This window comes from Aeromonas sp. INTO2, assembly GCF_049860605.1.
In the GTDB taxonomy this organism is placed as follows: Bacteria; Pseudomonadota; Gammaproteobacteria; order Enterobacterales; family Aeromonadaceae; genus Aeromonas; species Aeromonas caviae.
The window spans coordinates 2,943,873-3,000,456 of the sequence record NZ_CP187588.1 but is presented as its reverse complement, the minus strand read 5'-3'; the positions used below and the strand labels follow the sequence as shown (position 1 = coordinate 3,000,456).

The 56,584-nt window shown below is 61.0% G+C and carries 52 protein-coding genes, 8 tRNA genes and 2 pseudogenes (1 of these 62 running past the window's edge); 37 read left to right on the top strand and 25 right to left on the bottom strand.

Features of this window, described 5'->3' with window-relative positions; all coding sequences use genetic code 11:
- Positions 1-391: 391 nt before the first annotated feature.
- The 3 genes from ACPW74_RS14115 to mscM all read right to left on the bottom strand — a co-directional run bounded on the left by ACPW74_RS14115 (position 392) and on the right by mscM (position 6,408).
- Positions 392-2,269: a methyl-accepting chemotaxis protein gene (locus tag ACPW74_RS14115; protein WP_143237204.1), complete on the bottom strand. Its 1,878-nt coding sequence runs from the start codon at positions 2,267-2,269 to the stop codon at positions 392-394.
- Between the two features lie 156 nt (positions 2,270-2,425).
- Entirely contained in the window at positions 2,426-3,103 is a 678-nt protein-coding gene (locus ACPW74_RS14110; protein ID WP_323899601.1) for a glycerophosphodiester phosphodiesterase, read from the bottom strand.
- Between the two features lie 29 nt (positions 3,104-3,132).
- Positions 3,133-6,408: a miniconductance mechanosensitive channel MscM gene (gene mscM, locus ACPW74_RS14105; protein ID WP_128271829.1), complete on the bottom strand. Its 3,276-nt coding sequence runs from the start codon at positions 6,406-6,408 to the stop codon at positions 3,133-3,135.
- A gap of 153 nt (positions 6,409-6,561) precedes the next feature.
- Between mscM and ACPW74_RS14100 the strand changes: the two genes are divergently transcribed.
- On the top strand, positions 6,562-7,896 hold the full coding sequence (locus tag ACPW74_RS14100) for an MATE family efflux transporter (RefSeq protein ID WP_425858228.1): 1,335 nt from the start codon (positions 6,562-6,564) through the stop codon (positions 7,894-7,896).
- Between the two features lie 87 nt (positions 7,897-7,983).
- Here the strand turns inward: ACPW74_RS14100 and ACPW74_RS14095 are convergent, their stop codons facing one another.
- Positions 7,984-8,811 (bottom strand): M23 family metallopeptidase, encoded by an 828-nt coding sequence (locus ACPW74_RS14095; RefSeq protein WP_010673811.1) that lies wholly within the window; start codon positions 8,809-8,811, stop codon positions 7,984-7,986.
- A gap of 127 nt (positions 8,812-8,938) precedes the next feature.
- Here ACPW74_RS14095 and ACPW74_RS14090 point away from each other — a divergent pair, with 127 nt between their 5' ends.
- The 3 genes from ACPW74_RS14090 to ACPW74_RS14080 all read left to right on the top strand — a co-directional run bounded on the left by ACPW74_RS14090 (position 8,939) and on the right by ACPW74_RS14080 (position 10,078).
- Positions 8,939-9,109 carry a hypothetical protein gene (locus ACPW74_RS14090; RefSeq protein WP_173418147.1) on the top strand — a complete coding sequence of 57 codons (171 nt, stop codon included), beginning with the start codon at positions 8,939-8,941 and terminating at the stop codon, positions 9,107-9,109.
- Between the two features lie 68 nt (positions 9,110-9,177).
- A complete protein-coding gene (locus ACPW74_RS14085) occupies positions 9,178-9,306 on the top strand; it encodes a hypothetical protein (protein WP_257709665.1) in 129 nt (42 codons plus the stop codon).
- 49 nt (positions 9,307-9,355) lie between these two features.
- Positions 9,356-10,078, top strand: coding sequence for a BPSS1780 family membrane protein (locus ACPW74_RS14080; protein ID WP_425859210.1), 723 nt, complete (start codon positions 9,356-9,358; stop codon positions 10,076-10,078).
- A gap of 60 nt (positions 10,079-10,138) precedes the next feature.
- Here ACPW74_RS14080 and ACPW74_RS14075 read toward each other — a convergent pair.
- Positions 10,139-10,818 (bottom strand): annotated as a pseudogene (locus ACPW74_RS14075) (substrate binding domain-containing protein).
- A 105-nt stretch (positions 10,819-10,923) separates the two neighbouring features.
- Positions 10,924-11,052, bottom strand: a pseudogene (locus ACPW74_RS14070) (helix-turn-helix domain-containing protein); the annotation flags it as partial.
- 120 nt (positions 11,053-11,172) lie between these two features.
- Between ACPW74_RS14070 and ACPW74_RS14065 the strand changes: the two are divergent.
- The 3 genes from ACPW74_RS14065 (at position 11,173) to oxyR (ending at position 13,775) form a co-directional block, all read left to right on the top strand.
- Entirely contained in the window at positions 11,173-12,030 is an 858-nt protein-coding gene (locus ACPW74_RS14065; protein ID WP_052814884.1) for a Vmh family MBL fold metallo-hydrolase, read from the top strand.
- A gap of 74 nt (positions 12,031-12,104) precedes the next feature.
- Positions 12,105-12,749 (top strand): DsbA family protein, encoded by a 645-nt coding sequence (locus tag ACPW74_RS14060; protein ID WP_425858226.1) that lies wholly within the window; start codon positions 12,105-12,107, stop codon positions 12,747-12,749.
- Positions 12,750-12,878: 129 nt separating this feature from the next.
- Positions 12,879-13,775 (top strand): DNA-binding transcriptional regulator OxyR, encoded by an 897-nt coding sequence (oxyR, locus tag ACPW74_RS14055; RefSeq protein WP_010673817.1) that lies wholly within the window; start codon positions 12,879-12,881, stop codon positions 13,773-13,775.
- 70 nt (positions 13,776-13,845) lie between these two features.
- Here oxyR and ACPW74_RS14050 read toward each other — a convergent pair whose 3' ends face one another.
- Positions 13,846-16,335: a penicillin-binding protein 1A gene (locus tag ACPW74_RS14050; RefSeq protein ID WP_425858224.1), complete on the bottom strand. Its 2,490-nt coding sequence runs from the start codon at positions 16,333-16,335 to the stop codon at positions 13,846-13,848.
- Positions 16,336-16,765: 430 nt separating this feature from the next.
- Between ACPW74_RS14050 and ACPW74_RS14045 the strand changes: the two genes are divergently transcribed.
- From ACPW74_RS14045 to ACPW74_RS13950, 20 genes are all read left to right on the top strand, one after another.
- Positions 16,766-17,713: an IS30-like element ISAeca1 family transposase gene (locus ACPW74_RS14045; protein WP_012564931.1), complete on the top strand. Its 948-nt coding sequence runs from the start codon at positions 16,766-16,768 to the stop codon at positions 17,711-17,713.
- Positions 17,714-17,763: 50 nt separating this feature from the next.
- Complete coding sequence (tapM, locus tag ACPW74_RS14040) at positions 17,764-18,789, top strand: PilM family type IVa pilus assembly protein TapM (protein WP_161646486.1); 1,026 nt, start codon at positions 17,764-17,766, stop codon at positions 18,787-18,789.
- Positions 18,777-19,346: a PilN family type IV pilus biogenesis protein TapN gene (gene tapN, locus ACPW74_RS14035; protein ID WP_039039579.1), complete on the top strand. Its 570-nt coding sequence runs from the start codon at positions 18,777-18,779 to the stop codon at positions 19,344-19,346. The genes tapM and tapN overlap by 13 nt, the downstream gene beginning before the upstream one ends.
- Positions 19,343-19,939 (top strand): PilO family type IV pilus biogenesis protein TapO, encoded by a 597-nt coding sequence (gene tapO / locus ACPW74_RS14030; RefSeq protein WP_041212566.1) that lies wholly within the window; start codon positions 19,343-19,345, stop codon positions 19,937-19,939. Before tapN ends, tapO begins: the two co-directional genes overlap by 4 nt.
- A gap of 2 nt (positions 19,940-19,941) precedes the next feature.
- Positions 19,942-20,469: a pilus assembly protein PilP gene (locus ACPW74_RS14025; protein WP_029314119.1), complete on the top strand. Its 528-nt coding sequence runs from the start codon at positions 19,942-19,944 to the stop codon at positions 20,467-20,469.
- 16 nt (positions 20,470-20,485) lie between these two features.
- Positions 20,486-22,711, top strand: coding sequence for a type IV pilus secretin PilQ (locus ACPW74_RS14020; protein WP_052814886.1), 2,226 nt, complete (start codon positions 20,486-20,488; stop codon positions 22,709-22,711).
- A 191-nt stretch (positions 22,712-22,902) separates the two neighbouring features.
- Entirely contained in the window at positions 22,903-23,421 is a 519-nt protein-coding gene (gene aroK, locus ACPW74_RS14015) for a shikimate kinase AroK (RefSeq protein ID WP_010673824.1), read from the top strand.
- Positions 23,422-23,438: 17 nt separating this feature from the next.
- Positions 23,439-24,521 (top strand): 3-dehydroquinate synthase, encoded by a 1,083-nt coding sequence (gene aroB, locus ACPW74_RS14010; protein WP_039039582.1) that lies wholly within the window; start codon positions 23,439-23,441, stop codon positions 24,519-24,521.
- Positions 24,511-26,067, top strand: coding sequence for an SPOR domain-containing protein (locus ACPW74_RS14005; RefSeq protein WP_425858220.1), 1,557 nt, complete (start codon positions 24,511-24,513; stop codon positions 26,065-26,067). Before aroB ends, ACPW74_RS14005 begins: the two co-directional genes overlap by 11 nt.
- 70 nt (positions 26,068-26,137) lie before the next feature.
- Positions 26,138-27,010, top strand: coding sequence for a Dam family site-specific DNA-(adenine-N6)-methyltransferase (locus ACPW74_RS14000; RefSeq protein ID WP_029314124.1), 873 nt, complete (start codon positions 26,138-26,140; stop codon positions 27,008-27,010).
- A gap of 190 nt (positions 27,011-27,200) precedes the next feature.
- Entirely contained in the window at positions 27,201-27,875 is a 675-nt protein-coding gene (gene rpe / locus ACPW74_RS13995; protein ID WP_010673828.1) for a ribulose-phosphate 3-epimerase, read from the top strand.
- Positions 27,862-28,527 carry a phosphoglycolate phosphatase gene (locus tag ACPW74_RS13990; RefSeq protein ID WP_052814888.1) on the top strand — a complete coding sequence of 222 codons (666 nt, stop codon included), beginning with the start codon at positions 27,862-27,864 and terminating at the stop codon, positions 28,525-28,527. The genes rpe and ACPW74_RS13990 overlap by 14 nt, the downstream gene beginning before the upstream one ends.
- A gap of 39 nt (positions 28,528-28,566) precedes the next feature.
- The gene (gene trpS, locus ACPW74_RS13985; protein ID WP_010673830.1) at positions 28,567-29,571 is read left to right on the top strand and encodes a tryptophan--tRNA ligase; all 1,005 of its coding nucleotides are present in this window, start codon (positions 28,567-28,569) and stop codon (positions 29,569-29,571) included.
- A 119-nt stretch (positions 29,572-29,690) separates the two neighbouring features.
- The gene (locus tag ACPW74_RS13980) at positions 29,691-29,906 is read left to right on the top strand and encodes a hypothetical protein (protein ID WP_010673831.1); all 216 of its coding nucleotides are present in this window, start codon (positions 29,691-29,693) and stop codon (positions 29,904-29,906) included.
- 333 nt (positions 29,907-30,239) lie between these two features.
- Positions 30,240-30,821 (top strand): aminodeoxychorismate synthase component II, encoded by a 582-nt coding sequence (locus tag ACPW74_RS13975; RefSeq protein WP_041215622.1) that lies wholly within the window; start codon positions 30,240-30,242, stop codon positions 30,819-30,821.
- A 278-nt stretch (positions 30,822-31,099) separates the two neighbouring features.
- Positions 31,100-32,317 (top strand): aspartate aminotransferase family protein, encoded by a 1,218-nt coding sequence (locus ACPW74_RS13970; RefSeq protein ID WP_039039586.1) that lies wholly within the window; start codon positions 31,100-31,102, stop codon positions 32,315-32,317.
- 75 nt (positions 32,318-32,392) lie between these two features.
- Positions 32,393-33,412: an arginine N-succinyltransferase gene (gene astA, locus ACPW74_RS13965; protein WP_039039587.1), complete on the top strand. Its 1,020-nt coding sequence runs from the start codon at positions 32,393-32,395 to the stop codon at positions 33,410-33,412.
- Between the two features lie 67 nt (positions 33,413-33,479).
- Positions 33,480-34,949: a succinylglutamate-semialdehyde dehydrogenase gene (gene astD / locus ACPW74_RS13960; RefSeq protein ID WP_425858218.1), complete on the top strand. Its 1,470-nt coding sequence runs from the start codon at positions 33,480-33,482 to the stop codon at positions 34,947-34,949.
- 69 nt (positions 34,950-35,018) lie between these two features.
- Entirely contained in the window at positions 35,019-35,816 is a 798-nt protein-coding gene (locus tag ACPW74_RS13955; protein ID WP_039039589.1) for a DUF1338 domain-containing protein, read from the top strand.
- Positions 35,817-35,997: 181 nt separating this feature from the next.
- Positions 35,998-36,249: a hypothetical protein gene (locus tag ACPW74_RS13950; protein ID WP_039039590.1), complete on the top strand. Its 252-nt coding sequence runs from the start codon at positions 35,998-36,000 to the stop codon at positions 36,247-36,249.
- Between the two features lie 39 nt (positions 36,250-36,288).
- On the opposite strand, the gene ACPW74_RS13945 is transcribed toward ACPW74_RS13950, so the two are convergent.
- Complete coding sequence (locus tag ACPW74_RS13945; RefSeq protein WP_052814891.1) at positions 36,289-36,915, bottom strand: HAD family hydrolase; 627 nt, start codon at positions 36,913-36,915, stop codon at positions 36,289-36,291.
- A gap of 164 nt (positions 36,916-37,079) precedes the next feature.
- On the opposite strand from ACPW74_RS13945, the gene ACPW74_RS13940 reads away from it, so the two are divergent.
- Positions 37,080-38,444, top strand: a complete 1,365-nt coding sequence (locus ACPW74_RS13940) for an MDR family MFS transporter (protein WP_319892731.1) — start codon at positions 37,080-37,082, stop codon at positions 38,442-38,444.
- 140 nt (positions 38,445-38,584) lie between these two features.
- On the opposite strand, the gene ACPW74_RS13935 is transcribed toward ACPW74_RS13940, so the two are convergent.
- From ACPW74_RS13935 to yqfB, 3 genes are all read right to left on the bottom strand, one after another.
- Positions 38,585-38,971 (bottom strand): DUF1622 domain-containing protein, encoded by a 387-nt coding sequence (locus ACPW74_RS13935; RefSeq protein ID WP_010673839.1) that lies wholly within the window; start codon positions 38,969-38,971, stop codon positions 38,585-38,587.
- A 61-nt stretch (positions 38,972-39,032) separates the two neighbouring features.
- Entirely contained in the window at positions 39,033-39,953 is a 921-nt protein-coding gene (locus tag ACPW74_RS13930) for an alpha/beta hydrolase (protein WP_202042887.1), read from the bottom strand.
- Positions 39,954-40,040: 87 nt separating this feature from the next.
- Positions 40,041-40,373: a N(4)-acetylcytidine aminohydrolase gene (yqfB, locus tag ACPW74_RS13925; RefSeq protein WP_041215617.1), complete on the bottom strand. Its 333-nt coding sequence runs from the start codon at positions 40,371-40,373 to the stop codon at positions 40,041-40,043.
- 270 nt (positions 40,374-40,643) lie between these two features.
- Between yqfB and ACPW74_RS13920 the strand changes: the two genes are divergently transcribed.
- Positions 40,644-42,476, top strand: coding sequence for an SLC13 family permease (locus ACPW74_RS13920; RefSeq protein WP_042878180.1), 1,833 nt, complete (start codon positions 40,644-40,646; stop codon positions 42,474-42,476).
- Positions 42,477-42,720: 244 nt separating this feature from the next.
- Here ACPW74_RS13920 and ACPW74_RS13915 read toward each other — a convergent pair.
- The 13 genes from ACPW74_RS13915 to lolB form a co-directional block, all read right to left on the bottom strand.
- Positions 42,721-42,804 (bottom strand) — tRNA-Leu (locus ACPW74_RS13915).
- Positions 42,805-42,812: 8 nt separating this feature from the next.
- A tRNA-Met gene (locus tag ACPW74_RS13910) sits at positions 42,813-42,889 on the bottom strand.
- Between the two features lie 36 nt (positions 42,890-42,925).
- Positions 42,926-43,000: transfer RNA gene (locus tag ACPW74_RS13905), tRNA-Gln, on the bottom strand.
- A 46-nt stretch (positions 43,001-43,046) separates the two neighbouring features.
- Positions 43,047-43,123 (bottom strand) — tRNA-Met (locus ACPW74_RS13900).
- A gap of 39 nt (positions 43,124-43,162) precedes the next feature.
- Positions 43,163-43,237: transfer RNA gene (locus ACPW74_RS13895), tRNA-Gln, on the bottom strand.
- Positions 43,238-43,279: 42 nt separating this feature from the next.
- Positions 43,280-43,354: transfer RNA gene (locus ACPW74_RS13890), tRNA-Gln, on the bottom strand.
- A gap of 8 nt (positions 43,355-43,362) precedes the next feature.
- Positions 43,363-43,439 (bottom strand) — tRNA-Met (locus ACPW74_RS13885).
- Positions 43,440-43,674: 235 nt separating this feature from the next.
- Entirely contained in the window at positions 43,675-44,766 is a 1,092-nt protein-coding gene (ychF, locus tag ACPW74_RS13880; RefSeq protein ID WP_010673843.1) for a redox-regulated ATPase YchF, read from the bottom strand.
- Between the two features lie 132 nt (positions 44,767-44,898).
- Complete coding sequence (pth, locus tag ACPW74_RS13875; protein WP_041215615.1) at positions 44,899-45,495, bottom strand: aminoacyl-tRNA hydrolase; 597 nt, start codon at positions 45,493-45,495, stop codon at positions 44,899-44,901.
- Positions 45,496-45,744: 249 nt separating this feature from the next.
- Positions 45,745-46,692 (bottom strand): ribose-phosphate pyrophosphokinase, encoded by a 948-nt coding sequence (locus ACPW74_RS13870; RefSeq protein WP_010673845.1) that lies wholly within the window; start codon positions 46,690-46,692, stop codon positions 45,745-45,747.
- Between the two features lie 239 nt (positions 46,693-46,931).
- Positions 46,932-47,006, bottom strand: a tRNA-Gln gene (locus ACPW74_RS13865).
- A complete protein-coding gene (ispE, locus tag ACPW74_RS13860) occupies positions 46,986-47,864 on the bottom strand; it encodes a 4-(cytidine 5'-diphospho)-2-C-methyl-D-erythritol kinase (RefSeq protein ID WP_052814546.1) in 879 nt (292 codons plus the stop codon). The genes ACPW74_RS13865 and ispE overlap by 21 nt, the downstream gene beginning before the upstream one ends.
- Positions 47,864-48,442 carry a lipoprotein insertase outer membrane protein LolB gene (lolB, locus tag ACPW74_RS13855; protein ID WP_039039599.1) on the bottom strand — a complete coding sequence of 193 codons (579 nt, stop codon included), beginning with the start codon at positions 48,440-48,442 and terminating at the stop codon, positions 47,864-47,866. The genes ispE and lolB overlap by 1 nt, the downstream gene beginning before the upstream one ends.
- A 125-nt stretch (positions 48,443-48,567) precedes the next feature.
- On the opposite strand from lolB, the gene hemA reads away from it, so the two are divergent.
- From hemA to ACPW74_RS13820, 7 genes are all read left to right on the top strand, one after another.
- Positions 48,568-49,827 (top strand): glutamyl-tRNA reductase, encoded by a 1,260-nt coding sequence (hemA, locus tag ACPW74_RS13850; RefSeq protein ID WP_041212583.1) that lies wholly within the window; start codon positions 48,568-48,570, stop codon positions 49,825-49,827.
- A 50-nt stretch (positions 49,828-49,877) separates the two neighbouring features.
- Positions 49,878-50,966 (top strand): peptide chain release factor 1, encoded by a 1,089-nt coding sequence (gene prfA / locus ACPW74_RS13845; RefSeq protein ID WP_048207166.1) that lies wholly within the window; start codon positions 49,878-49,880, stop codon positions 50,964-50,966.
- Complete coding sequence (gene prmC / locus ACPW74_RS13840; RefSeq protein WP_039039602.1) at positions 50,966-51,799, top strand: peptide chain release factor N(5)-glutamine methyltransferase; 834 nt, start codon at positions 50,966-50,968, stop codon at positions 51,797-51,799. Before prfA ends, prmC begins: the two co-directional genes overlap by 1 nt.
- Positions 51,800-51,841: 42 nt before the next feature.
- A complete protein-coding gene (locus ACPW74_RS13835) occupies positions 51,842-52,225 on the top strand; it encodes a SirB2 family protein (protein WP_266139506.1) in 384 nt (127 codons plus the stop codon).
- An 11-nt stretch (positions 52,226-52,236) separates the two neighbouring features.
- A complete protein-coding gene (locus ACPW74_RS13830) occupies positions 52,237-53,037 on the top strand; it encodes a SirB1 family protein (protein ID WP_319892725.1) in 801 nt (266 codons plus the stop codon).
- An 11-nt stretch (positions 53,038-53,048) separates the two neighbouring features.
- Positions 53,049-53,903, top strand: coding sequence for a 3-deoxy-8-phosphooctulonate synthase (kdsA, locus tag ACPW74_RS13825; RefSeq protein ID WP_039039605.1), 855 nt, complete (start codon positions 53,049-53,051; stop codon positions 53,901-53,903).
- A gap of 289 nt (positions 53,904-54,192) precedes the next feature.
- The gene (locus ACPW74_RS13820) at positions 54,193-55,476 is read left to right on the top strand and encodes a dicarboxylate/amino acid:cation symporter (protein ID WP_143237217.1); all 1,284 of its coding nucleotides are present in this window, start codon (positions 54,193-54,195) and stop codon (positions 55,474-55,476) included.
- A gap of 79 nt (positions 55,477-55,555) precedes the next feature.
- On the opposite strand, the gene grcA is transcribed toward ACPW74_RS13820, so the two are convergent.
- Entirely contained in the window at positions 55,556-55,936 is a 381-nt protein-coding gene (gene grcA, locus ACPW74_RS13815) for an autonomous glycyl radical cofactor GrcA (RefSeq protein WP_010673855.1), read from the bottom strand.
- A 608-nt stretch (positions 55,937-56,544) separates the two neighbouring features.
- Here grcA and ung point away from each other — a divergent pair.
- Positions 56,545-56,584 carry the 5' end (the start) of a uracil-DNA glycosylase gene (gene ung / locus ACPW74_RS13810; RefSeq protein WP_010673856.1) on the top strand. It continues 641 nt past the right edge of the window, so 40 of the gene's 681 nt are visible here — the first part of the coding sequence; it begins with the start codon at positions 56,545-56,547; its stop codon lies off the right edge, out of view.

Genomic DNA, 56,584 nt, shown 5'->3' with positions numbered 1-56,584 from the left:
ATTCCTTGGATGAAAATGCCGTCATTATCGCCATCCATCAGTGATCTGGATCAGCCGTACTCGCTACTCTGGTGATTTTAACTCCAAGATTATACGTAGTTTTCTTTCAAAAAAATGAGAAATGCCTCTCTTTTTGGGTATTGCCCATAAAATTTTTAAGTTTTTTATCAAAACAGTTTAATGATAACTATTATCACGATGACATATCGAGATTAGGCATCAAAAAAGTAATGCGAATATAGCCATGACAGACTGGGCCCGTCTCCCACACATGGGCAAAAGGAGATGTCGATCACAGGGTTTAGGGTCTCGAAAGGGGATTATAACCGTTGAAACAAAAAGGGTTTATAAAAAAAGGGGGCCTGAACGGCCCCTTTCTTCCCATGGTCGATCAGATGCGGAACATGCCGACCTGATTATTCAATTCACCTGAAATATTTTTAAGCTGGGCCGACAGATTGCGGGAGCTGTCCGCATCCACTGCCAGCTCGTCCGAGACATCCTTGACCGCCTGGATGTTGCGGCTCACCTCGTCGGTGACGGCACGCTGTTCCTCGGCGGCGCTGGAGATCTGGGTCGCCATGTCGGAGATCTGGTTGATGGAGGTGGTGATCTGCTCCAGCGCCTGGGTCGCATCGTTGGCATCTTCCACGCTGTTCTGGGCCAGCAACTGACCCTCGTGCATGGTACTGACGGCGCCCTGGGTGTTGCGCTGCAGGGTCTCGATCATGCTGCGGATCTCGACGGTGGAGCTGTGGGTGCGCTGGGAAAGCACCCGCACCTCGTCGGCCACCACGGCAAAGCCGCGTCCCTGCTCGCCAGCCCGGGCGGCCTCGATGGCGGCGTTGAGCGCCAGCAGGTTGGTCTGCTCGGCGATGCCCTGGATGGTGGAGAGGATGGTGTTGATCTCCTGGGCGTTCTTCTCCAGTTCCTGAATGATGCCGGAGGCCTGCTTGACCTGGGTGGCGAGATCCGTGATGGAGCGCTGGTTGCGGGCAATCACCTGCTTGCCGTGCTCGCAACTGCTGGAGGAGCTGCGGGCCGCTTCCGCGGTCTGCTCGGCATTGCTGGCCACTTCGACGGCGGTGGCGGACATCTCGTGCACTGCGGTCGCAATCTGGGAGATCTCGTTTTGCTGGCGGGCCAGCCCCTGGTTGGATTTCTCCGCCATGTCGTGGGAAGACCTGGCCTGCTGGTTGAGCTGGGTGGAGGAGTTGGAGATGTCCTGCACCATGACGTGGATGCGCTCGATGAAGGTGTTGACGTGCTTGGCGACGGTACCGACCTCGTCTTCACGCTCGATTTTGATGCGACGGGTGAGATCGCCGTTGCCGCGGGAGAGATCGACAATCGCCTCGCCCAGGGTTTTCAGCGGCGCCAGGGAGCCGTTGATGGCGACATAGGAGAAGCCCGCCACGATGAGGATGGTCAGCAATCCCTGAATAAGGTCGGAGGTGACCATGCGGGAGACGGACTGGTAGGCGACCGCTTCATCCACCACGATGCCGAAATACCAGTTGGTGTTGGGGATCTCGGTGAGGTCGAATACGCTCGCCTTGCCGCTGATATCCATCTCGGAGATGGTGTTGTCATGGGCCAGCTCGTTGACCTTGGCTGCCGTCAGTTCCGGGGAGATGGCGGTGGCGGGTTTGAGGGTCAGATCCTTGTCCGGGTGGGCGATGATGGTGCCGTTGCTGTCCACCAGAATGGCATAGGTGCCTTCCGAGTTCATGGCGAGCACGTCTTTCACCAGACCGTCGATGGAGACGTCACCGGCGATGACGCCGTCGGTGTTGCCGCGACTGAAGGGCTCGGCGATGGTGATGATGAGCTGGCCGGTGGTGATGTCGGCATAGGGGGCCGTGATGGCGAGCTTGCCGGCGGCCATGGCGTCCTTGTACCAGGGGCGCTGGCGCGGATCATAGCCGGCCGGCAGATCGGTCGGCTTGCTCTGGATCATCCGGCCATCCTTGGTGCCCACGTAGACGAGATCGAAGTTGCCCGCATTCATGGACTGGGCCAGGTGGCTGAGGGGCTCGTCTTCCTTGGCGAAGGCTTCCTTGGTGGCGGTGACGAGATTGATGCGGGCGTCGAGCCAGCGGGAGATCCCCTTGACGTTGGCGACCGAGCTGTCGTCGATGAAGCTCCAGATCAGCCGCTGGGTTTCACTGCGCAACTGGGAGGTGTTGTACCAGACCTGCAGGCCGGTGATGACCAGAATGATGGCCCCGATGGAGAGGACCAGCTTGTTCTTGATGGATAGGTTCATGTTTACATCCTTGTGAGCGTCAGTCAGAGATCCATGGTGTTTGTTATTGTTATGAGCCAACTCTGTATCGGCTGGCTATGGACTTTATGTATCCCGGTGCACCGCATTTTTTCAATTCTTTTCACCTCCTTGTGGCCTGCCAGGGCGCGCCGATACTCAGCTGAATCGATCTGGCCGGTTGGTGAAGATGCCATCGACACCCATGCTGGCGAGGGCGATCCCATCACTCACTTCGTCGACTGTATAGACCAGGATCTTGAGCCCCCGGCGATGGGCATCCGCCACCAGGGTCTCGTCGACGAAATCCACGTCGCAGTTCAGTGACCAGGCCCCCAGCGTCTCGGCGAAGGCGGCGCCGTCGAGGGGCAGGCTGGCGGTCAGGGCGCCGATCCTGATTTCCGGTCGCAGTCCCTTGAAGCGTAACAGCTCGGGATGATGAAAGGAGGAAACGATCCAGTGCACCTGGGTAAAGCCAAGCTCGGCCTCGGCCCGCCTGGTCAGGGCGGCCACCGGCTCGGCGGTGTGGGCGCCCTTTAGCTCGATGTGCAGTTCGCAGCGCCCCGCCACCAGTGCCATCACCTGCCACAGGGTCGGGATCCGCTCCTCGTCCCCCGCATCCAGGCTCGCCAGGTACTCCCGGGATTGCCCGGTCAGCACACCCTGGCCGTTGGTGCAGCGCTCCAGTCGCCGGTCGTGGAAGACCCAGAGCTCTCCGTCGGCCCACTGCACGTCCAGCTCGATGGCTTTGGCACCCAGATCCAGCGCCAGGCTCATCGCCTTGAGGGTATTCTCCGGGGCCAGGCCGCTGGCACCGCGATGGGCAATGATCTGCATGATGGCTCCTGTTGTCGTCTTTGGGGGCTTCATCCCCGGCTCATCCGGATGTCGATCTGCTGATGTGGCAGATGCATGCCGACCTGGCCGAGTTTCTCCAGGATCAGGGAATGCACCTCGTGTGTAATGGGCATCCGGTGATCCATGTTGTTGACGTAGAGCCGGATCTCGTAGATGAGGGCCGAGTCGGTGAACTCGATCAGGAACACCTCCGGGGCGGGCGTATCCAGCACCAGGGTGGACTCGCGCACGCTCTGCTCCAGCAGTTGCTGTACCTGCTTGGGATTCTGGGTCAGGCCGATGCGAATGCGCAAGCGGACCCGGGTGATGGCATCGGACAGGGACCAGTTGATGAACTGCTCGGTGATGAAGGCCTTGTTGGGGACGATGATCTCCTTCCTGTCCCAGTCCACTATGGTGGTGGCGCGGGTCTTGATCTTGGTGACGGTGCCGGTGAGATCACGGATGGTGACGGTGTCACCCAGGCGGATCGGTTTTTCGAACAGGATGATGAGGCCGGAGACGAAGTTGGCGAAGATCTCCTGCAAGCCGAAGCCCAGCCCCACGGAGAGTGCTGCCACCAGCCACTGGGTCTTGGACCAGTCGATGCCGAGCATGGAGAAGCCGGTGAGGGCGCCAATCAGCAGCACCAGGTACTTGCTCACCGTGGTGAGGGCGAAGCCGGTGCCGGGGGAGAGGCTCAGGTGCTGGAGCAGGGTGAGCTCCATCAACCCTGGCAGGTTGCGGGCGGTGACCACCGTCAGGATGAAGGCGAAGACGGTCAGCATCAGATCCTGCAGGGTGATGGCGGAGAGCTGCTCGATGCCGGCCACCTTGCTGCTCACCTGCCACACCTCGATGCTGCTGAGGAAGCTGAATGCCGAGTTGAGATCCGACCATTGCACCACCACCAGCATGGTGAAGCCCAGCATCAGCAGGGTGCGTACCAGGCCGAGGGACTGGGCGCTGATGGTATCCAGGTCTAGCTCGGGCTCCTCCACCACATCGGGGATCTCGGAGCTGAGATCGTCCTCTTCCCGCTCCCGCTGCGCCAGGATCTCGGCCCGCTTCTGCTTGGCGCGATCGAAGGCGAGTCGGCGGCGCTGGATCAGCATCCAGCGGTGGGCCAGATAGTAGACGAGCAGGCAGCCGAGCCCCGCCAGCAGGCTCAGCTCCAGCTGGCGCAGCAGGGTGCGGGAGGTGTAGAAGTAGCCGAACAGGGCGCCCAGCACCGCCAGCAGCGGGGCCAGCATCAGGCTGTTCCAGATGAAGTGGTGCAGCAGATGGGGCTTGGTCATGTCTGCCTGACCCCAGGTGAGAGGCAGTTTTTCCCGGTTGAGGCGGGCAAAGAAGAGCAGCAGCCAGAGGGCCCCGATGATGAAGGCGAGGCGTCCCAGGGAGTCGTAGAAGGCGTGCTCCTGATAGCTGCTCGCCATGCCCTGCACGAAGAAGCTCGGGATCAGCACCAGCAGCAGGGTACGAAATTGTCCCCATACTCGCTGCACCCGCTCCTTCTGCCAGCGGAAGTGGAGGATGAGGATCCCCTTCTCCAGGGTGAGGTGGCGCGCCACCAGCAGGGCCAGCAGCAGGAACCAGATTTCACCCAGGCCCCGGGCCACCGCCACCGCGAAGGGATATTGCCAGGCGCCGTCCAGCAGGCCGTGCACCATGAGCACCATGGCGGGCAGCGGCAGGGCGGCGAGCACGGAGCGCACCAGCAATCGGCTGGTGAGGCTGAACTTGTCCTGGGTTACCTTGCCGATGCGCGGGGCAATGTACTGGCTGTATTGAAGGAGGTGGCGAGCCAGTTTCAGCCAGCACCAGGCCAGCCCCAGCAGCCCGAGGCCAGCCAGGGTCAGGCTCAGGGGGTTGTTCTCGGCGATGGCCCTGGGCAGTTGCAGCCAGTTGGCCGGGTTGAAGGCAAGGCCGAGGGCGGCCGGGACGCCGAGCAGCACCGCCGGGCTCAGGGGGCGCACGTCCGGCATCCAGAACAGATGGCTGGCACTGAGTTCGCGGATCTCGTCGATCTTGCTGTTCTGGCGGCTGTAGAGCAGCTTGAGGCGGGTCTGCTCCTGAATGAGGGTGTCGGAGGCATCGTTGAGCCGGGTCAGCAGTTGCCGTCTCGCCTTGAGCAGGTTGTCCAGCACGGCGCGCTGGGCCCTGTCCAGGGTGATGCCGTCTCCACTGAGCAGGCTGTTGCGCAGTTGCACCGGATCCTTCAGGGCATCCTGCTCGGTCTCGTACTGGTATTTGGCCATGCGCGCCTTGACGATGGCGGACTCCAGCCGCTCCAGCGGGAAGTAGGCGGGCAGATCGGCCAGCTTGCTGCGCAGGTTCTCGCCGTAGGCGTTGCTTATCTGCAACCACTCCAGCTGTTCGCGCACCGAATTGACCAGCTCGTTGAGCCCGGAGAGGGAGGTGTCCACCCCCCGTTGCTCGTCCTGCACCCGTTCAATCTGGTCCTCGAGGGCCCCCAGTTGCAGGGAGAGGGCCTGGTTTTGCTGCTGTTGCTCCTGCAAGAGGGGGAGGTCAGAGGTGAGCTGGCGGCGCAGGCGTTCGCTCTCGGCCAGGGCCTGCTCGGTCTTGTCCCGACGCAGCTGGTTCTGCTGGGAAAGCAGACTGGTCTGCCACTCATCCTCGTCGGTGATGGCGAGGTTGAGCTCCTGCAGCTTGAGCTTGCCCAGATCGTTGCGCTGCTGGGCGGAGAGCTGCTCCAGCTCCAGCATCTGGATCCGGTCGGAGAGGCTCTGCTCTTTGAGTCGGGTGGCCAGTTGCTGGGCCTCCTGCAACCTGTCCGACTCGTTGCTGAAGCTCAGGCGATCGAGCAGGGAGCGGGTCTGGAGCAACTGCTTGCGCAACTCGTCGACCCGCAGGTGATATTCCTGGCCCGTGCTCTCAAGCTGGTTGAGGCTGTCGGTCACCGCCTGACGCTCCTTGCGCAGGTTGAGCTGGCGGTTGCTGCTCAGGCTGATGGCCTGGCGCAGGGCATCCTCCTTGAGGGAGGAGAGGGACGGGCGGGACTGGGGCTGATAGTTGTGCAGCCCCTCCTTGAGACGGGCGGACTCCTTGGGGTAGTCGATGAGGATCTGCTGGTAGGCCTTGCCCTGTTCCCGGTAGCGCTGGGCATCCCGGGCATATTGCAGCGCCTGCTGGTAGCTCTCCCGCAGTTGCTGGTTTTCCGGGGTATCCGTCTTGGGGATGCTTTGCAGCAGCTCCTCTACCTGAGTGATGGCATCATCAGCCTGGACAGCGGAGAAGGGGAACAGGCTGAGACAGAGCATCAGACAGAGCAGGCGTTGCAACATGGCGCACGTTTCCGTTCAGGAGAAGTCGCCCTAGCCTAAAGCAGGGGCCGGGGCGGGTAAAGCCCTCAAGATGAATGATCCACGGCACAAATAACGGGTGATCCGGGTCTTGTTTGGCTATTATTCTGGCCGTTCCCCTTCATTGAGCAATTTATGTCCTCCGTCGATCTGGGCACGGCCCCCCTTTCCCGCCTCTTCTTGCGTTACGTCACCCCCACGGTGGCCGCCATGCTGGTCACCGGCATCTATGTCACCATAGACGGCATCTTCGTCGGCCATATCCTGGGCCAGGACGGGCTGGCCGGCATGATGCTGGCGTACCCCATCTGCGCCGTGCTCTACGCGGTGGGGGCCCTGATCGGCATGGGATCCTCGTCGCTGGCCTCCTTCTATCTGGGCAAGGGGGAGCAGGCCAGGGCGCGCCACATCGTCGGCAATGCCCTGGTGATGGTGCTCATCGCCTCCGCGCTGCTCGCCTTCATTGGCATTCGTTACGGCAAGGCCATGCTTGTCTGGATGGGGGCGCAGGGGGTCATCTTCGACGCAGGCTTCGCCTATCTGCAGTGGTACGCCTGGCTCGGGGTGTTCGCGGTGCTCTCCATGGCCTTTGCCGCCCTGCTGCGCAACGACGGGCGACCCGGCCTCACCACCTGGATCCTGGTGGGGGGCGGCGTGCTCAACGTGCTGCTCGACTACCTGCTGATGGCGGTGATCCCCTGGGGGCTGGCGGGGGCCGCCATCGCGACCATGCTCTCCCAGGCGGTCACCGGGGGCCTGTGCCTGTGGCACTTCTTCACCCCCCGTAGCCAGTTGCGCATTCGCTGGGATACCCTGGTGCCCGACTGGCGGCTGATGGGGGAGACATTGCGACTCGGGGTGTCGAGTTTTCTGATGTACCTCTACCTCTCGGTGGTGCTGGCGCTGCACAACAAGGCGCTGCTCTCGGTGGGCACTTCGCTGCACGTGGCCGCCTATGGGGTCATCAGCTACAGCGAGGCCTTCTTCTATCTCATCTTCGAGGGGATCGCCATGGGCATCCAGCCTATCGCCAGCTTCAATGCCGGGGCGGGCAACTGGGCACGGGTGCTGCGGGTACGCAACCTGGCATTGGGAGTGACCATGGCGGTGGCACTGTGCGGGATGATCCCGCTGTATCTGTGGCCGGAGGCAGTGGTTTATCTGTTTGCGGGGGACAATGCTGCCCTGTTGCCGGTGGCCAGCCTCGGTATCTGGCTCTACTTCTGGGGACTGCCCATGGAAGGCTTGCTGCTGGTGGGGGCCACCTATTTCCAGGCCATCAACCGGGCCCGCATCGCTTCCCTGCTCACCGGCGGCAAGCTGGTGCTGATCGGCGGTTTCCTGTGGGGCTTCTCCTCCCTGTGGGGAGTGGCCGGTGTCTGGCTGGCGCTGCCCACTTGCAGCACTCTGCTGGTCCTGGTGATGTGGCGGGCGATGAATAGGGAGGGGCGCCAGCACAGCGCTGCCTGAGATGTGGTCATGCGTCCATGAAAAAGGCAGCCTTGGCTGCCTTTTTCATTTTGAGTGCCCCTGCCTGTGGGCGGCAGGTCGCCGGCCTCAGGGCTTGAAGGCGCCGATAAAGATGGCGGGGTCGACGCGGGCGTCGTTGAGGCTGACGTTCCAGTGCATGTGGGGACCGGTGGCGCGGCCGGTGGCGCCGACCCGGCCGACGATGCCGCCGCGGGGCAGGCTCTGGCCCAGCTTCACGTCCACCTTCGACATGTGACAGAACATGCTGATGAGGCCCTGGCCGTGGTCGACGAACACCGTATTGCCGTTGAAGAAGTAGTTGCCGATGAGGATGACCTTGCCAGCGGCTGGTGCCTTGATGGGAGTGCCGGCTCCGACCGCGAAGTCGAGGCCGGAGTGGGGGTTGCGCTCCTCGCCGTTGAAGAAGCGGCGCAGCCCGAAGGGGCTGGAGAGCGGGCCCTGGACCGGTTTGTCAAACAGCAGGTTGCTCGGCTGAGCCGGGCTGAAGGTCTGGTAGGCGCGGGTCTGTTCGGCAAGCTCCCGGTTGATGCGGGTCATGTCTTCGGCCAGCGGATTGACCTGGCGGCTGTTCTTGAGCTTGATGTGCTGCTCACGGTAGTGCTTGGTGCCGACCTTGAAACTCAAGGTGCGGCCATCGCTGGTGGTCACCTGATGGGGGCCGGGCGCGCTCTTGAGCGGGATGCCGACGATGGCGATCCACGTCTTCCCGTCTTCCTGTACCACCAGCACAGGCTTGTCCTGATAGCGCACTGCGGGCGCCTTGGCCCCGCTTCCCAGTGGTACCACGGCCACGCCCCCCGGCACCGGGTGGTTGAGCAGGCGGCTGATAAACCCCGGTTCGGCGTGAAGCGCAGGGCTGCCGAGCAGCAGGAGAAGAAAGAAGAGGCGGCGCATGATGGCTCCATCGGATCAGGGGGAAAGCAAGAGGGGGGAGATGATGCCACATTCTGGCGGTGCTGTCCGTCAACCGTGGCCGATAAACTCATCGGCTGCGGCCCAGAAGGACGCAACGGACACGCCATTGCAGCGAGGTGAATGCTCTGGTTGCGGGTGCCCGCCTTCCCTTCGACCTTGCCAGCCTGAGCAGGGGCCGCTGCGCTACCGCATCTTGGGGGCGCTCGCGAGCGACAACCGCTTCATCACCACCAGCCTGGTCGAGGTCGGGGTGGGCATGGCCGGACAGGGGCCCTGACCCCTATTCCATTCGATACCGCCATCGCGGTACCCTACTCGGCGGCGACCCAGGTCACCGACTGCAAGATGAGGCTCTCCCCGACCCGGTTGCCGGGCCAGGTAGTACGCACCGGCCCCATCATGGTCACGGTGAGCGTGCCCTGGGGAGACGCCGCTTCGCCCCTATTTTTCGACGAGGTCAATGATGAACAGTGACAGGGCCCTGCGCCGCGAACCCAAACGCCATGGCATAGGACAGGGCTAGATCTGGATCCGCACCGGATTCGACATCTTCAACAAGGGGATGGGTGCCAGCGTGGCCATGATAGTGCTCTGGTTTGTGGTGGGCATCGTGCTGGATCAGCTGCCGGCGGGGGGCTTGATCTCCCAGTTGCTCTACATGGTGTGGGGGGCTGGCTGGGTGGCGGTGGCGCGGCGGGGTCACCATGGCGAGGCGCTGCAATTTGGCGACTTCTTTGCCGGTTTCCGCCATCGGTTGACCCCCTTGATGCTGGGGGGCCTGATGGTGCTCGGCCTCATCATGGGGATCCTGATGATCTGTGTGTTCCTGCTGCACCAGTGGGGACTCACCGGCCTGTTGTCCGCTGATCCGGGCTCCCTGGCGCTGACCCCGGAGCAGGCACAGGGCTTCCTCGTCTGCGCCCTGGTGGGATTGGCACTGTTCGTTCCCGTGCTGATGGCCATCACCTTCGCCCCCGCCCTTATCCTCTTCCATCAGGTCGGGGTCTGGCAGGCAGCCATGCTCAGCTTCAAGGGATGTCTGCGCAACATGTGGCCCTTCCTCTGGTGGGGGCTGCTCGGGGCCGTGCTGATCTTCTTTGGCACACTCCTGATGCTGGTGGGCCTGCTGGTGGTGCTGCCTGCCATCAACTACTCCATCTATGCCGCCTATCACGACATCTATCTGGAGGATCAGGAGGCCGAGGAGGGAGAGACCCCGGTCAAGGCATTCGGTTTCGAAGCCTGACCGGCACAGGATGGAGCAAAGAGGGGCCGCGAGGCCCCTTTTTTGTGCGGCTCGCAGGGATCAGAGAGAGGGAGGGGCTTCCTGCCACAGGGGATCGTCCGCCATCCGCTCCACGAGAAAGTCGAGGAAGCTGCGCAGCAGGGGGGACATCTGTTTGCGGGTGCCATAAACGGCATAGACGCCGAGGCGCTTGGGCTGCCACGGGGTGAGCAGGGGGACCAGTGCGCCGCTTGCCAGATGGGGGTGAACCGAGTAGGCGGGTTGCAGGCTGATCCCCGCCCCGTCCAGGGTGGCGCCAGCAGCAGGTTGGAGATGTTGGCGCTGAGGTTGCCGCTCACCGGGACGGATTCGGGACCATCGGGCCCCAGAAACTCCCACAGGCTCTTGCCGAAATAGGTGTAGGTGAGGCAGTTGTGCAGTGCCAGATCCTGCACCTGCTGCGGCAGGGCATGGCGGGCCAGGTAGGCGGGGCTGGCGCACACCACCGAGTGGCAGGTGCCGAGCCTGCGGGCCACCAGGTTGGGATCGAGGTCGTTGGTGATGCGCAGGGCGAGATCGATTCGCTCCTCCACCAGATTAACCGTCCGGTCCAGCAGCAGGATGTCGATCGCCGTGCCGGGGTAACGGGCCAGATAGTCGTTCGCCGCCCCGACCAGCAGGGCTTCGGAGAGAGAGTAGCTGCAGGTGATGCGCAGTTGCCCCTTGGGGGCCTCGTCATGGCGGATGGCCAGGTGTTCCATCTCTTCCCCCAGGGCCAGCATGGCTCTGGCCCGGTTCAGCGCCTCTTCTCCCGGCCCGGTCAGGCTCAGCCGGCGGGTGGTGCGGTGCAGCAATCTGGCCCCCATCCAGCGTTCCAGCTCGGCCAGGTAGCGCGACACCATGGCGCGGGACATCTCCAGTTTCTCCCCGGCGCCGCTCAGGCTGCCCTGTTCCACCACGCAGACGAAGACCCGCAATGCGGTCAGCCTATCCATCTTGTGCTCCTATATGATCGATTTATGCAACAGTGATGCGCCTATTATGCGGTATTTGTATCGATGGTGATGCAATAAACTGCGCTCATTCCATTAATCCACACCGATGAGCGTTATCTGATGAACAACACACTGCGTACCCTGACCCTGACCAGCCTCCTGATGACGGGTTCCGCCCTGGCGGCCCCCCTGACCGTGACCGCCTACAACCCCGGCGAGAAGGCGATCTTCCCCGTCTCCTCCTCACTGGTAACCGGTGACAAAGAGGCCATCCTGATCGATGCCCAGTTCGATGTGCAACATGGTCAGGCGCTGGTGGACATGATCAAGAAGAGCGGCAAGAAGCTGACCACTGTCTATATCAGTGCCGGTGACCCCGACTTCTACTTCGGTCTGGAACCCGTCATGGCGGCGTTCCCGGATGTCAAGGTGTTGGCCGACCAGCATGTGGTCGACCATATCAAGCAGACCAAGGATGCCAAGCTGAGCTACTGGGGCCCGATCCTGGGCAAGGATGCACCCAAGAGCCTGACCGTGCCGCAAGTGATGACGGCCAGCCACCTGACCCTGGATGGCGAGAAGATTGAAATCAAAGAGATGAACACCCCGAATGCCTACCTCTGGGCCCCTTCCATCAAGACGGCCTTTGGTGGTGTGCCGGTCTACAGCGGCGTGCACGTCTGGATGGCGGACAGCCAGTCCAAGGCCGCTCGCAGCAACTGGGTCAAGGCGCTGAACAATCTGCTGGCCCTGAAACCCGAGCGCGTGGTGCCGGGTCACTTCCTGGGGACTGCGCCCAAGGGTACCGAAGCCGTGACCTTCACCCGTGACTACGTGCAGCGCTTTGAGCAGGAGCTGGCCAAAGCCAAGCACTCCGGCCAACTGATTGAAGCGCTGAAGAAGGCTTACCCCTCTCTGCCGGTCGATGATGGCCTGGCCATCGGTGCCAAGGTCAATACCGGCGAGATGAAGTGGTAACTCCCTGACGCCTACATCCCTGTGTTTTTTTCCGGGCCCGAGGGCCCGGTTTTTTATCCAGCATTGAAGCGAGAATGATGATGAACGAAGCGCAAACAACCCTCCATTATGTCTATGACCCCCTCTGTGGCTGGTGCTATGGCGCCGCCCCCCTGCTGAAAGCCGCTGCCGAGATCCCGGGCCTTCGCATCGAACTGCATGGGGGGGGCCTCTGGATGGGCGCCAGGCGCCAGGCCATGGGCCAGCCCCTGCGGGACTATGTGCGTCCCCATGATGAGCGCATCCACGCCCTCACCGGACAGTGCTTTGGTGAGCGCTACTTCAACGAGCTCCTGCTCAACGAGTCACTGCTCCTCGACTCCGAGCCGCCCATACGCGCCGTTCTGGCGGTGAGCGAGCTTGGCGGCGACGGCCTTGCCTTGTTGCACCGCATCCAGGAAACCCACTACCGGGATGGGGAATGGGTCGGTTCCCCGACACGGCTGGCGGCGCTCGCGCGGGAGCAGGGGCTGACACCGGAAGCATTCACCCTGGCCTTTGGTCGGGTCGATCTTGTGGGCCATCTGGCCACAAGCCAGGCGTGGCTGCGCCGCCTCGGCGGGCAGGGGTTCCCGACCCTGGGATTGATGCAAGGGGAGCGCGTCGTTGAGCTGCCTGTCTCCTCCTATCTGGGAGAGCCAGCGGCGTTCGCGGATCACATCACCTCTCTGATGGGGTGAGTCTCTCGCCCATCGCCTGCGGCTTGTCAAAGGAGAGGGAGAGGGCAGACCCGTCTGCGCGCCTCCCTTGTCCCCCGCACTGTTCTTGTGCATGCTATCGGCCTCATTGAACGGCAGGATGCAGTACCTATGAACCTTCGCGATCTCGAATATCTGGTAGCGCTGGAAGAGGAGAAACACTTTCGCAAGGCAGCGGAGCGCTGCTTTGTCAGCCAGCCGACCCTGAGTGGCCAGCTGCGCAAGCTGGAAGATGAACTGGGAGTGATCCTCATCGAGCGCACCTCCCGCAAGGTGCTGTTCACGCCCGCCGGCGATGCCATGGCCCGTCAGGCGCGCAAGGTGCTCAAAGAGGCGCGAGAGCTCAAGAGCATAGGCCAGCACTTCGCCGAGCCCATGTCCGGCGAGATCCACATCGGTTTCATTCCCACCGTGGGCCCCTATCTGCTGCCCCACATCATCCAGGATCTGCGTGAACACTTCCCCAAGCTGGAGTTCTACCTCTACGAAGATCAGACCCAGGTGCTGCTCAAGCGGCTGGAGGAGGGAGAGCTGGATTGCCTCGTGCTGGCGGAGTTGGAAGGGATGGAGGGGTTTGGCGCCATCCCCCTCTATCAGGAGCCCATGTGGCTGGCCGTGCCCCAGCATCACCCGGAGGCGAGCGCCAAGGCGGTGCCCCTGCACAATCTCAAGGGCAAGAAATTGCTGATGCTGGCCGACGGTCACTGCCTGCGGGATCAGGCGATGGGTTTCTGTTTTGCCGCGGGCATCGGTGAGGATCAGCGCTTCAAGGGCACCAGTCTGGAGACCTTGCGCAACATGGTCGCCGCTGGCAGCGGCATGACGCTGGTGCCCAGGCTCGCCGTGCCCGCCAACCCGGAGGAGGGGGGCGTCAGTTATCGCCCGGTAATCAACCCCGTGCCGGGGCGCACCATCTCCCTGCTCTATCGTCACTACTCGGTTCGCCGCCCCTGCTTCAATGAGCTGGCGGCCCGCATCTCGAGTCTGATGAAAGCCCTGCTGGGCTGACGCAGCCCGCTCGTCATCCCGAAACAAAAACCGGCGCCTGGGCGCCGGTTTTTGTTGTTTCCAGGGTGACCTAGAAGATGTCGTCGGTGGAGACGGGACCGTCTGTGGTCGCATCGTCACCGCCATACACCTGGTTGCCATCGGAGATCTGGCTCGCGTAGCGGGTGGGCTCTGTGCCCTCTTTGAAGAACTCCTCCGTGGTACTGCCATCGGCGCGATTGGTCAGCAGACCGGTTTCACGATCGATGCGGACCTGCATGATCCCTTCGGGGACCGGCATCTTGTGCTCGGGCACCTGTTGCAGAGCCGTCTTCATGAAGTCAATCCAGATGGGCTGGGCGGCACCACCGCCAAACTCGGCCCGGCCCAGACCGCGCTGGTGGTTGTCAAAACCGATCCAGGAGGTGGCCACCAGATTTGGGGTATAGCCGGAGAACCAGGCATCCCGGGATTCGTTGGTGGTCCCCGTCTTGCCCGAGATGTCGTGACGCTTGAGGTCACGGGCTGCCCGCCAGCCGGTACCACGCCAGCCATTGCCACCCCAGATGGCGGTGGTCAGGGTGTCGGTGATGAGGAAGGCGCTCTGGGCACTGATGGTCTGCGGTGCCATGTTGTTGGGCACGACAGGATCGATGGGGCACTGGGCCTTCCAGTCTGCCGTGGTATTGGCATAGGCATCCGCGCTGTCGAGACCGGCGGCGGCCAGCACGCCGCAGTCGCGGCAGGCGGCGGCCGGGTTGGCCTCAAACAGGGGGGTGCCGAAGCTGTCGGTCACCTCGGTGATGAAGTAGGGGGTGACCTGGAAGCCGCCATTGGCCAGCACCGAGTAGCCGCGCACCACTTCCAGCGGGGTAAACTCCGCCGCACCCAGCGCCAGGGATTCGTTGGCGGAAATGTGATCACGGGCGAAGCCGAAGCGGGTCAGGCCGTCGATATAGGTATCCAGCCCGATGGCGCGCATCAGCCGGACCGACATCACGTTCTTGGACTTGGCAAGGCCGAGGCGCAAGGTGGTCGGCCCTTCATAGATGGCGGGCGAGTTCTTGGGCTGCCACATGGGGCCCTTGGCAGGATCCCACTGGTTGATCGGTGCATCGTTGATGAGGGACGCCAGGGTATAGCCCTGCTCCAGCGCGGTGGCATAGAGGAACGGTTTGATGTTGGAGCCGACCTGACGACGGGCCTGATCGACCCGGTTGAACTTGGAGAGCTCGAAGCTGAAGCCGCCGACCAGGGCCTCGATGGCGCCGTCTTGCGGGTTCATGGCCACCAGGGCGGCGTTGACGTCGGGGATCTGGGAGAGCAGTAACTCTTCCCCTTTCTCCCTGACCCAGATCTGGGCGCCGACTTTGAGTACATCCCGCGCCGATTTCGGGGCAAAGCCCTGGCGATCGTCGGTGATGAAGGCACGCGCCCACTTGATGCCATTCCAGCCCAGTTCGGCCTGTTTGCCATTCTTGAGCACCAGGGTGGCGCTCTTGTCGCCGAGCTGGGTGACCACGGCGGCCATCAGGGGCTGATAGGTCGGCTGCTTGGCCAGATGGGCCATGATCTGCTCGTAGTCCCAGGCCGTTTCACCGGCTTTCCACAGCAAGGCGGTCGGGCCACGGTAGCCGTGGCGGGTGTCGTAGTCGAAGACACCGTCCAGCAGCGCCTGATGGGCGGCGCGCTGACGCTTGGCGGTGACGGTGGTGTAGACGTGCAGCCCCATGGTGTAGGCATCTTCACCAAACTGCTCCACCATCTTCTGGCGCACCATCTCGCTCAGATAGGGGGCGTTCAGCGTAGTTTCGGCACCGTGAAAACGGGCCTTGACCGGCATCTTGGAGGCTTCGTCATACTGAGCCTGGGTGATCTTGCCGGTTTCCAGCATGCGACCCAGTACCACGTTGCGGCGAGCGAAGGCGCGCTCCGGGGAGCGGATCGGGTTCAGCATGGAGGGGGCCTTGGGGAGACCCGCGATGATGGCGATCTCGTCCAGGGTCAGATCCTTGACCTCCTTGCCGAAGTAGACCTGGGCGGCCGCGCCGACCCCGAATGCCCGGTAGCCGAGGGGGATCTTGTTGAGATAGAGGGTGAGGATCTCGTCCTTGGAGAGGTTCTGCTCGATGCGCCAGGCGAGGAACACTTCCTTGATCTTGCGTACCAGGGTCTTCTCGTTGCTCAGGAAGAAGTTGCGGGCCACCTGCTGGGTAATGGTACTGGCGCCCTGACGCGCCTGGCCGGAGACGGCCCAGACGGTGGCTGCACGGATGATGCCGATGGGGTCTATGCCCGGGTGCTCATAGAAGCGGGCATCTTCGGTGGCGAGTACGGCATCGATCATGGACTGGGGAATTTCGTCCAGCCGCAGGGGGATGCGACGAATTTCGCCAAACTGGGAGATCAATTCCCCGTCCCGGCTGTAGACCTTCATGGGGGTAGCCAGTTTGACATCGCGCAGGGCGCTGACGTCCGGCAACTGGGGCTTGATGTAGAAGTAGATGCCGATGAGGCTGGCAACGCCCAGCACAGCACCCAGCATCATGACAATAAACAGGCGAACGAGCCATTTCAGCATGGAAGAACTACCAATCGTCTTAAAATTAGCCAACGGGCGCAGAGTATAGCCTTTTTACCCTCGCGGATTCGAGGTTTTCCTGTCCGCAAACAGGCGACCCCGAGAAGAGGCGGGAGGGTAGCACTCCAGGGCACAATTACCAAGGGGGCCGCAATCAAGGCCGAAAGGAGAGGGGCGTCAACTTTTGACACAAACTTTATGACATTGATAGATAGAGCATTATATTGAGTTAAGCCGTCACATCATGACGCGCTGTCCTACAATAAGTCCGAAAACCCAATAACGCATGGATGTGTATATGTTTGGGCTATTAAGTAAGGGATCCCGTGAATTCAGATAATAAGTGCAATGCCCATGGTGCATAGGAGAGAGGCGGTCAACTACCAGTTAGGGTACGCTTCTTCTCGCCAAAGAAACAAAGCGATACACCATGAAATACCAGCAGTTGACCGAGGGGCTACGATACCAGATTGCCTGCCTCCGTGACCATGGCCTGTCACAGGCCCGCATTGCCAAACAGCTCGGGGTTCATCCATCGACTATCAGTCGTGAGCTTCGTCGTAATTGTGCTGGGCAGGCCTATCAGCCGCAGCAGGCTCACCAACTTGCCACGGCACGACGGCTGACGAGTCAGAAGCGTACTGTCCCGTCTGATACCATCGACTTTGTTTGCATGGCGCTGGTCGCGGACTGGAGTCCCGAGCAAATCAGTGGCGTTGGAGACATGATTAACTGCCCGGTTAGCCACGAGTGGATATACCGCTATGTGGCACGCGACAAGGCCAACGGTGGCACGCTATACCGGCATCTGCGTCAGGGTCACAAACGCTATCGCAAGGGTAAGAACAGCAAACGCAGTGTCATTCCCAATCCGGTATCGATTGATGAACGCCCTGCGATAGTCAATGAGCGGAGCCGTGTGGGAGATTGGGAAGTCGATACCGTGTTGGGTAAGCAAGGCAGCGGTGCAATAGTGAGTCTGTTGGAGCGTAAGAGCCGGCTCTACCTGGTTCAATACGTTCCCAGCAAAACAGCCAGCGCGGTGGCGGACACCATTATCAGCATGCTGAAACCCTACCAGGCACATGTCCATACCATCACAGCTGACAATGGTAGCGAGTTTGTCGAACATGAACGTGTTGCAGCAGAGCTGGAAGCGCAGGTGTACTTTGCGCATCCATACAGTGCATGGGAACGGGGACAGAATGAGAATAGCAATGGTCTGCTGCGGCAATATGTGCCCAAAGGCAGTGATTTGAGTGTGGTGACAGCAGAGGCACTGTCAGCCGTCGAAAAGCGGCTGAACTTCAGGCCGCGCAAATGCTTGGGATTTAAACAGCCACAGGTGGTTTTTGACGAACTTCTGAAAGCAGCCTGATTTTTAATCGGGAATTGCACTTCGAAGTTGAATTCGCGTCCCTCGTCTCCATGGCGGGCATTGATTTTGGCAGTCAAACCATCAAGGCCGTCACCATCAGCGGACGTCCCGGCAAGGTGCACCTCGGTTCGGTTGCCGAGATCCCCATGCCAAGAGGAACGCTGGTCGACTATCAACTTCAGGACATTGAACGGGTCAGTCAGTCCCTCAAGTCGCTCAAGCGGCTCGTGCAAGGGGATTGCCAGAACGTGGCCACGGCTGTGACCGGTTCCAACGTCATCACCAAGATCATTCAGGTCGATACCAACATCAACGAGAACGAGCTGGAGAACCAGGTTCACCTGGAGGCAGAGCAGCTCATCCCCTTTCCCCTCGACGAAGTGAGCCTGGATTTTGAAATCCTCGGCATGGCGGGCGACAACGGGCGTCAGGAGGTCCTGCTCAGTGCCGCGCGGACCGAGAGCGTCAGTGGCCGGGTCAGTGCCCTGACGGAGGCAGGCATGACGACCATGGTGGTGGATGTGGGGGCCCATGCGCTCGGACGCGCCGTGCTTGCCTGCTTGCCCGACCTGCAAACCTCGGAGAAACCGGTTGGCATCGTCGACATCGGTGCCAGCGCCCTGACTTTCGCCGCCCTGCTACGGGGCCAGGTCATCTATTCCCGGTTGCAGAATTTTGGTGGTGATCAATACAGCCAGGCATTGGCCTCTTTTTACAGCATGAGTATGGAAGAAGCGGAACTGGCCAAGCTCCAGGGCTCCCTGCCTGCGGATCATGAGGTGGATGTCCTGTTGCCTCACCTCAGCACCCTGGTGTTGCAGATACGGCGCAACGTGCAGCTGTTTTGCAGCTCTTCGGGGAACAAGGAGCTCTCCAGGCTGGTGCTGACCGGAGGGGGGAGCCTGCTGCCGGGGCTGGCCGGACAAATCGGCAGCGAGCTCAACTGCGAGGTGCTGCATCCCGATCCCTTTGCACTCTTTGGCAAGCCGCAGGGAGAGGGGGGGCTGACTCATGGGGCCAAGTATATGACGGCGCTCGGACTGGCACTGAGGAGCTTCACACCATGTCAAATATAAACCTTCTGCCCTGGCGGCAGGCTCGGGCGCAGCGTCAGAAGAAACAATTCGGCATCCTGTTCGGTCTGTTCCTAGCGGGGACGGCTGCCATCGCCTTTGCTGCAGACTGGCTGGTGCAGCAGCAGATCGGTTACCAGCAACAGCGCAATCAGCGGTTGCAGCAGGAGATGGCAACCCTGGACACCCAGCTTGGGGAGATCAGGCTTCTCAAGGAACGGCGCAAGGAGTTGATTGACCGCATGCAACTCATCGAGCAGTTGCAGATGCGCCGCAACATCCCTGTGCGTCTGTTCAATCAGCTACCGGTGCTGGTCCCCAATGGGGTATATCTTGATAGCCTTGCCTTGCAAAACAACAAGATAGATGTGAAGGGAAAGACCGAAGCCTATGGCAGGGTTGCCAGCATGATGCGCCGAATCGACGGTTCCGGCTGGCTGACACAATCCCAGCTCAGCACCATTTTCACGGCCGAGGTGGCCCCCATCGCCCTGAGCCAGTTCTCCATGATGTTCCAGATTGCCACGGCGCTACCCAACGTGGCTAAGGGGCAAAAATGAACCTGCAACAACTCAACGACCTGGATCTCAATGACATTGCCCGCTGGCCGCCGATCGCCAAGGGCATCTTTGTCTTCTTCTGCTGTGCTCTGCTTGGCGGGGCACTCTATTACTACGTGATTGCCAATTCCCTGGCGGCCCTGGGTCGTGAAGCCGCAAAAGAGACCGAGCTCAAGGGACAATTCGAGAGCAAGGCCATGCTGGCCGCGAACCTGGAAGCATACAGAAAGCAGATGGTCCAGCTGGAACATCTGGTCGACACCCAGCTCAAGCAGCTGCCCAACACCCACGAAGTCGCCGGTTTGCTGGATGACATCAGCTTCATTGCCACCGATAACGGTTTGACATTGAACAGGATCAACTGGGAGCCAGAGGTGAAACACGAGTTCTCCACCGAGCTGCCCATGCGCATCGAGGTCGTGGGCACCTATCACGAACTTGGCAAGTTCACGGCGGACATGGCTGCTTTACCGCGCATCGTGATCCTGGATTCTTTCCAGCTCAGCCAGGGGAAGGGTGGTGAGCTGATCGGTATGTCCATGCAGGCCAAGACCTACAAGTACAACGGCAAAACCGTGGAGAAAAAGCCATGAGCATGAGAGCGGGCGTACTTCTCTTGTCGGCGCTGCTGTTGACGGCCTGTGGGGGACAGGAGGACATGGATGAGTATGTCAAACAGACCAAGGCCAGAAAGCCGGTACCGATCGAATCTTTGCCGGAGATAAAGCCCTTCTCTCCCATGGTCTATCAACGCAGCGATCAACGCAGTCCGTTCATTGCACCCCAGCCGGAAACCAGTTCCAGGCTGGATGCCAAGGCCAAGCCGGACTGTGCCCAGATAGTGGCCAATCGGGAAAAGGAGGTGCTGGAACGCTACTCGCTTGCCAGCCTGAGCATGAAAGGCTCCATCGGCAAGCAGGGGCAGTTGTGGGCATTGATCAAAACCCCGGACGGGCAAGCCGTGCGCGTCGGGCTCAATCAGCACATGGGGCTGGATCAGGGCAGGGTCATCAAGATAACGAACACGCATGTTGACTTGATGGAGACGGTACCGGATGGCAAAGGATGCTGGGTCACCCGAGAAACCCAGCTGGCCATGGCCAATCTCGACGCAAAACTATGATCAGGGATGAGCAGAGATGAGAACAACAATAAGAAGGATGACCGGTGTGGCGCTGCTGTGGCTGGGCGGATGCACTCAGGTGTGGGCAGTACCCGCGTTGCAGGAGGTCAAGGTGAATCCCCTGCTGGCCGATCAACTCCTGCTGGAGCTCAGCTTCAGCGAACCGGTCAGCGGTTTTACGGACAGGTTGACCTATGAACCCAATCAGCTTCTGCTGCACGTACCCGGGGCCATCGGTGCCCTGACGGTCAATCCCCTGCCCATCAAGCAGCAAGGGGTGAACAACCTCCTGGTGGAGGGGAAGGGGCAGGGGCTCGACATCAAGATCGCCCTCGATCAGCTCACCCCCTATCAGGTCCATCAGCAGGGCAATAAATTGCTGGTGGCGCTGGGAGACAAGGCTGGGCAGCCGGTCGCTTCCTCGGCGGCGCCTGTTGCAGCCAGCCAGTCTGCGCTCGTCAGAAGCCAGCCGGTGACTCAGTCTGCATTGATTGACACCCAGCGAGTTGCCCAGAACCAGTCCCAGTATCAGGCTCAGCCTGCCATGGCTTCCACACCTACTGTGGCTCCTTCGCCCGTTGCCCCCGGCAAGCCGGTGTTGTCCGTGTCTCAGGCAAACATGGGTGGCGCCTACTTCAACTCGGTCAAGGGCGTGGATTTTCGTCGTGGCAAGGAGGGGCAGGGGGAGTTCCTCGTGACGCTGGACAACAGTTCGGCGGCGGTGGATGTCAGCAGCCGTGGTCAGAAAGTGCTGGCCAAGTTCCACGGTACCCGGGTGCCTGATGATCAGCTCAACCTCATCAATGTGCAGGACTTTGCTACCCCGGTCTCCCAGGTGGAGGTGTTCCGCCAGGGCAATGACACCCTGTTTGAGCTCTCGGTGAACGGCCAGTTTGACTACCGTTACGATCAGGCCGACAAGATGTTCATCATCGAGGTGAAAAAACGGGTGGCCACCACGGCGGCGAAGCAGTACCAAGGAAAACCCATCTCATTGAACTTCCAGGATATTCCTGTTCGTACCGTGTTGCAGATCATCGCCGATTTCAACAATCTGAACCTGGTGACCACGGACTCGGTCTCCGGCAACATCACGCTGCGTCTCGATGGCGTGCCCTGGGAGCAGGCGCTGGACATCATCCTCAAGGTCAGAGGGCTGGACAAACGGCTGGACAACAACATCCTGCTGGTGGCGCCGGCGGACGAGATTGCCGCTCGCGAGAAACAGCAGATGGAGAGCCGCAACCAGGTGGCGGATCTCGCTCCCCTCTACACCGAGTATCTGCAGATCAACTATGCCAAGGCATCGGAAGTGGCGGCCCTGCTCTCCTCCGAGAGTACCAAGCTGCTCTCCCCCAGAGGGGCGGTCAGCGTGGATGAACGTACCAACGTGCTGGTGGTCAAGGACACGGCGGATGTCATCAGCAACGTCAAGCGGATGCTGGATATCCTCGATATCCCGGTCAAGCAGGTGGTGATCGAGGCGCGCATGGTGACCATTGATGATGGTTTCGATGAGGCACTGGGGGTGCGCTGGGGGGTGACCAAGACAGACGGTCATGGCAACGGCACCTCGGGCACCATAGAGGGTAATGATGGCGCCGGAAACAATGATGGCAGTTCCACCATCACTCGCCCCAACGTAGAAGACAGACTCAACGTCAACCTGCCGGTGACCAACGCGGCCGGCACCCTGGCGTTCCAGGTTGCCCGTCTTGCCAATGGCACCCTTTTGGATCTTGAACTCTCGGCTCTGGAAAAGGAGAGCAAGGCCGAGATCATCGCCAGTCCGCGTGTCACCACGGCCAACCAGAAGCCGGCCCTGATCGAGCAGGGGACCGAGATCCCCTATGTGGAGTCCTCTTCGAGCGGGGCGACCTCGGTCACCTTCAAGAAGGCGGTGCTGAGCCTCAAGGTCACACCGCAGATCACCCCGGACAACAGGGTGATCCTGGACTTGACCGTGACTCAGGATACCAAGGGTGAAACCGTGCCGACCGGAACCGGGGATGCGGTGTCCATCAACGCCCAGTCCATCACCACCCAGGTGTTGGTCAACAACGGTGAAACTCTGGTGCTTGGCGGCATCTATCAACAGACCATCAAGAGTGATGTCAGCAAGGTGCCGCTGCTGGGGGATATCCCCGGGTTGGGCTATCTGTTCAAGAAAACCACCAGTGAAAACAAGAAGCGTGAACTGCTGATCTTCGTGACCCCGAGGATAGTGACCGACGCCCTCTGAAAACTTTACTTGTGAGAGTAAAACACATATAACCTTACGCCCCGATGAGGCTGGGGCGTAAGGGCTGCGGTTGCCAGTCCTGGTTTCTACTGAGATAATCCCCCTCCTGATCCATCGCAAGATAAGGTTCATAGGTACCCCGGTCGAGTGTTTACCGGGGCCATACAGTTTGTAATTACTAACGAAAAGACATGGCTGAGAAACGCAATATTTTCCTGATAGGTCCCATGGGTGCGGGCAAGAGCACCATAGGTAGACATCTGGCAGAACAACTGCACATGGAGTTTTTCGACTCAGATCATGAGATTGAGCGCCGCAGTGGTGCCGATATCGGCTGGGTGTTCGATGTTGAAGGCGAAGAAGGCTTCCGGATCCGCGAAGAGAAGGTGATCGGTGAGCTCGCCGAACAGCAGGGTATCGTGCTGGCAACGGGTGGCGGTGCCATCAAGAGCCGTGAAACCCGCAACAAACTCTCCGCACGCGGCATCGTGGTCTACCTCGAAACCACCATTGAAAAGCAATTGGCGCGAACCCAGAGAGACAAGCGTCGTCCCTTGCTGCAAACCGAAGAGCCGCCCCGTGAAGTGCTTGAGCGTCTTGCGCAAGAGCGCAACGCCCTGTACGAAGAGGTTGCCGATTTTGTCATCCAGACGGATGACCAGAGTGCCAAAGTTGTCGCTAATCAAATCGTCAAGTTGATTGGTATGTAATTCATTAGAGGACGTCCATGGAAAGGTTGAAGGTCGAACTGGGTGAACGCAGCTACCCGATAGAGATAGCTGCCGGTCTGCTGCAACGCCCCGAGGTACTGGCGCAGACGATCAAGGGCAAGCGGGTCATGATTGTGACCAATACCGTGGTCGCGCCCCTGTATCTTGAACAGATCATTCAGTTGCTGTCCGGTTTTCAGGTGGAACACCTGATCCTGCCCGATGGCGAGGCCTACAAAACCCTGGCGACCTTCGAGCGGATCATGTCTGCTCTGCTGGAAACCAGCCATGGTCGTGATACCACTCTGATCGCTCTGGGGGGCGGTGTGATAGGTGATGTTGTCGGCTTTGCTGCGGCAAGCTACCAACGAGGCATTCCGTTTATTCAGGTGCCTACCACGCTGCTCTCCCAGGTTGACTCTTCCGTCGGCGGCAAGACCGCCGTCAACCATCCCCTCGGCAAGAACATGGTGGGTGCCTTCTATCAGCCCAAGCATGTGATCATCGATACCGACTGCCTCAAGACCCTGCCTGCCCGGGAATTTGCCGCCGGCATGGCCGAGGTGATCAAATACGGCATCATCTGGGATGCCGCCTTCTTCTCCTGGCTTGAAACCAACATGACCCGCCTGCAGCGCCTCGACGGTGATGCACTCTCCTATGCCATTCGCCGCTGCTGCGAGATCAAGGCCGATGTGGTCGGTCAGGACGAGACCGAGCACGGTGTGCGCGCCTTGCTGAACTTGGGACATACCTTCGGCCATGCCATCGAGGCGGAGAAGGGTTATGGCAACTGGCTGCACGGTGAAGCCGTGGCGGCGGGAACCATGCTGGCAGCCGAGACGGCCCTGGCCCGTGGCGACATGACGGCGCAAGAGGTGGCGCGAGTCCGCGATCTGCTGTTGGCCGCCGATTTGCCGGTCAAGGCACCGTCCGATATGGATTTTGCCGCCTTCATTCGCCATATGCGCCGTGACAAGAAGGTGCTGGAAGGCAAACTGAGGCTGGTGCTGCCGATCGGGATCGGACAGGCCCAGGTCGTGGCCGATGTGACAGACGAGCAATTGATGGCGGTGATCGAGTCTGGTCGTGACCACTAATAAATTGCTCAAACTGCCTTCTCAGCGGCAGTTGGTTGACCGGCTGCTGCACCTGATCGAGTTCAACCACCCCTTTGTTTTTCTCTCCGGCAAGCCAGGCAGTGGCCGTGGTACACTGTGCGAGTCGCTGCTTGCCCAACTGCCCGATGCGGTGCGGGTGGCCAGCCTCATCGGCAGCCCGTCCATGAAGATGGCGGATGTGCGCCAGCTGCTGTTGCAGCAGGTGGTGGCACGTCCCCTGTTCAACGCGCAGGATGCCCTGGCGGACAGCTTCTTTCGCATGGTGGGTGACAAGCCTGCCAGACTGCTGCTCATCATCGAACGTGCCGATACCTTGCCTGCCGAGCTGGTGGGGGAGTTGTGGGCGCTCTGTCGTCACAACGATACCCTGGCATCTCCTCATAAACTGGCCATCCTGCTCTCGGGTGATGACGCCTGGTGTCGCAACCAGAAGGCGCTCCTCAAGGGACGGGCCATGCCAGCCCTCGAGCTGGAAGTCGCGCCACTGAGCGCTCCTGAGCAACGTATCTTCTTGTATGAGAAGGCCAAAGAGCTCAAGATCCCGACAGCCCTCTTGCCCAAGCCGAAAGTGGAAGAGATCCTGAATGAGGCGGGCGGACATCCGTCAGCCATCATGCAGTTACTGGAGGATACCATGACCGACAGAAGGCCCAAGAAACGTCAGGCCGAGTTGCCCGTCAAGAAGATAGCGATCGTGCTTGCCCTGGTGGCGGGCGGGTTGCTGGCCCTGAGCTATCTGCCCCTGTTCGACAATGCAGGCCAGGGCCCCGCCCAGGCACCGTCCCAGGGGACGGCGTTGCCCGATCCCGTCTCAAGCGATCCTGTGAACGTCGGTGCGGCGAGCGGGGCCTTGAGTACTCAGACGAGCAGTGGCGCCACTGCCATCCCGTCAGGGAATCAGGTTGCCCGCGATTGGCAGTCCGATGCCAAGCCCTTGCCCAAGAAGGTCGAGAGCGAGACGGTCACCACGGAGTCAACCAACTATGAGGGGCGCCGGGTCGTCATCTCCGACGAAGTGGTCGAGAAATTGATGAACCAGCCGAACGTCAGCGGCGCCTTGCCCACGGCCGTGGTGGATGAGCTGGTGGGGAGCGGTTCCCGTGCGGTCCCGACCGGAACGACGGCCCAGGTCAAGAATCCGGCCCCGAACAGTGTCCCGGCCCGGACAGAGGCTCAACCGGCCAGTGGCGCGCAGACAGCACCGGTCGCGGCACCGGCTGCCAAGGTGGCGTTGACGCCGGTGGCGACTCTCAACAAGAAGCCGAAGAATCACTACAGCATCCAGTTGATGGGGGCGAGCAATACCAAGGCAGTAGACAGCTTTGTGGCCGAGCATGGCTTGGCGGGCAAGGTGTGGGTTTACAAGACCCGCTTCCGTGGCAGTCCCTGGTATGTGGTGGTGCAGGGAGACTACGCCAGCAGTGCCCAGGCCAAGGCGGCCATTCGCAAGCTGTCGCCTGCCTTGCTCAAGGGACAACCCTGGCCCAAGTCATTCGTCCAGATACAAAAAGAATTGAAGCAATAGCCAGCCACCCGAGGAAGGGGGTAGAATCACCCCCCTTTTTTGGGCATAGCCTTGTCAACACCGGACTTCCATGAAAAAAACACGCGCGTTTTTAAAATGGGCCGGGGGAAAATACTCCCTGGTCGAAGAGATCGCCGAGCGTTTGCCGGCCGGCCGTGTGTTGCTGGAGCCCTTCGTAGGGGCGGGATCCGTGTTTCTCAACACGGATTACGACGCCTATGTGCTAAACGACATCAATCCGGATCTCATTGGCCTCTACAACCACCTCAAGCAGCAGCCGGACAGCTTCATCAGCGAGGCCCGCAAGCTGTTCGTGGCCGAGCACAACCACAAGACCGCCTATTATCGGCTGCGTACCCAGTTCAACCAGACCGCGGCCGGGTTTGAACGGGCTCAGTTGTTCCTGTTTTTGAATCGCCATGGTTTCAACGGCTTGTGCCGTTACAACAAGAAGGGGGGGTTCAACGTTCCCTTCGGTTCCTACAAGAAACCCTACTTCCCGGAGAAAGAGCTGTGGGCGTTTGCCGAGAAGGCGCAGAAGGCGACGTTCATCTGCGAAAGCTATGCCGACGCCATGGCCCGTGCAGAGGAAGACTGGGTGATCTACTGCGATCCGCCCTATGCCCCCCTCTCCACCACGGCGAGTTTCACCACCTATTCGGCAGGCGGTTTCACCCTGGACGATCAGGCGCTGCTGGCCAGGCTGGCTCGCCACACCGCCGCCCATAAAGGGGTGCCCGTGCTCATCAGCAACCATGACATCGAGTTGACCCGCGAGCTCTATCGTGGCGCCCGGCTCGACGAAATCCTGGTCAAGCGTACCATCAGCCGCAACGGCGGTGGTCGCAACAAGGTGGCCGAGCTGCTGGCGCTCTATCCGCCCGGCATCGAGCCCGAACAGGGCTATTATCCCGGTGAGGCGGAGCTGGTTGCCGTCGGCTGAGTGAACAACGGTCCCTGAGGGGGCCGTTGTCATTTCTGATGCTGCCGCTGGTATTCCGTGAGCCGCGCCTGGCATCGTGTGCCAGCCATGGTGCCGGAGCGGCGTGTTCTGTAGATGCGGGTCGTTTTCATCGCCCTTTTGCGATAAAATTGCGCCGTTTTTTCTGCCACGCTGCCAATGGATGACGCTGATGAAAGACTTTCTGATTGCCCCCTCTATCCTCTCCGCCGACTTTGCCCGTCTGGGTGAGGATGTGGCCAAGGTGCTGGCCGCCGGGGCCGACGTGGTCCATTTCGATGTGATGGACAACCATTATGTCCCCAACCTGACCATAGGCCCCATGGTCTGTCAGGCGCTGCGCGATTACGGCATCGAAGCGCTCATCGACGTGCACCTGATGGTCAAGCCGGTGGATCGCATCGTGCCTGATTTTGCCAAAGCCGGTGCCAGCCTGATCACCTTCCACCCGGAAGCCTCCGATCACGTGGATCGCACCCTGGGCCTCATCAAGGAGCAGGGTTGCCAGGCCGGTCTGGTGCTGAACCCCGCAACCCCGCTCACCTGCCTGGAGTACGTAATGGACAAGCTGGACGTGATCCTGCTGATGTCGGTCAACCCGGGCTTTGGCGGTCAGAGCTTCATCCCCGGCACCCTCGACAAGCTGCGGCAGGTGCGTCGCCTGATCGACGAGAGCGGCCGCGACATTCGCTTGGAAATCGATGGCGGGGTCAAGGTCGACAACATTCGCGAGATTGCCGAGGCGGGTGCCGACATGTTCGTGGCGGGCTCTGCCATCTTCGGCAAGCCGGATTACAAGGCGGTGATCGACCAGATGCGCGCGGAGCTTGCCCATGTCCGTCGCTGATCGCCCCTTTGACCTGGTGCTGTTCGATCTGGATGGCACGCTGATTGACAGCGCCCCGCAACTGGCGCTGGCGGTCAACCGTACCCTGGCGGATCTGGGGTTGGCCGAGGCCGACGAGTCCGTGGTGCGTACCTGGGTCGGCAACGGCGCCGACAAGCTGATCCAGCGGGCTCTCGATTACCGCGACGCCCCGGAGCAGTTTGCCAAGGCCCGCCCCCTGTTCGACCGTCACTATCAGGCCTGTCTGCTGGAAGGTCTGGCCATGTATGACGGAGTGGCCCGGAGCCTGCGCCGTCTGCAGGGGCTGGGTTACCAGCAGGCCGTGGTGACCAACAAACCGAGTCACTTCGTGCAGCCCATTCTGGAGGCCCTCGGCATCAGCGACTGTTTCGCACTCTGGCTCGGGGGCAACTGCGTACCCGTCAAGAAACCGAGCCCGGAGCCGCTGTTGCACGCCTGCCACGAGCTGGGTGTCAGCCCGTCCCGCACCCTGATGGTGGGGGATTCCGAAAATGACGTGCTGGCCGCCCAGGCCGCCGGCATGAAGGTGGTGGGGCTCACCTATGGCTACAACTATGGCCGCCCTATCGCAGACTCCCGCCCCGACTGGGTTTGCGAGCAGTTTGCCGAACTCGACGCCCTGCTGGTCTGATCCAGACCGGGCTGGCGGATAACAAGGATTACTACTCTGATGACTAAACCAATCGTATTGAGCGGTGCCCAACCCTCGGGCCAGCTGACCATCGGCAACTACATGGGAGCCCTGCGTCAGTGGGTCAGCATGCAGGATGACTTCGATTGCCTCTATTGCATCGTCGATCTGCACGCCATCACCACCCGCCAGGATCCGGCCGCCTTGCGCAAGGCGTGCCTAGACGCAGCCGCCCTCTATCTGGCGGTGGGGATCGATCCGGCCAAGAGCACCGTCTTCATCCAGTCCCACGTGCCTCAGCACGCCGAGCTCGGCTGGATCCTGAACTGCTACACCCAGATGGGCGAGCTGTCGCGCATGACCCAGTTCAAGGACAAGTCCGCCCGTTTCGAGAACAACGTCAACGTCGGCCTGTTCGGTTATCCGGTGCTGATGGCAGCCGACATTCTGCTTTATCAGGCCAATCAGGTGCCGGTTGGCAATGACCAGAAGCAGCATCTGGAGCTGACCCGCGACATCTGCACCCGCTTCAACAACCTCTATGGCGAAGTCTTCACCCTGCCGGAACCCTTCATTCCGACCGAAGGGGCCCGGGTGATGAGCCTGCAGGACCCGACCAAGAAGATGTCCAAGTCCGACGACAACGAGGCCAACTTCATCGGCTTGCTGGAAGATCCCAAGCAGATCGTCAAGAAGATCAAGCGGGCGATGACCGACTCCGACGAGCCGGCCGTGGTGCGTTTTGATCCCGAAAACAAGCCGGGGGTCTCCAATCTGCTGACCCTGATGTCCGGTGTGACCGGCCGCTCCATCCCGGAGCTGGAGCAGCACTTCGAAGGCAAGATGTACGGCCACCTCAAGAGTGAAACGGCCGATGCCGTGGTCGCCTTGCTGGAACCCATCCAGGCGCGCTTCCGCGAGCTGCGTCAGGATGAGGCCCATCTGCAGGCCATTTTGGCGGCTGGCGCACAAAAGGCGCGTGAAAGGGCTGAAAAAACCCTGATCAGCGTATATGATGTCGTCGGCTTCGTTCCTCGAGCCTGACATACTGGGAAGGTGTAGTAGAAGAGAGCTGGGTGGATGCCTGGCTTTCTTTGTTTTACACCTTCCGGTTTGTCGCAACCTCCCCAATGTCAAACACGGGCTTTGCCCCAAGAGAAAGCATGTCTGTCGAATCACAAACCCTGAGTGAAGAGTTGGGTGACAAGGGTCACTGGCTGCGCAAGTTTCGCAAGGCCAAGAGCCTCAATACCTTGCAGTTGATGGTCTCCAACGCCATCGACAAGCACCACAAGACCCCGGCCATCGCGGCTGCCATCTATCTGGCCGAGTGCCAGCGGGAACGGGAACTGGAACAGGGCCGCTATCTGGACCGCTGAGGTCCGTTGCCAGCCCTTGCCAAGGTGACTCCTTCCCATCTGCCTGTCACGTCCTGTGCCCTTTTCCCGGTCGCCTCCCGTCTCTTTTACCTTGCCATCCTGACATGGAGCGGTTGATGCTGCCCGGTCGGGGACAGGCCCACCGCCGGGTGGGGTCGACAGGCCCGGATCGCCATTGAAGAGCGGACAGACTGCACAGCAGGTGACACAGCAGGTGAGGTGATCGCCGGTTTATTAACGCAAAGAGACATGCCAGAATGCGCGGCGTTTGTCTGCCCGCGCTCGCAACGGGTTGTCCGCTCACCGTCTCTGTCTTATTCCCAGGGTGTTTGCATGCTGCTACTCATCGACAACTACGACTCCTTTACCTGGAACCTGGTGCAATACTTCGGCGCTCTGGGGCAAGAGGTGGTGGTCAGGCGCAACGATGAGCTGAGCCTGGAGGAGATAGCCCGGCTTGCCCCCCGCCATCTGGTGATCTCTCCCGGCCCCTGCACGCCAAACGAGGCGGGCATCTCTTTGGCCGCCATCTCCCGTTTTGCAGGCGAGATCCCCATCCTCGGAGTCTGTCTCGGCCATCAGTCGCTGGCACAGGCCTTTGGTGCCCGGGTGGTGCGTGCCCGTCAGGTGATGCATGGCAAGACTTCTCTCATCCGTCACAAAGGGGAGGGGGTGTTCAAGGGGCTCAACAACCCGCTGCGGGTGACCCGCTATCATTCTCTGGTGGTGGAGGCGGCGTCGCTGCCCGACTGTTTCGAGGTCACCGCCTGGAGCGAACATGCCGACGGCAGCCAGGACGAGATCATGGGGCTGCGGCATAAAACACTGGCGCTGGAGGGAGTGCAGTTCCATCCGGAAAGCATCTTGAGCGAACAGGGGCACCAGTTGCTGGCCAACTTTTTGGCCGTTTCCTGAAAAAATTGCGATGTCTGTCTCAAAACCGTCATGAGGCAAAAAAAAATTTCCCTGAGACTTTATTCACCCTCCTCCCTGTCCAAATTATCTCTTGCCAACACCCCCTGAGCCGTTATGCAATGCGGTTGCCTAAAATCTCAAAGGCAATCGAACATTGTTCCTTATAGGCGGTTAAGTTACAGACTTTTTACTTTTTTTCTGTGATAATTCCGCCACGTTTACACGGATTTAACTTTTGGGCGGTGGATTATTCTGCCGCGAGATAGCAGGAGAGCAATATGTCAGAGTTGTTGGCAGTGACACGTGAAGTGTTTGATGAAGTGATGGTTCCCAACTATGCGCCGGCCAAAATCATCCCGGTGCGCGGCGAGGGGTCACGTGTCTGGGATCAGGAAGGCCGCGAGTATGTGGATTTCGCGGGCGGGATCGCGGTCAATGGCCTGGGCCATTGCCATCCCAAACTGGTCGAGGCCCTGAAATCCCAGGGTGAGAAGCTGTGGCACCTCTCCAACGTGATGACCAACGAGCCGGCCCTGCGCCTGGCCAAGAAACTGGTCGCCGCCACCTTCGCCGAGAAGGTCTATTTCTGCAACTCCGGTGCCGAAGCGAACGAAGCGGCCCTCAAGCTGGCCCGCCGCTACGCCATCGAGAAGTTCGGGGCCCACAAGACCCAGATCATCGCCTTCCACCAGGGCTTCCACGGCCGTACCTTCTTTACCGTCAGCGTCGGCGGCCAGGCTGCCTACTCCGATGGCTTCGGTCCCAAGCCTGCCGACATCACCCACGTCGCCTACAACAACCTGGAGGAGCTGGCTGCCGTCATCTCCGACAACACCTGCGCCGTGGTGATGGAGCCGCTGCAGGGCGAGGGTGGCATCATCAGCCCCACCGACGAGTTTGCCAAGGGGGTGCGCGAGCTGTGCGACAAGCACAACGCCCTGCTGGTTTATGACGAGGTGCAATCCGGTGTCGGTCGTACCGGCGAGCTGTTTGCCTACATGGGTCTGGGCATCACCCCGGACATCCTCACCAGCGCCAAGGCGCTGGGCGGCGGCTTCCCCATCGGGGCCATGCTGACCACCACCGAGATCGCCTCCCACCTGAAAGTGGGCACTCACGGCTCCACCTACGGCGGCAACCCGCTGGCGTGTGCCGTGGCCGAGGCGGTGATCGACGTGGTCAACACCCCGGCAGTGCTGAGCGGCATCAAGCAGCGCGAGCAGCTGTTCCGCGAAGGGCTGGAAGCCATCAACGCCAAGTACCACTGCTTCAGCGAAGTGCGCGGCAAGGGCCTGCTGCTGGGCGCCGTGCTCAACGATGACTTCAAGGGCCGCTCCCGCGACTTCCTGCTGGCCTCCATCGATCAGGGCCTGATGGCGCTGGTTGCCGGTACCAACGTGGTGCGTTTTGCTCCCTCCCTGGTGATCCCGGAAGCGGACATCAAGGAAGGGCTGGCCCGGTTCGAGAAAGCGGTCGCTCAGGTGGTCAACGCCTGATCCAAATTGAGGTGGGGAGCCCTCCCGGCAGGAGCCGGGACCCCACCTGTCGTCAATGAAAGGGAGTTGTCATTTATGTTGGTTATCCGTCCTATCGAGCAGCGCGACTTCGCCGGCCTCAAGACCTGTGCCATCGAATCCGGCACCGGCATGACATCCTTGCCGGTCAACGACGAGCTGCTGCAACGCAAGATCGATGCCTCGACCCAGACCTTCCTGGACAAGCCCGCCGGCAAGGGCGAGTGCCTCTATTTCTTCGTGGCCGAGGATCTGGAGACCGGGGAGATGGTCGGTACCTGCGCCATCGACGCGGCGGTCGGCCTGTCCCAGGCGTTCTACAACTATCACATCGGCAAGGTGGTGCACTCCTCCCCCAAGCTCGGCATCTACAATGTCGTGGAAACCCTCACCCTCTCCAACGACTACACCGGCAACTCCGAGCTCTGCACCCTGTTTCTGCGTGAATGCGCCCGCGAGGGGCTCAACGGCCGTCTGCTCTCCAAGCACCGTTTCCTGTTCATGGCCGAACACCCCGAGCTGTTTGACAGTACCGTCTTTGCCGAGATGCGTGGTGTCTCCGATGGCAACGGCCACAGCCCCTTCTACGAGTGGCTGCAAAAACATTTCTTCTCGATGGATTTTCCCACCGTCGACTATCTGACCGGCATCGGCAAGAAGCGCTTCATCGCCGAGCTGATGCCCAAGTACCCCATCTACGTCAATCTGCTTAGCAACGAGGCGCGCGCCGTCATCGGCAAGACCCACGAAAAGACCCGGCCTGCCCTCAAGATGCTGCAGGATGAGGGGTTCGTGAATCGCGGTTATGTCGACATCTTCGACGCCGGCCCCACCGTCGAATGCGAGGTGAAGAACATTCGCAGCGTGCGCCGCAGCCAGAAGCTGGCGGTGCTGGTGGGTGAGCCCATCGGCGGCCATACCTACCTCATCTGCAACACCAGGTTCGAGCAATACCGCGCCTGCTACGGCAACATCCGGGTCGATCTGGACAAGCACGAAGCCATCATTCCGCCCAAGATGGCGGCCGCCCTCAAGGTGGAAAATGGCGACATGGTGCGCGTCGTCGATCTGGATTGACCCGCCCCGCAGCACAGCATTGAGACAGGCTGCCGAGGTGGCCTGCGTACCCACAGGGAGTGAATTGATGATGTCTTTAGTCCAGTGTATCGATGGCCAGTGGCTGGCCGGTGAAGGCAAGCCGTTCGAATCCATCGACCCGGCCAAAAACGAGGTGATCTGGCGGGGTGAGGCGGCAAGCCAGTCCCAGGTGGATGCGGCCGTCAAGGCGGCCCGCACGGCCTTCTACCATTGGTCCGATCTGGCCCTTGAAGAGCGCCTTGCCATCGTGCGCCGCTATGCCGACCTGCTCGGCGAGCACAAGGAGGCGCTGGCCCTGACCATCGCCCGTGAAACCGGCAAGCCCCTGTGGGAGACCCGCACCGAAGTGGCGGCCATGCAGGGCAAGATTGCCATCTCCATCCGGGCCCATGACGAGCGTACCGGCACGGTGGAAAACCCCATGCCGGGCGCCAAGGCGTTCGTGCGCCACAAGCCCCATGGCGTCGTGGCCGTGTTCGGCCCCTACAACTTCCCGGGCCACCTGCCCAACGGCCACATTGTGCCGGCGCTCATCGCCGGCAATGCGGTCGTGTTCAAGCCTTCCGAGCTGACCCCCATGGTGGCTGAAGCCATGGTCAAGGTGTGGCAGGAGGCGGGGCTGCCCAAGGGGGTGCTCAACCTGGTGCAGGGGGAGGTCGACACCGGCAAGGCGCTGGCCGGCAATCCGGACATCGACGGCCTCTTCTTCACCGGCTCCTCCCGTACCGGCCACTTCCTGCATCAGCAGTTTGCCGGCCAGCCGGGCAAGATCCTGGCACTGGAGATGGGTGGCAACAACCCGCTGATCGTGAAAGATGTGAGCGACATCGACGGCGCCGTTCATGCCATCGTGCAATCCGCCTTCATTACCTCCGGCCAGCGCTGCACCTGCTCGCGCCGTCTGTTTGTCGAGCGCGGCGAGCGGGGCGATGCCCTGGTCAAGCGCCTGGTGGAGGTGGTCGGCCAGATCAAGGTCGGCCTCTATGACGCCGCCGAGCAGCCGTTCATGGGCGCCATGATCAGCGAGAAGGCCGCACTCGGCATGGTCGAGGCGCAAGCCAACCTGCAGCGCCTCGGTGGCGAAAGCCTGCTTACCCTCAAGCACCTGGAAGCGGGCACCGGCTTTGTCTCCCCGGGCATCATCGACGTGACCGCGGTCAGTGCGCTGCCGGATGAAGAGTACTTCGGCCCGCTGCTGCAGCTCATTCGCTACGACGACTTCGATGTGGCCATCGAGAAGGCGAACGCCACCAGTTTCGGTCTCTCGGCCGGTCTGCTCGGTGACAACGAAGCGGACTGGAACCACTTCTTCAAGCGGATCCGTGCCGGTATCGTCAACTGGAACAAGCCCATCACCGGCGCCTCCAGTGCCGCCCCCTTCGGCGGCATCGGTGCCTCCGGCAACCACAGGGCGAGCGCCTACTACGCCGCCGACTACTGTGCTTACCCGGTCGCCTCCGTCGAAGACAGCAAGGCTGCTATGCCGGATCAGCTGTCTCCCGGTCTGACCTTCTGATAACAAGAAAATAAAAGAGGGGCACTGAACAGGTGCCCCTGTCTGTACCCGCAATCAAAGGAAAGAGAGATGCAAAAGGATATCGACACCCTGTTTGGCCATCTGTGGGACAACTACATTCAGGTCACCCCCAGTGCTCACAAGGTTCATCAACTGCTGGGCGGCGGTGCCCCCATCATCAACGATCACGTGGCGTTTCGGACCTACAACCTGCCCAAGCTCGGTCTCGAGAAACTGGCGGCCCACTTCCGTGCCCTGGGGTACGAAGAGAAGGGCGAGTATGTGTTCAAGGCCAAGAAGCTCTATGCCAAACACTTCGAGCATAAAGATCCTGATGCGCCCAAGGTGTTCATCAGCGAGCTGAAGGTGGAAGAGCTCTCCGAAGGTGCCCAGGCCATCATCCACAAGCTGGTGGATCAGGTACCCGATCACCTCACCGACACCCCGGCTTTCCTCTACGCCGGCGCGCCCTGGCAGGTCTCCCACACCGACTACCAGACCCTGCTGGCAGAGAGCGAGTATGCCGCCTGGATGGCCGCCTGGGGTTATCGTGCCAACCACTTCACCGTCAACATCAACCGCCTGAAGGACTTCGACACCATCCAGCAGGTGAATGCGGCGCTCAAGGCGGCAGGCTTCGTGCTCAACACCGTTGGCGGCGAGGTGAAGGGCGATCCCGAGGTGATGCTGGAGCAATCCTCCACCATGGCAGACAAGGCCGAGGTGCCCTTCAGCGACGGCGTGCGCACCATCCCGAGCTGCTTCTACGAGTTTGCCCTGCGCTACCCGCAGGCCGACGGCGTGCTCTACCCTGGCTTCGTCGAAGCGTCGGCCGACAAGATCTTCGAATCCACCAACGCCATGTAATGGCCGCCATGAAAACAACGCCCCGCCTGGGGCGTTTTTTTATGGATTTACGCCGATCTGACACCCTCTTTACCTCCTCTTGACCCATCAGTTCGCGGCGACTCGCTAGCATGATGCCGCCCGCTGCCGTGGGCCATCGCCGCACCGTGCCGGTGTATGCCACCCGTTTTGGAGTCATACCATGAAGATTGTTCTGCCTTTGCTGTTTTCCCTCACTACTCTGACCGCCGCAGCGGGCGATCAGGGCAGCCGTACCCCGCCCAAGCCTCCGCACGAGCTGTCGGCCGAGATGAAAGCGGCGTTTGAGAGCTGCAAGGAGCATGGCAAACCGGGGGAGTCGGAATTTGACAACTGCATGTCAGATCTGGGATTTGAGCGGCCGGACGGCCCGGCACCGGCAGGTGGGAAGGAGGGGGAGAATGAGGCCGAGTAAGCTGGTGCGGGTCCGTCGGTTAGGATGGGCCCGCACCGCTCACACCCGTTGCAGCGTCCCTTCGGTGGCCAGCAAGGTGGTCATGCCGGCGGCCTTGCCAGCCTGAATGCCTATCCGGGTGTCTTCAAACACCAGGCAGTTGGCCGGGTTGGCGCCGAGCTGCTCGGCCACTTTCAGGAAGGTGTCCGGGTGGGGCTTGTGATTGACCACATCATCGGCACTCACCAGCACGGAGATGAAGGCATCGAGCCCGGTCTGACGCAGGATGTGCGCCGCATGTTCCCGGGTTGAGCCGGTGCCTATGCCCATGGGCACCTTGCCGTGGTACTGCCTGACCAGCTCCCACATGGCGGGAAACACCCGGACGTCGTCGATCCGTGCCAGGTAGAGGGCGACCTTGCGCCGGGCAAAGGCTTCCACGTCGATGGTCATCCCGTGCCGCTCTGCCAGCATGGTCACTATCTTGCGGGTGGGGATGCCGCCGTACTCGTTGAGCTGTGCCCGATCAAACGGCAGGCCGAACTCGGTACTGGTGATTTCCCAGGCATCCAGGTGCAGAGGCATGGAGTCCACCAGGGTACCATCCATGTCGAAGATCAGGGCGTCGTACTCGTCGAATCGGGGCTGTTCACTCTGGTGATGATCGCAGGGGGATGACTGGGGCATGGGGGGCGTCCTCTTCGGCAAAGACTCACCCTAGCAGATCCAGCGCGCAGATGTCGCGACCTTCATCATGGTTGGCAGTGGTTTCGACCATCGGCTAATGATATATGAGACAATAATGTGCCTTGCACCCCCTGTGCCGATATCTCATATGAGCGAGCCTGCCTATGTCCCCCAAAACCGTCTTCTCGAGCGTGGCCCTGGTGATCGCCCTGGGCTCACTGGAAAAGAGCATCGTCACCACGCCCTTGCCCATCATAGGGGTTGAGCTGAACGCCGGTGCCGCCCTCACCTGGGTCGTGACCGCCTATCTACTGGCGGCCACTGCGGCCCTGCCCATCTATGGCAAGTTGAGCGACATGTTCGGCCGGGTACGCATGCTCAACATCGGTATCGGCCTGTTTCTGGCGGGATCCGTGGCCTGCGCCCTGGCCCAGGATCTGCCGACCCTGCTGGCCGCCCGCGTGCTGCAAGGGTTGGGGGGCGGGGGGCTGATCGCGCTCGCCTTCACCGTGATCGCCGACTGTATTCCGCCACGGGAGGTGGGCAAGTATCAGGGGTATATCTCGGCGGTCTATGCAGTCTCCAGCATCGCAGGCCCGCTGCTCGGTGGCTATTTTACCGAGCAGCTCAGCTGGCGCTGGATCTTCTGGATCAATTTGCCGCTCGGCGCTATCGCCCTCTGGCTGGTGAACCGCAATCTGGGTCACCTCAATGTGCGTCGCCACAGCCGCTTCGACTGGAAGGGAGCGGCACTGCTCATTACGGTCACCACCCTCACCCTGTTGCTGCTCTCGCCGGAAGCGGCCTTGCCCGCCGTCTGGCTCGCGGCTGCGCTGGGGGTTGCCCTGTTGCTGCTCGTCCTGGCTGAGCGGCGGGCGCACGACCCCATACTGCCAGCCCACCTGGTGCGCCTGTCGGGTTATCTGGTGAGCGTGCTGCTGGCACTGGCCTCCCAGCTGCTGATGTTCGCCGTGCTGGTCTATCTGCCGCTGCAGATGCAGTGGCAAAAGGGGATGAGTGCCAGTGACAGTGGCGGGATCATGGTGATCTTCATGGTCTGCATCACGGCAGGGGCCTTCGTCGGAGGCAAGCTCATCGGTCGTACCGGTCACTACAAGCGTTTCGTGGTGGCAGGTTTTGCCCTGGCAGCGCTGGCCCTGTGGCAGATCCACTTCGACGTCTGGGCCAGGCTGGGACTGGGGTTTGCCGGTATCGGCCTTGGTCTGGTGCTGCCGGCGCTGTCGGTGGTGGTGCAAAATGCCCTGCCGCGGGAAGATCGCGGCATCGGCATGTCCCTGTTCAACTTCGGCCGGGAGCTGGGTGGGGCGGTCGGTGTCGCCATCTGCGCTGTGTTGTTCCATGCCGCCCTGCCAGCAGGCAGCAGCCCCAATCTGGCCAGCCTGAGCCCGGCCGAACTGGCACCCGGTTTCAGCGCCACCTATATCGGCATGGCGCTGATCGCCACCGCCGCCCTGCTGGTCACCTTGCTGGCATTGAAGCGCCACGAGCTGGCCAGCAAGCACGTCTGATAGTTGCTATCGGATACAAAGAGGGCTCCCCGCGGGGAGCCCTCTTCATGGGATCAGGCAGGTGCCTTTCCTTCCGTGTCGTGGCCTTGTGCCACTCAGCCCACTCATCGGGCGTCGGGGCCTTGTGCCACTCAGCCCACTCATCGGGCGTCGGGGCGGGAAGGTGACCTGACAGGCTCGGGTTGCTGGCGCTCGGCCTGAGCATCGAGTTCCTTGCCGAGGAAGTAGTTCAGGAAGGTGCGGATGACCGCGATGATGGCGAGGCGCACCAGCTCCTCCTTGCTCGGTGCCACCGTGGTGGCCAGGATGTCGGCGGCGAGCTGGAACTCCAGCGCCAGGATGAGCCAGCTGCCGAAGCAGAGGCGGATACGGGGAAAGCCGGGCTCGTGATCCCGCACTCTGGCCGCCAGCCAGAGGGTCTTGCCAAGGCCGATGACCACGCAGGCGATGGAGATGATCTCCAGCAGCAGCTGGAACAGCTCCACCCCGTGCATCATGCCCTCTTTCAGGCTCGCTATCTCGAACACGCGGGTTACCTCCCTGATTCAAAAGAGACACTTTTAACACGGCTTGGGGGCCGGTTCCAACTCAGAGTCTTCTGAGCATCATGGCTATCTGGTCGATGAGCTGACGAGCGGCAGGGCTGATGGCTGCCAGTTGGAAGTAGCCATGAATGATGCCATGCTGCCGCTGGCAAGTGGCATCGACGCCAGCCTGCACCAGCTTGCCATACAGGGCTTCCCCTTCGTCGCGCAGCGGATCATATTCCGCCGTGACGATATGGGTCGGCGGCAATCCTGACAGGGCGGGATGGTGGAGCGGGCTGGCTTCGGGATGACAGGGGGGCAGGCTGCCCAGGTAGGCGTGAAAACCGCTTGCGAGCATGTCCCGGGTGATGAGGTAGTCGTCACCGAGATCGCGGTAGCTTTGGCTCTCGCAGAGGGCATCCAGCATGGGATAGAGAAGCAGCAGGGCCTTGGGCAAGGGGGCGTTGGCAGCCTTGAGCCGCAAGGTGGTGATCAGGGCGAGATGACCCCCTGCGCTGTCGCCGGCAATGGCGAGACGTGCCGGATCCCCATGCCATTTCTCCACCTCGGCCATGATGGCCCGCGTGGCGGCCAGCGCATCGTCGTGAGCCGCAGGATAGGTGTGTTCCGGGGCGAGGCGGGTGTGTACGGCGAAGATCAGGGCGCTGGCCCGGTTGCACAGCATCCGCATCTGGCGATCGTGGGTCTCGAAATCCCCGCTGACAAAACAGCCGCCGTGAAAATAGATCAGCACCGGATACGCGGGGTCCGGTTTGTCTGCGGGCCGATAGCAGCGGATGGCGTGGTGATCGGCCTGCCACTCCTCGATGGCGCCCACCTCTTCCCGCTCACCGCCCAACAGGGCAGAGGCTAGGTAGCCGTCACGGCGCGCCTGCCAGCTCAGCTGGCTCGCCTTGGGACGACCTGCGGCGATGAAGTCTGCCACCATGGCTGCGATGGCCGGTTCGAGTTGTTTTTCCATAAGACACCAATGACTGTATATAAAAACAGTCATTGTGCGCTTTTGGCCCGTGAGCGCAACCGGCGTTAGCTGAGGCAGCTCACAAAATCAGGCTTCAATCAGCACGAATTCAATCACATAGAGGGGCGGCAGTGCGGGGTAGATATCGCGGATCACATCTTTAAGCTCGGGGAGGGTCATGTTCTCCTGACGGGCGTGCTCGTCGCTCAGCGCCTCGAAGGCGACCGCCTTGACCGAGATGACTTCAATGGTGCCAAAAGGCTGGTGTTCCGGGTTGGTGAACAGGGCCAGGCGCTGGCCGGGCTGCCAGTTTGCCTCGCTCTCGTCGCGGATGGTGATGGTCTTTCGGCCAGCCTGGATGTCGGCGACAAAGCGGCTGAAGAAGGTGAATGCCGGGTAGGCCGGGGTGTGCTGGGTCATGTCGTCTCCGAAGGGCAAGGGGTGAGAGGGCGGCTCAGGCCGCGGCGGGCCCATTTTAGGAGGGGCGGGGGGAGCGTGCAGCACTTTTTACCCCGACATGTGAAGGGCGACCGACTGCGTTCACGGTCCGGTAAAATGGCCGCAACTGAACCTGAATGTGAGATGATGCGGCCTCCTCTTTCTTGATATGTAACAAATCAGGGGGACGGGCTCTGTGGTCTGATGGCGTCCGGGGCCGGCCGTGGTTGACGTTGAACAAAAGGAGCAAGTGTGAATTCCGAGTTGATCTGGGTGCTCAGCATGCTGGTGGGTGCCATTCTCCTGTTTATTACCAACAAGGTACGCATGGACGTGGTCGCCTTGTTGATCATCATCCTGTTCGTGTTGAGCGGCACCCTGACCCTGCCGCAGGCGCTGGCAGGATTCAGTGATCCCAACGTCATTCTGATTGCCGCCCTGTTCGTGGTGGGGGAGGGGCTGGTGCGTACCGGCATCGCCTATCAGGTGGGAGATGCCCTGGTGAAGGTGGCCGGCAGCAGCGAAACCCGCATGCTGGTGCTGCTGATGGTGGCGGTGGCGACCCTGGGGGCCGTGATGAGTTCGACCGGGGTGGTGGCCATCTTCATCCCCGTGGTGCTGAGCGTGGCGAACCGGATGGGGATCCCGGCGGGCAGACTGATGATGCCGCTCGGCTTTGCCGGCCTTATCAGCGGCATGATGACGCTGGTGGCAACCCCTCCCAACATGGTGGTGAACAGTGAACTGATGCGGCACGACATCCAGGGGTTCGGCTTCTTCGGTTTTACCCCCATGGGGGTCATCATTCTGGGGATGGGGATCCTCTACATGCTGCTGATGCGCACCTCCCTGGTGCGTGAAGGAGAGGAGGGCAAGGGCAAGCAGATGGGACGCAGCACCATGCGGGATCTCATCCGTGACTACCGGCTGGCGGGGCGAGCACGCCGACTGGCGATCCGGCCCGACTCCCCCCTGATCGGCCAGACCCTGGACGAGCTGCAATTGCGTGCCCGCTTCGGGGCCAACGTCATCGGGATGGAGCGCTGGCGCAAGTTCAGGCGGGTGATGGTCAGTGTCACCGGGGTGACCGAGTTCCAGGCCAAGGACGTGCTGCTCATCGACATGTCGGATCCCGAGGTGGATGTGCGGGAGTTTTGCAGCGAGGCGCGGCTCGAGCCCATGATATTGCGCGGCGAATACTTCTCCGATCAGGCGCGGGAGGTGGGCATGGCGGAGGTCTCCCTCATCCCCGGCTCCCGGCTGCTCGGCAAGAGCATCCGCGAGGTGACCTTCCGTTCCCGTTACGGTCTGAGCGTGGTGGGGATCCGCCGGGATGGAGAGGCGCTGACCGGCAAGCTGGTGGACGAGGCGCTGCAGATGGGGGATACCCTGCTTGTGGTGGGGAACTGGAGCCTCATTCGTCAGTTGCAGACCCATCATCGCGATTTTCTGCTGCTGGGCCTGCCTGCGGAAGTGGACGAGATGGCACCGGCCCGCAGCCAGGCCATTCACGCCCTGATTGCCCTCGGGGTCATGATAGTACTGATGGTGACGGATCCCGTGCCCAACGTGATCGCGGCGCTCATCGCCTGCCTGCTGATGGGTAAGTTCCGCTGCATCGATCTGGAGAGTGCCTACAAGTCCATCCACTGGCCGACCCTGATCCTCATCGTGGGCATGTTGCCCTTTGCCCTTGCATTGCAGCAGACCGGCGGGGTGGATCTCATCGTCGGCGCGCTCATCTCGGCAGTGGGGGAGATGGGCCCCAGGGTGATGCTGGCCAGCCTCTTCGCGCTCTGTGCCGTCATCGGGCTCTTCATCTCCAACACGGCGACGGCGGTGCTGATGGCGCCCATCGCGCTGGGGACGGCCCATCAGATGGGGGTGTCGCCTTATCCCTTTGCCATGACCATCGCCATCGCCGCCTCGGCAGCCTTCATGACGCCGGTCTCGTCGCCGGTCAACACCCTGGTGCTGGGCCCGGGCAACTACAAGTTCATGGACTTCGTGCGCATCGGCGTGCCCTTCACCTTGCTGGTGATGGTGGTGAGCGTCATCGCCATCCCCTGGTTCTTCCCGTTCTGACGACAGCAAACGATATGGCGGCCTGCGGGCCGCCTTTTTATTGCCCGCAGTGCTCTGCGAGATGAAAAGGGCGGCATCACGCGGGAGCAGGGCATTGCGCCGTCGCAGAGGAGAACACAAGGCTTAGCCGTTGATACATGAGGTGGCGTTGCTGGCGCGCGATAGCGTGGAGAGGGGAAGAAGAGCGGCAAACGCCGGATACAAAAAAACCAGCCTGAGCTGGTCTGTTTGGTACTGCTTTCGATGGTGCGGAAGGAGAGACTCGAACTCTCACGCCTAGGGCGCCAGAACCTAAATCTGGTGCGTCTACCAATTTCGCCACTTCCGCAAGAATAATGGTGGCTATGACGGGATTCGAACCTGTGACCCCCGCATTATGAGTGCGATGCTCTAACCAACTGAGCTACATAGCCGTCTTGTGCACGACTTGCGTCGAATACAAGCAAAAATGGCTGGGGCACTAGGATTCGAACCTAGGTATGGCGAGATCAAAACCCGCTGCCTTACCGCTTGGCGATGCCCCAACAGTGTTCTTTGCAATCGGATGATTGAAGGAACGTTTTTCAAACATGGTGGCTATGACGGGATTCGAACCTGTGACCCCCGCATTATGAGTGCGATGCTCTAACCAACTGAGCTACATAGCCGTTTGTTGTCAACCACAAACGTGGAAGAGAACAGAAAAATGGCTGGGGTACTAGGATTCGAACCTAGGGATGGCGAGATCAAAACCCGCTGCCTTACCGCTTGGCGATACCCCAATGACGATGCCTGACAGAGACCATCAAACATCATTCAAAAAATGGCTGGGGTACTAGGATTCGAACCTAGGGATGGCGAGATCAAAACCCGCTGCCTTACCGCTTGGCGATACCCCAACTAGAGATGGTGGCTATGACGGGATTCGAACCTGTGACCCCCGCATTATGAGTGCGATGCTCTAACCAACTGAGCTACATAGCCAACCGTGCTTCCAGTGAGTCGTTGCCTCGTCACTGTGCGGCCGGAATTATGCGTATCTGGCTCTGGGGCGTCAACCCTTTTTTTGTTTGAAAAAACGAATTTGGGTGCGTTTGGCGAGTTATTGGCCGCTGTCGTGCAAAAGCCCAACAATCTGGTTTTTTTTACGACATTCGCACCCAGATCGCGCCTCTGGCCAGATAAAAAAGAGGCCAGCAAATGCTGGCCTCTCATGGGGTTAGACGTTGAACAGGAAGTTCATGATATCGCCATCCTTGACGATGTAGTCTTTCCCTTCCGCGCGCATCTTGCCTGCTTCCTTGGCGCCTTGCTCACCCTTGTAGGTGATAAAGTCGTCGAAGGCGATGGTCTGGGCGCGAATAAAGCCTTTTTCGAAGTCGGTGTGGATCTTGCCAGCGGCCTGCGGGGCGGTGGCACCTACGGGAATGGTCCAGGCGCGCACTTCTTTCACACCGGCGGTGAAGTAGGTCTGCAACTTGAGCAGCTCGTATCCGGAGCGGATCACCCGGTTCAGGCCCGGCTCCTCGATGCCCAGATCCGCCATGAACTCGGCGCGGTCTTCGTCGTCCAGCTCGGCGATGTCCGCCTCGATGGCGCAGCAGACGACCACGACAACGGCGTTCTCGGCGGCGGCTATCTCACGGACCTGATCCAGGTAGGGGTTGTTCTCGAAGCCATCTTCCGCCACGTTGGCGATGTACATGGTGGGTTTGAGGGTCAGGAAGTTGAGGTGGCTGACAGCGTCCAGCTCATCCTTGTCCAGCTTCATGCCGCGGATCATCTGGCCGTTTTCCAGGGCAACCTTGATCTTCTCCAGCACTTCCACTTCCAGCTTGGCATCCTTGTCGCCGCCCTTGGCACGCTTGGACTGGCGATTGATGGCGCGCTCGCAGGCATCCAGGTCGGAGAGGGCCAGCTCGGTGTTGATCACCTCGATGTCGTCGGCCGGGGAGACCTTGCCCGCCACGTGGACGATGTTCTCGTCCTCGAAGCAGCGCACCACGTGACCGATGGCTTCGGTTTCACGGATGTTGGCCAGGAACTGGTTGCCAAGGCCTTCGCCCTTGGAGGCACCGGCCACCAGGCCGGCGATGTCCACGAACTCCATGGTGGTCGGCACGACACGCTGCGGATTGATGATGGCCGCCAGCTGGTCGAGGCGGGGATCCGGCATGGGGACCACACCCGTGTTCGGCTCAATGGTGCAGAACGGGAAGTTGGCGGCTTCGATGCCGGCCTTGGTCAGCGCATTGAACAGGGTGGATTTGCCTACATTGGGCAGGCCCACGATACCGCATTTAAAACCCATGGATTGTTACCTTGTTGATGGATGCTTCAAGGGGCCGCGCGGGCGGCCCGTGTCGTGTTGCTTGACCCCGAGGCGAGGGATCTCGCCAGGGGGCCGGTCATCTTGAACAGCCTGGTCATGCAGGCTGAAGGCCTAGACTTTCTCGGCCTTGAAACTGTGCAGACGATTCATGGCCTTGGTCATGTCCTGCTTGAACAGGATGTCGGTGGCGCGCAGGGATTCGTCCAGCGCGGCCTCGATCAGACTCTGCTCACTGCTGGGCGCCTTGGTCAGCACGAAGCCGGCGACCAGCTCCTTGGCGCCCGGATGGCCGATGCCAAGGCGCAGCCGGAAGAAGTTATTGTTGTTGCCCATCCTGGCGATGATGTCCTTGAGGCCGTTATGGCCGCCGTGACCGCCCCCTTGCTTGAACTTGGCGATGCCGGGAGGCAGGTCCAGCTCGTCGTGGGCCACCAGGATCTCCTCCGGGGCGATCTGGTAGAAGCGCGCGAGCGCCGCCACGGCCTTGCCGGAGAGATTCATGTAGGTGTTCGGGATAAGCAGCCGCACATCCTGCCCGTCCACCAGGAAGCGGGCGGTGTGGCCGAAGAACTTGGGCTCTTCGCGCAGGCTGACATTGTGCCAGCGTGCCAGTTGCTCCACATACCAGGCGCCCGCATTATGGCGGGTCTTGGCATATTCGGGGCCGGGATTACCCAGCCCGACAATCAGTTTGATTTGACTTGTCACGCTTGATGTCTTCACTCGCTACTTGCCATGGGCGGATGACCCGGGGCAATGGGACGCAATATTCTAGCCGCCGAGTGGCGATCACTCAACCAAAGTGCGGCAAGGTCGGGGAAAAGCCGGACAGAAGGGCTCGGGTGGGGTGGCTCGTCCGAGGTTTTCGTCTCTTGCCGAGTGGAGGCTGGCGGCTGGCGCCAGGCACCCAAAAAAACAAAAACCGCCATTCGGCGGTTTTTGTCACGACAGGGTCTATCAATGCTCGAACATGGCAGAGATGGACTCTTCGTTGCTGATGCGGCGAATCGCTTCGGCCAGCACGGAGGAGAGGGTCAGCTGCTTGACCTTGCCGACGGCCTTCATCTCCGGGGTGAGCGGGATGGAGTCGGTGATGATCAGCTCGTCGATGACCGAATTCTTGATGTTTTCAACGGCGGTGCCGGAGAAGACAGGGTGGGTCGCATAGGCGAACACGCGCTTGGCACCACGCTCTTTCAGCGCTTCGGCCGCTTTGCACAGGGTGCCGCCGGTGTCGATCATGTCGTCGACGATGACGCAGTCACGACCAGCCACGTCGCCGATCAGGTGCATGACCTGGGAGACGTTCGGACGGGGACGACGCTTGTCGATGATGGCGATGTCGGTGTCGTCCAGCAGCTTGGCGATGGCACGGGCACGGACCACGCCGCCGATGTCCGGTGACACGACCACGGGGGATTCGAGGTTCTTGGCCTTCATGTCTTCCAGCAGCACCGGGCTGCCGAACACGTTGTCGACGGGGACGTCGAAGAAGCCCTGGATCTGCTCGGCATGCAGGTCAACGGTCAGCACACGGTCCACACCCACGCTGGAGAGGAAGTCGGCGACGACCTTGGCGGTGATGGGCACACGGGCGGAGCGGACGCGGCGGTCCTGACGGGCATAACCAAAGTAGGGGATAACGGCAGTGATACGGCCAGCTGAAGCACGACGCAGTGCATCCACCATGACGATCAATTCCATCAAATTGTCGTTGGTCGGGGCACAGGTGGATTGAATGATGAAGATATCGCCACCGCGTACATTCTCGTTGATCTGTACGCTGATCTCGCCGTCGCTAAAGCGACCTACGGCAGCATTGCCGAGTTTGATAAACAGGCGATCTGCGATCTTCTGGGCTAGTTCCGGCGTTGCGTTACCAGCAAACAGCTTCATGTCAGGCACGGTTTGAAACCTCGGGGTTGCATCCAGTATGTGGGGAGTCTGATTTTAGACCCGTATCGTTTGGGGGCAAACGATTTAGCAAGATGACGGACAAGGTCTCTGGGCGATGTCGAGGATGGCGTCTCATCACCCGCAGGGTGGGTGGACGGGAATCCACCTTGAGCGCCATCGCGTCAGATTGGCCCAAGACACATCGACGAGGTCAACACCTCCCGATACGGCCTCAACAAGGAGAGAGTTGGCTGGGGTACTAGGATTCGAACCTAGGAATGGCGAGATCAAAACCCGCTGCCTTACCGCTTGGCGATACCCCAATCACTCACTTGTTGCAAAGTGACGAAGAGTGGTGATATGTTCTCGCCCTTGGCGACAAACCCATCCCAGCCTTCCGGCACTCTTGCCAACACCTTCCGAGCAGCCATTTCGTCTTCAAATCGAGCAAAGACGCAGGCGCCAGTGCCCGTCATTCTTGACGGCGCGTATTCTAGCAACCAGCCGAGCGCATTGGCAACCTCGGGGTGGCGCTTTTTCACCAGCAGCTCGCAATCGTTTTTCCACTCTCCTGCCAGCAGATTGTCCAGGGTCATCTTGGGGGTGTTGCGGGGCAGGTCGGGATCCTGGAACACGGCGGCGGTGGCCACATGGCAATCCGGCTTGAGTACCAGGTACCAGGCATCCGGCACCTCGATCTGTTGCAACCGCTCCCCCACGCCTTCGGCGAAGGCGGCCTTGCCCCGCACGAACACCGGCACGTCGGCGCCCAACTGCACGCCGAGCTCGGCCAGCTCGTCTTCACTCAAGCCGGCTTGCCAGAGGTGGTTCAAGGCCACGAGGGTGGTGGCCGCGTCCGACGAGCCGCCCCCGATGCCACCGCCCATGGGCAGTACCTTCTCCAGCCGGATATGGGCTCCCTGCGGACTGGCCAACCGGCTCTGCAACAGTCGCGCAGCCCGGATGATGAGGTTCTGTTCATCGGGCACGCCGGGAATGGCCGGGCTCAAGGTGAGCTGGTCGCTGCCGGGGATCGGCTCGAATTCGAGCCAGTCGCCGTGGTTGAGGAAGATGAAGAGGGTCTGCAGTTCGTGGTAGCCATCGGGGCGGCGGCCATTGACGTGCAGGAAGAGGTTGAGCTTGGCCGGGGCGGGCCAGCGGATCGGCGTCTGGTCGTGCATCATGGTGCCAGGGTCCACTCGTTGATCTGCAGCTTGAGACGGCTCTCCTGCCCGGTCATGGTGAGCAGGTGGGGCAGGCGATAGCCGTCCTGATCCCGATAGTCCCCGTAGACGATCTGCCACTGGCCGTCGCGCACGCTGGCGAGGCTGGCATCGGGGTTGAGCTCGAATTCGGCCTGCCCCGGCAATCCCTTGATCCACTCAGGCAGCCCGGCCACCGGAATGTGCCAGCCGGTGAGCTGATAGACCAGGAGCTCGGCATCCTGGCTCTGGTGCTGTTTTCCGTCGTTGTCGAGCAGAGTCACCTCGCCGCCGGTGCGGGAGAGTTCCAGAATATGGGTGCCGATGAGGCTGGTGAGGTTGAGGCGATAGTCGTCGCCGTTTTGCTGCCAGTTGAGGCGGGCGCTGCCCTTCTGGCGGGCGGTGATGATGGCCATCTTGCCCGACAACTGCCAGTGTGTGAGGCGTTCGAGGCGGGCGCGCTCCTGCTGCCAGTTGACCTGATCCCGCTGGGGTTGGGTGGTGGTACAGCCCGCCAGCACCAGCAGGCAGGCGAGGGAGAAGATACGCAACAACAAGGTGGAGCTCCGCAGATGAGGTTTGCGACAGTATAAGGGGCGGCCGTATTGCTTTTAAAGACTTACCCTTTCTCGTACAATTGTCGGCCTCTACACCCTGTGCATGAAACGATCATCACCCACCCATGAGTCTGCTTGCCCTCGGAATCAACCACAACACCGCCAGTGTCGCCTTGCGGGAGCGGGTCGCCTTTGGCCCGGACCGCATCGATCGCGCCCTGCGTGAGCTGGTGGAGCAGCCTGGCGTCAGCGAGGCGGTGATCGTCTCCACCTGCAACCGCACCGAGCTCTATTGCAGCCTGGAGCAGGGGCAGGGGGAGCAGGTGCTGAACTGGTTGCAGCGGTTCCACGCGCTGGAGGCGAGCGAGGTGCTCTCCGCCATCTACCGGCACCAGGACGAGGAAGCGGTGCGACACCTGATGCGGGTGGCCTGCGGCCTCGACTCCCTGGTGCTCGGGGAGCCGCAGATCCTGGGGCAGATCAAGCAATCCTACGCCCACGCCCAGCAGGCGGATGCGGTGAAAGGATCCCTGGAGCGCCTGTTCCAGAAATCCTTCTCGGTGGCCAAACGGGTGCGCACTGACACCGAGATCGGCGCCAGCGCGGTGTCGGTAGCCTTCGCCGCCGTGAGCCTGGCCCGCCGTATCTTCTCCGATCTCTCCCAGACCAAGGTGCTGCTGGTGGGCGCCGGCGAAACCATCGAACTGGTGGCCCGCCACCTGCGCGAGCAGAGCGTGACCCGGATGATGGTGGCGAACCGCACCCTGCAACGGGCCCAGTTGCTGGCAGAGGAGTTCGGTGCCCAGGTAATGACGCTCGAAGAGATCCCGGACTACCTGCACGAGGCGGACATCGTCATCAGCTCCACGGCAAGCCCCCTGCCCATCATCGGCAAGGGCATGGTGGAGCGGGCGCTCAAGGCGCGTCGCTTCAAGCCCATGTTCCTGGTGGACATCGCCGTGCCCCGCGACATCGAAGCCGAGGTGGACGAGCTCTCCGATGCCTATCTCTACACGGTGGACGATCTGCAGGGCATCATCGAGCAGAACCTGGAGACCCGCAAGCGGGCGGCCGCCGAGGCGGAACTCATCGTGCAGGAAGAGCGCGACGAGTTCATGGGTTGGTATCGCAGCCAGCACTCGGTGGATCTCATTCGCGATTATCGCCATCAGTCACAGCAGGTCGCCGACGAAGAGTTGCAGCGGGCCCTGCTGGCCCTGCAACAGGGTGAAAATGCCGAGCAGGCGCTCAAGGCCATGGCCCATCGCCTCACCAACAAGCTGATCCACGCACCGACCCAGGCCCTGCGCCAGGCCGCCGCCCAGGGGGACAGCCACAAGCTGGCCCAACTGCGTCAGGTGCTGGGATTGTCACAAGAATCATAGTGTTGGGACGGCCCTTTGCCGTCCCGTCCTCCATCGAGAATCCAAGAGTCATGAACCCCTCATTGATCAGAAAGCTGGAAGGCCTCATCGAGCGCCATGAAGAAGTACAGGCCCTGCTCGGGGAGCCCGGGGTCGCCTCGGATCAGGACAGATACCGCGCCCTGACCCGGGAATACGCCCAGCTGGAAGATATCGTTCACGCCTTCCAGCGTTTCCGCCAGGCCGAAGAGAACCTCGAGACCACCCGGCTGATGCTGGAGGAAGAGGATGCCGAGCTGCGGGAGATGGCGCAGGAGGAACTGCCGCTCGCCAAGGCGACCTTCGAGGAGCAGGAGCAGGCGCTTCAGGTGATGCTGTTGCCGCGCGACCCCAAGGATGACAACAACTGCTATCTGGAGATCCGCGCCGGTGCCGGTGGCGACGAAGCGGCCATTTTCGCGGGGGATCTGTTCCGCATGTACTCCCGCTACGCCGAGCGTCAGGGGTGGCGTGTCTCCATCGTCAGCTGCAATGACGGCGAACACGGTGGCTACAAGGAGGTGATCGCCAAGGTGGATGGTGAGCACGTCTACGGCCGCCTCAAGTTCGAGTCCGGCGGCCACCGGGTGCAGCGAGTCCCCGAGACCGAATCCCAGGGCCGGGTGCACACCTCCGCCTGTACCGTGGCCGTGCTGCCGGAAGTGCCGGAAGCCGAGCAGGTGGAGATCAACCCCTCCGAGCTGAAAATCGACACCTTCCGCGCCTCCGGTGCCGGCGGCCAGCACGTCAACAAGACCGACTCCGCCATCCGCATCACCCACCTGCCCACCGGGCTGGTGGTGGAGTGCCAGGACGAGCGCTCCCAGCACAAGAACCGCGCCAAGGCGATGTCGGTGCTCTCCGCCCGCCTGCAGGCGGCCGAGGACGAACGCCACCGCGCCGCCGAGCAGAGTACCCGCCGCAACCTGGTGGGCTCCGGGGATCGCTCCGAGCGCATCCGCACCTACAACTATCCCCAGGGGCGTCTCTCCGAGCACCGGATCAACCTCACCCTCTATCGTCTGGGCGACATCCTGGAAGGGGATCTGGACTGCGTGATCACCCCCCTGGTGCAGGAGTATCAGGCGGATCAGCTCGCCTCCCTGGCCGAGAGCAACTGATGCAGATCCAGCAGGCCCGTGCCCATATCATGGCGACCCTGGCCTCCGGGGAATCCCCCCGTGCCGACGCCGATGCCCTGCTCTGTCATCTGCTGGATTGCCGGCGCAGCTATCTGATGACCTGGCCGGAGCACGAGCTCGATGCCGCCCAGCAGGCGACCCTGGCGGGCTGGCTTGCCCGTCGCCTCAATGGTGAGCCCATTGCCCATCTCATTGGTGAGCGGGAGTTCTGGTCGCTGCCGCTGAAAGTGAGCCCGGCCACCCTGATCCCGCGCCCCGATACCGAGGTGCTGGTGGAACAGGCGCTGGCCCGCCTGCCGGGCGGCCCCTGCGCCCTGCTGGATCTGGGCACGGGCACCGGTGCCATCGCCCTTGCGCTCAAGTCTGAGCGACCGGATGCCGATGTATGGGCTGTGGACAGGATGCCGGCCGCGGCCGCGTTGGCCCGCACCAACAGCGCCGCCCTGGGGTTGCCCATCGAAGTGCGCGACGGCAGCTGGTTTGCGCCGCTCTCGGATGCACCGCGCTTTGCGATGATCGTCTCCAACCCGCCCTATATCGACGGGACGGACCCCCATCTTCACGAGGGGGACGTGCGTTTCGAGCCGCGCTCCGCCCTGGTGGCGGAGGAGCAGGGGCTGGCGGATATCCGCCTCATCGTCACCCAGGCGCCCGCCCATCTGGTGCCTGGTGGCTGGCTGTTGCTGGAACACGGCTGGGATCAGGGGGAGGCGGTGCGTCAACTCCTGCTGCAACAAGGCTACGTCCAGGTGGAAACCGTGCGCGATTACGGCGATAACGAACGGGTGACCCTGGGGCGCCTGGCTCAGTGATATGACGGGCGGGCCCGGTCTGCCCCTGTTCAAGGAAATCTTATGTATGTTGTTCTCAAGCATCTGCACCTCACCCTGATTGCCGGGGCCGTGCTGATGTTTATCCTGCGCTTTTACTGGTTGCAGACCGGCTCCGCGCTGGCAGGGGGCGCCCGCACCCTCAAGATCAGCGGCTGGCTCAACGGCCTGGTGGTGCTCTCCGGTCTGCTGCTCTGCATGGTGCTGGGTCTCAACCCCCTCAACAACGCCATCCCCTGGCTGGCCGAGAAGCTGACGTCCATCCTGGTGGTGGCGTTTCTGGCCATGATGGCGCTGCGCCTGGCCCGCAGCAACGGCATCCGCTGGTTTGCCTTCCTGGGCGCACTGGGGTGGATCTTCTTTATCGCCAAGCTTGCGGTGCAAAAGCAGGCCAGCCTGTTCGGCTAGGAAGGATGACGATGATACGTGTGGATGAGTGGACCGACTTCGAGGCTCACGATCTGGCCGAGCTGGCGCTGTCGGTGAGCGACGAGATCCGGGGCCATGGCGGCACGGGAGAGGCCGAGCTTGCCCTCCTCGATGCCTGGCTGGACGAAACGATTGCCGAGGGAGACTGCGACGAGGTGCGCCGTCAGCTGTTGCAGGGTTTCTACCAGACCCTGGGCTTTCGTGGCGACTGGCAGGATTACTTCTCGTCCGCCAACTGCGATCTGGACCAGGTGCTGGCAAGGCGCAAGGGGATCCCGGTCAGTCTCGGCATCCTCCTCATCCAGCTGGGTCGCAAGATAGGGCTGGATGTGGAGGGGATCTGCTTCCCCGGCCATTTCCTCCTGAGTTTTGTCGGTCTGGACGGGGAGGTCTATGTGGACCCCTTCAACGGTGATGAACTGAGCCGGCACCGCATCGAACTGCTGCTGCGCGGTGCCCTCGGCAACCTGGCGAGTCTGAGCGATGATCATCTGCAGCCATCGGGGCAGTGGGAGATCATCGAGCGCTTGCTCAATGTCAGCAAGGGCGCCCTGCTGCGCGAGGAGCGCATGACGGAGGCGTTGCGCTGCAGCGAGCTGCTGCTGCGCATGAAGCCCGGCGATCCGCTGGAGACGCGGGATCGGGGCTTCATCTATGAGCAACTCGATTGCCCGCGCTTTGCCGCCGACGATTTCGAATACTTTATTGAACAATGCCCTGATGATCCCGTGGCCGATGTGCTGAAAACCCAGCTGGCCACCCTGGACCTCAGTCCCAAACCCCTCCATTAAGGATCCCTGAGATGGAACAGAAGAATATCAAGGTCAACCAGATCGACGTCGCCAACGACAAACCTTTCGTGCTGTTCGGCGGCATGAACGTGCTGGAATCCCGCGACATGGCGATGGCGGTGTGCGAGAAGTACGTGGAAGTGACCAGCAAGCTCGGCATCCCGTTCGTGTTCAAGGCGAGCTGGGACAAGGCCAACCGCTCCTCCATCCACTCCTATCGCGGCCCGGGTCTGGAAGAGGGGATGAAGATCTTCCAGGAGCTGAAAGCGACCTTCGGCATGCCGGTGATCTCCGATCTGCATGAGCCCCATCAGGCCAAACCGGTCGCCGAGGTGGTCGACGTCATCCAGCTGCCCGCCTTCCTGGCGCGCCAGACCGATCTGGTGGAGGCCATGGCCCGCACCGGCAACGTCATCAACATCAAGAAGCCGCAATTCCTGAGCCCAAGCCAGATGAAGAACATCACCGACAAGTTCGAGGAGTGTGGCAACGATCGCCTGATCCTCTGCGAGCGCGGTGCCAACTTCGGCTATGACAACCTGGTGGTGGACATGCTGGGCCTGGGCGTCATGAAGAAGAGCACCGGCGGCTATCCGGTCATCTTTGACGTCACCCACTCCCTGCAGTGCCGTGATCCCCTGGGAGCGGCCTCCGGCGGTCGCCGCGAGCAGGTGACCGAGCTGGCCCGTGCCGGCATGGCGGTGGGCCTGGCCGGTCTCTTTATCGAATCCCACCCGGATCCGAAAATTGCCCGCTGCGACGGCCCGAGCGCCCTGCCGCTGGAGAAGCTGGAAGGCTTCCTCAAGCAGATGAAGGCCATCGACGATCTCGTCAAGGGCTTCGAGCCCCTCGATACCTCCGCCTGATCGCGATTTTTACTATCAAAAATGCCCCGCCATGCGGGGCATTTTTATTTCCGTCATTTTCATTTGGTGCTCTTCGGCGTCCATTGCGACCATGTTTCCGTGGCGTTAATGATGTTAAATATATTGTGTGATTGATGTCTCTTATTTGCTTCTTATGACATGCAAAAGTAGCGACCGTCAGGATGGCAAAAAGGTATGAAGCGGGTGAGATAACCCTATTTCTCGCCGCAGACTGCTGCATGCGTTATTTGCTGTCAGTGGAGTCACACTTATTAACAGGACGTTGAGCATGCACAAGAAAATTGTCAGTAGCCTCTATTTTCAGGTGATATTGGCAATCACCATCGGAATATGTCTGGGACATGTCTATCCGAGTCTGGGCGCAGATATGAAACCCCTTGGTGATGGCTTCGTTAAATTAATCAAGATGATCATCGCCCCCGTCATTTTTTGTACCGTGGTCACCGGCATTGCCGGCATGGAAAGCATGAAGGCGGTGGGCAAAACCGGTGCCATTGCGCTGATCTATTTTGAAGTGGTGAGCACCCTGGCCCTGATCATCGGTCTGTGCGTGGTCAACGTGCTGCAGCCAGGGGCCGGTATGAATGTGGATCCCTCCTCACTCGACGCCAGCGCCATCTCCGTCTATGCGGATCAGGCCCAGTCCCAGGGGATAATTCCCTTCCTGCTGGATGTGATACCGGCCAGCGTCATCGGTGCCTTTGCCGGCGGCAATATACTCCAGGTGTTGCTGTTTGCCGTCCTGTTCGGATTTTCCCTGCATCATATCGGGGAGAAGGGAAAACCCATCTTCAATATCATCGATGGTTTCTCCCAGGTTATTTTCGGCATCATCAACATGATCATGAAACTGGCGCCGATCGGGGCATTTGGCGCCATGGCATTTACCATAGGGAAATACGGTATTGGTTCTTTGGTGCAGCTGGGGCAATTAATTGCTAGCTTCTATCTGACCTGCCTGCTGTTTATTTTCATGGTGCTCGGCAGTATCGCCAAAGCCAATGGCTTCAGCATTGTGCGCTTTATTGCCTATATCCGGGAAGAGCTGTTGATCGTGCTCGGAACATCCTCGTCGGAATCCGTATTGCCGCGCATGCTGGTGAAAATGGAGGCGCTGGGCTGCAAGAAATCGGTGGTGGGTCTGGTGATCCCGACCGGTTACTCATTCAACCTGGACGGTACCTCCATCTATCTGACCATGGCAGCCGTCTTCATCGCCCAGGCGACCAACACCCCGCTGGACCTGTTCCATCAGCTCACCCTGCTGGTGGTGCTGCTTATCTCCTCCAAGGGGGCGGCCGGAGTCACGGGGAGTGGCTTCATCGTGCTGGCAGCCACCATCTCGGCGGTAGGGCATCTGCCGCTGGCCGGGCTGGCGCTGATCCTCGGGATTGATCGCTTCATGTCGGAGGCGCGCGCCCTGACCAACCTCATCGGCAACGGGGTGGCGACCCTGGTGGTAGCTCGTTACTGCGATCAGCTCGACGAGGCCACCATGCAGGACGCCCTGGCGAAACCCGTGGTGGCAAGGCCGGTGGACCTGCGAAGCTGAGCCAGGTTCCGGCGGTGATCATCACCCATGAAAAAACGGCCCTAGGGGGCCGTTTTTTTATCTCTTTACGCAGGGCGCCTTACAGGCTCTGGGTGAAGGTGCGGGTGACCACGTCACGCTGCTGCTCCGGGGTCAGGGCGTTGAAACGCACGGCGTAACCGGAGACGCGGATGGTGAGCTGCGGGTATTTTTCCGGGTTGGCGATGGCGTCTTCCAGGGTTTCGCGGCGCAGTACGTTGACGTTCAGGTGCTGACCCCCTTCGACCACAGGCTCTTGCTGAACCGGCAGTTCACGGTATTCGAATTGACCCAGGTCGGAGAGGCTGACTTCCTGATCGGCGGCAAAGCTGTCGCCCTTGGCGCAGATGCAGCGAGCCTGTTGTTTCTCTTCGTCCAGCAGCCAGAAAGAGTTCAGCAGAGCGGCGTTGGCGGACTGGGTGATTTGGATGCCCTTGATCATGGTATGACTCCTCATAGGAAAGCGGATTCAACGGTAAGCACATTACCCTGATGTTTTTAAACCACCTCTTGGAAGGAATGATTTAACGGGGCCTTGCCTTACACCTTTACTTCGTTGGGGCCATATATACCACGACGGTAATATTACGAAAATTGATCCAAATCAATAAAACCCCATTTTGCGCGCATTAAAAGGGATTAAATCATTGAGTTGAATCAAAAACAGATCATTTTTCTGTTTTTGTAAGATGTATGAATTATGCATTTTTTATTATTCATATCTAGTAATTTAACTACACCTTTAGGGTTTATTTCTGGCGTCAGCGAAAACCGGCCTGCCCATGAGGCTTGTCCGAAGAACGTCCTGTTATTCCTGTGTCGACGCAGCCTCGGTCATTGCCCGTGAACGCCGCCGCCACTTCCCAGGCTGGCCAGGCTGAGCCTGACCTCCATGCGGTTGCGTCTTGGGGGCGAGGACCCTATCCTGAGCCCCTTGCTCTATTGACCGAGGAGATAGCGGTGCCAAGCTGGACAGAAGGCGGGGAGTGGGGAGAGGCTGGCATGCCAGCCAGGATGGAAGGAGTGGATTCGCAACGAGAGGAGACGGGTGTGCTGACCTGGAAAGATGTGATTGGTTCGGAGAAAGAGC

Coding starts and splice junctions, on each gene's coding strand:
- tapO (WP_041212566.1), top strand. CDS start 19,343: ATGAACCTGCAACAACTCAACGACCTGGATCTCAATGACATTGCCCGC.
- tapM (WP_161646486.1), top strand. CDS start 17,764: ATGGCGGGCATTGATTTTGGCAGTCAAACCATCAAGGCCGTCACCATC.
- ACPW74_RS14110 (WP_323899601.1), bottom strand. CDS start 3,103: ATGCAGATCATTGCCCATCGCGGTGCCAGCGGCCTGGCCCCGGAGAAT.
- aroK (WP_010673824.1), top strand. CDS start 22,903: ATGGCTGAGAAACGCAATATTTTCCTGATAGGTCCCATGGGTGCGGGC.
- yqfB (WP_041215617.1), bottom strand. CDS start 40,373: ATGACCCAGCACACCCCGGCCTACCCGGCATTCACCTTCTTCAGCCGC.
- ACPW74_RS13950 (WP_039039590.1), top strand. CDS start 35,998: ATGAAGATTGTTCTGCCTTTGCTGTTTTCCCTCACTACTCTGACCGCC.
- ACPW74_RS14000 (WP_029314124.1), top strand. CDS start 26,138: ATGAAAAAAACACGCGCGTTTTTAAAATGGGCCGGGGGAAAATACTCC.
- hemA (WP_041212583.1), top strand. CDS start 48,568: ATGAGTCTGCTTGCCCTCGGAATCAACCACAACACCGCCAGTGTCGCC.
- ACPW74_RS13975 (WP_041215622.1), top strand. CDS start 30,240: ATGCTGCTACTCATCGACAACTACGACTCCTTTACCTGGAACCTGGTG.
- ACPW74_RS14065 (WP_052814884.1), top strand. CDS start 11,173: ATGAACAACACACTGCGTACCCTGACCCTGACCAGCCTCCTGATGACG.
- ACPW74_RS14025 (WP_029314119.1), top strand. CDS start 19,942: ATGAGAGCGGGCGTACTTCTCTTGTCGGCGCTGCTGTTGACGGCCTGT.
- ACPW74_RS13990 (WP_052814888.1), top strand. CDS start 27,862: ATGTCCGTCGCTGATCGCCCCTTTGACCTGGTGCTGTTCGATCTGGAT.
- ACPW74_RS14060 (WP_425858226.1), top strand. CDS start 12,105: ATGATGATGAACGAAGCGCAAACAACCCTCCATTATGTCTATGACCCC.
- ACPW74_RS14100 (WP_425858228.1), top strand. CDS start 6,562: ATGTCCTCCGTCGATCTGGGCACGGCCCCCCTTTCCCGCCTCTTCTTG.
- grcA (WP_010673855.1), bottom strand. CDS start 55,936: ATGATCAAGGGCATCCAAATCACCCAGTCCGCCAACGCCGCTCTGCTG.
- oxyR (WP_010673817.1), top strand. CDS start 12,879: ATGAACCTTCGCGATCTCGAATATCTGGTAGCGCTGGAAGAGGAGAAA.
- astA (WP_039039587.1), top strand. CDS start 32,393: ATGTTGGTTATCCGTCCTATCGAGCAGCGCGACTTCGCCGGCCTCAAG.
- ACPW74_RS14095 (WP_010673811.1), bottom strand. CDS start 8,811: ATGCGCCGCCTCTTCTTTCTTCTCCTGCTGCTCGGCAGCCCTGCGCTT.
- ACPW74_RS13835 (WP_266139506.1), top strand. CDS start 51,842: ATGTATGTTGTTCTCAAGCATCTGCACCTCACCCTGATTGCCGGGGCC.
- ACPW74_RS13930 (WP_202042887.1), bottom strand. CDS start 39,953: ATGGAAAAACAACTCGAACCGGCCATCGCAGCCATGGTGGCAGACTTC.
- aroB (WP_039039582.1), top strand. CDS start 23,439: ATGGAAAGGTTGAAGGTCGAACTGGGTGAACGCAGCTACCCGATAGAG.
- ACPW74_RS13980 (WP_010673831.1), top strand. CDS start 29,691: ATGTCTGTCGAATCACAAACCCTGAGTGAAGAGTTGGGTGACAAGGGT.
- ispE (WP_052814546.1), bottom strand. CDS start 47,864: ATGCACGACCAGACGCCGATCCGCTGGCCCGCCCCGGCCAAGCTCAAC.
- ACPW74_RS14085 (WP_257709665.1), top strand. CDS start 9,178: ATGAGGCTCTCCCCGACCCGGTTGCCGGGCCAGGTAGTACGCACCGGC.
- ACPW74_RS14050 (WP_425858224.1), bottom strand. CDS start 16,335: ATGCTGAAATGGCTCGTTCGCCTGTTTATTGTCATGATGCTGGGTGCT.
- tapN (WP_039039579.1), top strand. CDS start 18,777: ATGTCAAATATAAACCTTCTGCCCTGGCGGCAGGCTCGGGCGCAGCGT.
- astD (WP_425858218.1), top strand. CDS start 33,480: ATGATGTCTTTAGTCCAGTGTATCGATGGCCAGTGGCTGGCCGGTGAA.
- ychF (WP_010673843.1), bottom strand. CDS start 44,766: ATGGGTTTTAAATGCGGTATCGTGGGCCTGCCCAATGTAGGCAAATCC.
- ACPW74_RS13955 (WP_039039589.1), top strand. CDS start 35,019: ATGCAAAAGGATATCGACACCCTGTTTGGCCATCTGTGGGACAACTAC.
- ACPW74_RS14115 (WP_143237204.1), bottom strand. CDS start 2,269: ATGAACCTATCCATCAAGAACAAGCTGGTCCTCTCCATCGGGGCCATC.
- ACPW74_RS13970 (WP_039039586.1), top strand. CDS start 31,100: ATGTCAGAGTTGTTGGCAGTGACACGTGAAGTGTTTGATGAAGTGATG.
- ACPW74_RS13940 (WP_319892731.1), top strand. CDS start 37,080: ATGTCCCCCAAAACCGTCTTCTCGAGCGTGGCCCTGGTGATCGCCCTG.
- ACPW74_RS13820 (WP_143237217.1), top strand. CDS start 54,193: ATGCACAAGAAAATTGTCAGTAGCCTCTATTTTCAGGTGATATTGGCA.
- rpe (WP_010673828.1), top strand. CDS start 27,201: ATGAAAGACTTTCTGATTGCCCCCTCTATCCTCTCCGCCGACTTTGCC.
- ACPW74_RS13830 (WP_319892725.1), top strand. CDS start 52,237: ATGATACGTGTGGATGAGTGGACCGACTTCGAGGCTCACGATCTGGCC.
- kdsA (WP_039039605.1), top strand. CDS start 53,049: ATGGAACAGAAGAATATCAAGGTCAACCAGATCGACGTCGCCAACGAC.
- prfA (WP_048207166.1), top strand. CDS start 49,878: ATGAACCCCTCATTGATCAGAAAGCTGGAAGGCCTCATCGAGCGCCAT.
- mscM (WP_128271829.1), bottom strand. CDS start 6,408: ATGTTGCAACGCCTGCTCTGTCTGATGCTCTGTCTCAGCCTGTTCCCC.
- ACPW74_RS13945 (WP_052814891.1), bottom strand. CDS start 36,915: ATGCCCCAGTCATCCCCCTGCGATCATCACCAGAGTGAACAGCCCCGA.
- trpS (WP_010673830.1), top strand. CDS start 28,567: ATGACTAAACCAATCGTATTGAGCGGTGCCCAACCCTCGGGCCAGCTG.
- ACPW74_RS14020 (WP_052814886.1), top strand. CDS start 20,486: ATGAGAACAACAATAAGAAGGATGACCGGTGTGGCGCTGCTGTGGCTG.
- prmC (WP_039039602.1), top strand. CDS start 50,966: ATGCAGATCCAGCAGGCCCGTGCCCATATCATGGCGACCCTGGCCTCC.
- ACPW74_RS14045 (WP_012564931.1), top strand. CDS start 16,766: ATGAAATACCAGCAGTTGACCGAGGGGCTACGATACCAGATTGCCTGC.